Source organism: Campylobacter sp. 1569 (assembly GCF_024723675.1).
Taxonomy (GTDB): domain Bacteria; phylum Campylobacterota; class Campylobacteria; order Campylobacterales; family Campylobacteraceae; genus Campylobacter_D; species Campylobacter_D jejuni_C.
On sequence record NZ_JANQDB010000006.1, the window covers coordinates 55,638 to 104,321 of the forward strand.

Sequence of the window (48,684 nt, forward strand, 5' to 3'; positions counted from 1 at the left end):
ACTATATTTATACAATGTAAAAATAGCTGATTTAGAAGAAAAAATTTCTTTAGTATTTGATGAGAAAATTTATAAGATTTTAACTAAAACTGACTTAGAAGAAATCGTAGCAACAAATGAAGATCATACGCAAGATCATAAAGCCTTGGCTAATGTAGAAGAGCTAAGAAATATCGGTTTGATCATGGATGTACGCTTACCTATAAGAGTGCGTATAGGTAGTAAAAAAATGCTTTTAAAAGATGTTTTAACTATGGATATAGGTTCGGTTATCGAGCTTGATCAATTAGCAAATGATCCTTTAGAAATTTTAATAGGCGATAAAAAAATTGCTTATGGAGAAGTTGTTATCGTAGATGGAAACTTTGGAGTGCAAATTACTGAGATAGGCTCTAAAAAAGAAAGATTAGAACAACTAAGATGAAAGAATATATCATTGAAGATATTACTTATCTTAAAGAATTAGAAAAAATTCAAAAAGGCATAACTTTTTTTGGTTCTGCTAGGTTAAAAGAAGACAATGAGTATTGTATTTTGGCTTCAAAATTAGCTCAAAAGTTAGCAGATCTTGGTTATAGTATCATCAGTGGTGGTGGCGGTGGCATTATGCAAGCTGCTAATTATGGAGCTATGCAAAGTCAAACTTCACACTTAAAATCTTTTGGATTTAATATACATTTACCATTTGAGCAAAAAGCAAATGACTTTTTAGAGTATAATATCACTTTTAAGAGCTTAGCCATTCGCAAAATGGCTCTTATTCAAAAGAGTCTAGCTTTTGTGATTTTCCCAGGCGGCTTTGGAACATTAGATGAATTTTTTGAAATTCTTACTCTTAAACAACTTAGTTTTAAAAAAAATGTTCCTATTATTTTAGTTGGGCAAAAATTTTGGCAACCTCTTGATGAATTTATCAAAACTTCTTTACTAGAACTTGGAACTATATCTAAAAATGATGAGTTAAAGTATAGTATAAGTGATGATTTAGATGAAATTATAAGAATGATAAAGGAAAAAGATGAAAATTCTTGTTGCGATGAGTGGGGGTGTGGATAGTACTGTAACTGCTTATAAATTAAAACAAGCAGGACATGAGATCATAGGTTGTTATATGAAGCTTCATGGAAAAGCTAACTATCATGAAGAAAATATACAAAAAGTTGAAAAAGTTGCTAAATTTTTAGACATCAAATATCATATTTTAGACTTACAAGAAGATTTTAAAAATCAAGTTTATATGCCTTTTGTTAATACTTACAAAGAAGGAAAGACGCCAAATCCTTGTGCTTTGTGTAATCGCTTTATCAAGCTTGGCAAGCTTTTGGAATTTGCTAAGAGTTTGGGTTGTGAAAAATTAGCCACAGGTCATTATGCAAGGATAGAAAATGGTTTGATTAAAACTGCAGTTGATGAGAGCAAGGATCAAAGTTATTTTTTAGCAAATGCAGATAAAGAGGCTTTGGAATATTTGATTTTCCCTCTTGGAGAGATGAAAAAAGAAGATGTGAAAAAATTTGCTTCCACAATCGATGTTTTAAAATCTTTTGCAACACAAAAGGAAAGTTCTGAAATTTGTTTTGTGGAAGATACTTATGTGCAAGTTTTAGATCAGTTTATGGATACTAAAATTCCAGGTATTGTAAGAGATAGTAGCGGTAAAGAAGTAGGAAAACACGAAGGTTATATGCACTATACCATAGGTAAAAGAAGAGGTTTTGAAGTGCGTGGGGCTCATGAGCCACATTTTGTATTAAAAATTGATCCTAAGAAAAATGAAATCATAGTAGGTAAAAAAGAAGAGCTTAAGATAAGTGAATTTAATCTTGATAATATTAATTTATTTATCGATGCTAAAGAATTAGATTGTGAAGTAAAAATACGCTATAGGTCAAGATCAACCCCATGTAAAGTTTTGATTAATGAAGATAAAAGTGCAAAAATCATCTTACAAGAGCCTGTTTATGGACTTGCTAGCGGACAAATGGCGGTATTTTACGATAAAGATTTGGTTCTTGCAAGTGGATTTATAAAATAATGCTAAAGTTTGATGTTTTTAAATAGCAGGAGTTAAAAATTAAGTTTTGTAAAATTATTTTACTATTAAGTGGTAGCTTGAAATTAATTTCTTATTTTAATCTTTTTTCAAGAGTAAGGCCATCATACTCGGTGGCTTTTTAAAATCTGTTTTAGAAATTTTATTATATAAATTTAATATAAGATGTATAAAAATTTTATATAATTTTAACTATAACAGTTAAATCAACAAAGAGTAATATTATGAGGATATTAGGTTTTGATATAGGAATTAATTCTATAGGCTGGGCTTTTGTAGAAAACGATGAGTTAAAAGATTGCGGAGTTAGGATATTTACAAAAGCTGAAAATCCGAAAAATAAGGAATCTTTAGCCTTGCCTAGACGCAATGCAAGAAGTTCTAGAAGACGTTTAAAAAGAAGAAAAGCAAGATTAATTGCTATCAAGCGTATTCTTGCAAAAGAATTAAAACTAAACTACAAAGATTATGTAGCAGCCGATGGAGAACTACCTAAGGCTTATGAAGGGAGCTTAGCAAGCGTTTATGAGTTAAGATATAAAGCATTGACTCAAAAGTTAGAAACAAAAGACCTAGCAAGAGTGATTTTGCATATAGCAAAACATCGTGGCTACATGAACAAAAACGAAAAAAAATCAAACGACGCCAAAAAAGGAAAAATTTTAAGTGCTTTAAAAAATAATGCTTTAAAATTAGAAAACTATCAAAGCGTTGGAGAATATTTTTATAAAGAATTTTTCCAAAAATATAAAAAAAATACTAAAAATTTCATCAAGATCCGCAATACTAAAGATAATTATAATAATTGTGTTTTGTCAAGTGACTTAGAAAAAGAACTAAAGCTTATCTTAGAAAAACAAAAAGAATTTGGCTATAACTATAGTGAAGATTTTATAAATGAAATTCTTAAAGTCGCATTTTTTCAAAGACCTTTAAAAGATTTTTCACATTTAGTGGGAGCTTGTACTTTTTTTGAGGAAGAAAAGCGAGCTTGCAAAAATTCATATAGCGCTTGGGAGTTTGTGGCTTTAACTAAGATTATCAACGAAATAAAAAGCTTGGAAAAAATAAGCGGAGAGATTGTGCCAACTCAAACAATAAATGAAGTTTTAAATCTCATTTTAGATAAAGGAAGTATCACATATAAAAAATTTAGATCTTGTATCAATTTGCATGAAAGTATTAGTTTTAAAAGTCTTAAATACGATAAAGAAAACGCTGAAAATGCAAAATTAATTGACTTTAGAAAGTTAGTAGAATTTAAAAAAGCTTTAGGAGTGCATTCTCTTAGTAGACAAGAGTTGGATCAAATATCTACGCATATTACCTTAATAAAAGATAATGTTAAACTTAAAACTGTTTTAGAAAAATACAATTTAAGCAATGAGCAAATCAATAATTTACTTGAAATTGAATTTAATGATTATATCAATCTTAGTTTCAAAGCACTTGGCATGATCCTTCCTTTGATGAGAGAGGGAAAAAGATACGATGAAGCATGTGAAATTGCAAATTTAAAACCAAAAACAGTTGATGAAAAAAAAGATTTCCTTCCAGCTTTCTGTGATAGTATATTTGCGCACGAGCTTAGTAATCCTGTTGTAAATAGAGCTATAAGTGAGTATAGAAAGGTCTTAAATGCTTTGCTTAAAAAATATGGCAAAGTGCATAAAATTCATTTAGAATTGGCAAGAGATGTGGGGCTTAGCAAGAAAGCAAGAGAAAAAATAGAAAAAGAACAAAAAGAAAATCAAGCGGTTAATGCTTGGGCTTTAAAGGAGTGTGAAAACATAGGACTTAAGGCAAGTGCTAAAAATATTTTAAAATTAAAACTATGGAAAGAACAAAAAGAAATTTGTATTTATAGTGGCAATAAAATATCCATAGAACATTTAAAAGATGAAAAAGCCTTAGAAGTTGATCATATATATCCTTACTCAAGAAGTTTTGATGATTCATTCATAAACAAGGTTTTGGTTTTTACCAAAGAAAATCAAGAGAAACTTAACAAAACACCTTTTGAAGCTTTTGGAAAAAACATAGAAAAATGGAGTAAAATTCAAACACTAGCTCAAAATCTTCCTTATAAAAAGAAAAATAAAATTTTAGATGAAAATTTCAAAGACAAACAACAAGAAGATTTCATCAGTAGAAATTTAAACGACACAAGATATATCGCAACCTTAATAGCTAAATATACAAAAGAGTATTTAAATTTTTTACCTTTAAGTGAAAATGAAAATACAAATTTAAAAAGTGGGGAAAAAGGAAGTAAAATCCATATTCAAACTGTCAATGGTATGCTCACATCTGTTTTAAGACATACTTGGGGTTTTGATAAAAAAGATAGAAATAATCATCTTCACCACGCACTTGATGCGATTATAGTTGCATACAGCACAAATTCTATCATAAAAGCTTTTTCAGATTTTAGGAAAAATCAAGAGCTTCTAAAAGCAAGATTTTATGCTAAAGAGCTTACAAGTGATAATTATAAACATCAAGTTAAATTTTTTGAACCTTTTAAAAGCTTTAGGGAAAAAATTTTAAGTAAAATCGATGAAATATTTGTTTCAAAACCACCTAGAAAAAGAGCAAGAAGAGCTTTACATAAAGATACTTTTCATTCTGAAAATAAAATTATCGATAAATGTAGCTACAATTCTAAAGAAGGCTTACAAATAGCGCTAAGCTGTGGAAGAGTTAGAAAAATAGGCACAAAATATGTTGAAAATGATACTATAGTAAGGGTTGATATCTTTAAAAAGCAAAACAAATTTTATGCTATGCCTATTTATGCTATGGATTTTGCCTTAGGAATTTTGCCAAATAAAATAGTGATCACTGGTAAAGATAAAAATAACAATCCAAAACAATGGCAAACAATAGATGAAAGTTATGAATTTTGTTTTTCTTTATATAAAAATGATTTGATTTTGTTGCAGAAAAAAAATATGCAAGAGCCTGAATTTGCTTATTATAACGATTTTAGTATTAGCACCTCTAGTATTTGTGTTGAAAAACACGATAATAAATTTGAAAATTTAACATCTAACCAAAAATTATTATTTTCTAATGCAAAAGAAGGAAGTGTCAAGGTTGAAAGTTTAGGAATCCAAAATTTAAAAGTATTTGAAAAATACATTATAACCCCTCTTGGGGATAAAATAAAAGCAGATTTTCAACCAAGAGAAAATATATCTTTGAAGACAAGTAAAAAATATGGCTTACGATGAAGCCTTTAAAAGCGTATTGATCGCAAATCAAGCAAAACTAAGCCTTGAATTAAATCATCTTGTAATAAAACAAGATGATAAAGAGGTTAGAATTTTTCTAAAAGATATTAATTTTATTATATTAGAATCTTTACAAGCAAGTATTACTTCAAGCTTGCTTAGTGCTTTGGCTAAATATAAAATTATACTTTTAACTTGTGATGAATCTCACAATATAAATGGAATTTTTTCTCCATTTTTAGGACATTTTATAAGTGCAAAAGTAGCTAAAAAACAAATCGCAGTAAGTCTGCAAAGAAAAGCGATTTTATGGCAAAAGATTATTAAAAACAAAATTTCAAATCAAGCTTATATTTTAAAAATTACCAATCATTCTAAAGAAGCCAAAGAACTTTTAAATATGGTTAAAAATGTAAATTTAAACGACTCTAAAAACTTAGAATCAACTGCAGCTGCTTTATATTTTAAAACGTTATTTGGTAAAGATTTTACAAGAAATGATATATGTTTTATAAACTCAGGATTAAACTATGGTTATGCTATTATAAGGTCGCTTATCGTTAGGGCAGTTTGTATAAGTGGGCTTTTGCCATGGCAAGGTATAAAACATGATAATATTTACAATGACTTTAATCTTTGCGATGATTTGATAGAAGTTTTTAGACCGTTGATTGATTTGTGTGTATTTAAGCTAAAAGATACAAAAGATAGTGAATTTTTAGACAAGGAAACAAAGCAAAAATTAATTAGTATTTTGCAAGAAGAAGTGGTTTTTGAAAATAAATCTTATCCTTTAAATAGAGCTATAAATTTTTACGTGCAAAATTTTAAAAATGCTTTATTAGAAGATGATGAGCTGATGATGGTAAATTTATATGATAGAAGATAAATTTATGAGAGTTTTATTGATGTTTGATATGCCCACCAAAAGTAAAAAGGATCAAAAAAACGCAAATAAATTTAGAAACTCATTGATAAAGCTTGGATTTTTTATGATGCAATTTAGTGTATATGTAAAAATTTGCAAAGGATCAGCTTCGGCAAAAACAACGATAAAATCGATAGAGAAAATTTTACCACCTTATGGAAATATAAGAGTTTTAACCATAACAGAAAAACAATTTGATAATATGCAAATTCTTTTAGGAGGGGTTTCTTTTAATGAAAAAATGAATGATGATAAAAATCTAGTTTTATTTGAATATGATGAAAAAAGTAAAGATTTTAAATATGGCAATGAAAAAATAAACAAAGAAAAGAAAAAAACTAAGTTGATACAACCTAGTTTATTTGAATTTTAATGGTTTTAAAGGGATTGTAACCCTGCGTGGATGACCAAAAACCACTTATTTTAGTCTCTTTTTAAATTTCTTTAGCAAGAATTATAGCATATTCTAGGTTTTTTTCTATAGAAAAACACCTAGTTTTCTTTGTTGGATAAAAGTCAATTTTATCATAAAGAAATTTAAAAAGAGACTAAAACGGTGCTTTAGAAAACTCTGTCGGGGACTTATTTTATCATAAAGAAATTTAAAAAGAGACTAAAACAAATCACCAAATTTTATAATCACATCCTTAATTTTATCATAAAGAAATTTAAAAAGAGACTAAAACTATTGTTTTAAAAGGCGGTAAAGAGTTTTTATTTTATCATAAAGAAATTTAAAAAGAGACTAAAACCTCGATTTTTTAGAAAGTTGAGAAAACTCTATTTTATCATAAAGAAATTTAAAAAGAGACTAAAACAAATTAGAAGATGAGTATAATAATGCAAGAATTTTATCATAAAGAAATTTAAAAAGAGACTAAAACCTATAATTATTTTAAAATCATCGATGATTTATTTTATCATAAAGAAATTTAAAAAGAGACTAAAACTTATAATATTTTCATTATTCCTGTTATAATATTTTATCATAAAGAAATTTAAAAAGAGACTAAAACAAGGTGCGTTTTGTTTAGAGAAAAGGGAAAATTTTATCATAAAGAAATTTAAAAAGAGACTAAAACCGTATAGCAAATACAATTAGAATTATTGTTATTTTGCTCTAAAGAAAATTAGAAAATAGCTTCACAAATTTATGAAGCTAAAATATTTCCATAATGCTTATATCAAACCACAAAAGATCAAATTTAAGCAAAATTCCATAAATCACAGCACTAAATAATCCTGCGAAAATCCCCGCTAAAACATCATCTAGCATTACACCTAAACCACCTTTGGTTTTTTTGTCAATTTTACCTATGATAGAAGGTTTTGTAATATCAAAAAATCTAAACAAAACAAAAGAAAGTAAAAAAGTAAAAACACTTTGTCCGCAAATTGCCAAGGCTAAAAATACCCCAACAACTTCATCTATTACAATATGTTTATCATCGTGTATGCCTGTTTGTTTTTCGTATTGGTCGATGATTTTAATAGAGATTAAAAAAAGTAAAATTGCAAGTAAGATCAAAGTTCCTATGCCTAAATACCTTAAAATAAAAAAAGCAGGGATTAGCGCTGCTATCGTGCCAAAGGTTCCTGGAGCTTTATTGACACTACCTGAATAAAAAAAAGTTAAAAATAATTTTTGCATGATTACACCATATATGACATTTGATGAAGTTTTATAAGTTGCTCATAAAATTCTTTATCGCTTCGATATTCTAAAATACCATGCGTAGGGAAAAGATTGCTATAGATATTTTGTTTATTATGAAAGCGATTTGGGAAAAGTTCAGATAAAATCAAAGCCGAAATTTCTCTTCTTATAAAAACTGCTGGTGGAATGATACCAAGTCTAAGTAAATTTTTTAAAGAATCGCCATGGTATTTCATATGATGATGAGCTCCATGCGGGCATGATTTGGTGCTTACTATCATCTTGCATTCATCGCAAAATACAAATTCAGGAAGTATAGTTACTTCTATATTATAATCTTTTGCAAAGTCATCAAGCACAGTAAAGGCTCTGTTTTGATTAAAATACATTCCAAGTCCTGCGTGATTTTGTCCTACAAAAAGTTTATTGCAGTCAAAACTTTTAGCCAAAGCACACTCAAGAACTGGATTTAAATGTGAGGCAAAAATTTTGATATTATGCAAAGGTATGAGTAAAACCCTAGAAGATGGTAAGTAATTTTGTGCAAAAACATCAAAACAACGTTTTTTAAGTTTTAAGCTCAAACCATTATTTTCATAAGATTCTATAAGGAAAATAATCACTAGATCAGATTGCTCTATAGCCCATCTTAAAATTCTCTCATGTGCTCTGTGAAAAGGGTCAAAACTTGAAACAATAGCGGTAATATTAGAAGGGTTTAATCTTTTTTTGATTTTTTCAAAATCTTCTTTAATAGCTTTGATATGGTTATGATAAATTTCAAATTCCCCGCTAATGCAAGTTTTTCCAAAATCTTGGATTAAACAAGCATTGGGCCTAAAAATATCATTGCTGTTTTTATCATTTTCAAATTTACTTTCTAAGATGATATGCCCTATGGTTTTATCATTGCAGATAAAATCTATTTTATCGCCAACTTTTGCGGTTTCTAAAATAGTATTATTTTCTTTTGTGCTAGCGGGTGCAAAGGTTAGAGTGTAAGGAATTTTTTGATTATGAATCATTCCAGTAGTTAGGACTTCATCTCTTTCTTTTTGGTTCATCAATTTAGTAAAAGAACCAAAAATTCCTTCTTTGATAAAGCACAAAACCTCGTATTCTTCTTCTGAGATTATAATGCTATTTTTTCTTTGTAATGCCATATTTTTTCCTTTTTTCCCATAAAGACTTTCTTGAAATTCCTAACTTTTTAGATAAATCCGTATCAGGAAAGATGTTTTGATAACTAATGATAATGTGTTTAACATAATCATCAATAGTTAAAATCCCATTGCTTTCAAAGCTTTTTTCATCTTCATTTAGTTCTAAAATTTGAAATTCACTATGCTCAATATTCGCGCTTGTATGTATAATAACAGCTTTTTTTAAAGCAAGATTTAACACCTTTTCTTTTTCCAAAGGTTTTAAGGTTTGAAAATTGACTAAATAATATAAAGAATTATCCTTAAAAATTTTATCTAAATTTTGTTGGTGTGAAAGATCTATATAGATATTTGCGATATTGTGCTCATTAGTATAATTAAATACAAAATGATCAGCAAAAATTTGATTGTTAGTTTTTAAAATCAAAGGCAATTTGAATTTTTTATAATCAAAACTTGGTAATTTTGCTGTTTCAAATTTATGTTTTAAGTAAGATTGATAAGTATGATTTAATATGCTTATTTTTTTAAATTCTTGAAAATGCTTTATTTTACGCATTAATTCTTCTATCATGAAAGGCTTTTGTATATAATCACTCGCGCCAGCTTTTAATGGTGCTAAAACAGTATCTGAGCTTATGTAAGATATAAGTAAAATAATGATTTTATGCTTAAAAATTTCTATAATATGTTCAAAATTAGCCATACTAGTAGAAAGTAAAATGATTTCATAATCATGATGAGCAAGTTCATTAACATTTGCGATAATATCACAATCATAACCTATAGAATTAAGCTTTGAGCCTATACTTTGAGCTAAATAAAATTCATTTTCTACTATTAAAACTTTCATAATTTCATCCAATCAAAATATTTTAAATTTACACTAGCTAAAACCGCAATGCCTTCTTTTCTTCCTACAAAACCTAAATGCTCTGTAGTGGTAGCTTTGATATTGATTTTGTTAGGCGTAGTTTTTAATGTTTTAGCGATATTAAAAGCAATAGCTTCTTTAAAATCTTTCATCTTAGGTGTTTGGGCTATGATAGTAATATCAGCATTTACAAGCTCAAAACCATAATTTTGCACCAAAGTATAAGCATTTTGCAATAAAAGCATAGAATCAGCATTTTTATACTGCATATCATTATCTGGGAAAAGTTCGCCAATATCTCCAAGTCCTGCTGCACCCAAAAGTGCATCAATTAGCGCATGAGCTAACACATCTCCATCAGAATGAGCTTTTAAACCCATACTTTCATGTATTTTTACTCCACCCAAAAGCAAGGCTCTTTGCTCTCCAAATTCATGCACATCAAAGCCATTTCCATTAAAAATATCCCAAGATGGTTTTGGTAAATTTAAGCTTTTTAAATCTTCTTTAAAGGTAATTTTTTTAGCTAACTCATCACCTTGCACATACCAAATTTTACCACCAATAGCTTGTATAGCTGTGCTATCATCAGTGAAATTTGAGCTTTGCTCTAAAGCTTTTTTTAGCATACTCGTGCGTGAAAGTTGAGGGGTTTGTATGAGTTTTATTTTATCTCTATCAATAGCTTCTTGAGCATAAATTGTAGTATCACTTACTTTTAAAACAGGTGTAATGCAATCAGCTTTGTCATGATTTTCTATGATATTGTTAAAAAGATTTTTAGAAATCAAAACTCTTGCAACATCACTAACTAAAACATACTCGCTTTCAACCATACTTAAAGCATTGAGTAAAGATTGTGCTCTAGTTGCACCACCTTGGACAAATTTATATTCAGGGGCAAATTTTTTCATATAAGAAATATTACCAGAAGTAACAACTATTTGTTTAAAAGGATAAAAAGAACTTAAATTTTTAGTAGCATAAAGCCATAAAGGTTGTTCGCCTAGTCGTAAAAATTGCTTTTTTACCGGAGCATTAAATCTTGATGATTCTCCCGCAGATAGCATTATCAAGGAAATATCTAACATTTGTTACACCTTAATTTCTTATTAATGTTACGATATTATACACCATAAAAGCCAAAATTTATATTTATGTTAGTAGAATTAATCATTTTAAATAATAAGGAGAAAAATTGAAGGAAAAAATTGAAGAAAGACTAAAACAAGTTATATATCCAGGGTTTAAAAAAGATATAGTTAGTTTTGGTTTTGTAAAAAAAATTGAATCAAATGAAAATCAAGCACATATTGTAGTTGAAATCGTTTCAGCTAATGCTCAAATTGCACAAGAGCTTAGACTAAATATTGCAAATGCTTTAAAAGATTTAAATTTAGAGCTTAATTTAGAAATCATTCAACCAAAAATTCCTGAAGAAAAAAGCAACTCAAGAAGTGGTAAAAATATCGCTCCACAAATTAAAAATTTCCTTATGATTTCAAGTGGTAAAGGAGGGGTAGGTAAAAGTACTACAACTTTAAATTTAGCGATTTCTTTGGCTAAAATGGGCAAAAGAGTAGGGCTTTTAGATGCAGATATTTATGGACCAAATATACCAAGAATGCTTGGCGAGAGTAAAAGCAAACCTGAAATTGTAGGTCAAAAAATTCGTCCTATTTTATCTCATGGGGTTTATATGATGAGTATGGGTGTGCTAATAGAAGAGGGTAAAGGTTTGATGTGGCGTGGCTCTATGATCATGAAAGCGATTGAGCAACTTTTAGCTGATGTACTTTGGCCTGAACTTGATGTATTATTACTTGATATGCCTCCAGGAACAGGTGATGCACAAATTACCTTAGCTCAAAGCGTGCCAGTGAGTGCGGGTGTGTGCGTAAGTACTCCTCAAGTAGTGTCTTTAGATGATAGTAAAAGAGCGCTAGATATGTTTGAAAAATTACACATTCCTGTTGCGGGTATTATAGAAAATATGAGTGGCTTTTTATGCCCTGATAATGGTAAAGAATATGATATCTTTGGTAAAGGCACTACAGAAGAAATGGCAAAAGCTTATAAGTGTGATGTTTTAGCTCAAATTCCTATCGAAATGAGTGTAAGAGAAGGTGGAGATAGCGGTAAGCCTGTGAGTTTTTATATGCCTGAGAGTGTAAGTTCAAAAAGATATTTGCAAGCTGCTGAAAAAATTTGGGAATTTATAGAAAAGGTTAATCAAGAAGGTAAAGTAGATAATTCAGCTATTCAACCTATAATGAATGGCAAAAGTGCGTGCTCGCAATAAGGAGGAAAATATGCCAATAGAAAGTAAAGAAGAATTTTTGAATCTAATTAAGCAAATCGAACAAAGGATTAATTATAAAAAGCCTAAAGCTTTTGCTATAGCAAGGCTTGATCTAAGTCAAGTTGATCCTAGTAAAAAACTTCAAGCTAATTTTGGTGTGATTAATTTTGAGCAAAATTATGCCGCTGCAGCTGTTATGTTTGAAGCTTTTTTTAGAAGAGGGGTTGATATTGATTTTAATGAAAGTGAATTTGTGGCTACTTTGATTAAAGAAGATTTGGATTTTGCTCTTGAATGCTTTGCGCCATTTTTGCAAGAGCAAGGTCATAAAAATATAGAAGCAATCAAAGCAGCAAAGGAAAATTTTAGAGAAAATGCTTTTTCTTTTGTTTGTATTTTTGAAGATGAAGTACCAAAAAGTTTAGAAAGTGTGTATTTAAAACTTTACTTGCTTTCAAATAAAAAAGTGCCTTTAAGAAGCTTAAATTTAACAGGTGCTTTTGGGATTTTACCAAATGTTGCATGGAGTGATAATAAGCCTATTGATTTGGACTTTTTAAGAGAAAATGAGATTGATTTAAAAATGAGTGGAAGGTATCCAAGGATTGATTATGTAGATAAATTTCCAAGGTTTTTAGCTCATGTTATTCCTGAGGATAATACTAGAATTTTAGAAAGCTCTAAAGTAAGAATGGGTGCGGTTTTAGCTGCAGGTACTACTATAATGCCAGGGGCTGCTTATGTGAATTTTAATGCAGGTACAACTGGAGCTTGTATGGTAGAAGGGCGTATTAGTTCTTCAGCTGTTGTGGGCGAAGGTAGCGACGTAGGAGGCGGTGCTTCTATACTTGGTGTTTTAAGTGGCACTAGTGGTAATGCTATTAGCATCGGTAAAGCTTGTCTTTTGGGTGCAAATTCAGTTACGGGAATTCCTTTAGGGGATAATTGTATTGTTGATGCGGGTATTGCTGTTTTAGAAGGGACTAAATTTGCTTTAAAAAATAAAGAAGAACTTCAAAAAATCAACCCTGATTTTAAATTTGATAAAGATATATACAAAGGTTTAGAATTAGCAGGATTAAATGGCTTGCATTTTAGACAAGATTCTCAAAGTGGAGTGATGATAGCAGCTTTTAATAAAAAGGCTGTAAAACTTAATGAAGATTTACATTAATTCTTAGCCCTTATGGGTTAAGAATTTTAAATAATTCATGTAGCTTATAAATACATATGCTAGGATGATGTTTAATGCTTCCTGTATGTAGTAAAATCTCCTTGCTATCTTTTTTATAAAGTTTTTGCACAAAATTAAAATTCCACCATTTGTAAGTTTTGAAATTTAAATTATGGGTGGTATTTATATGAAAATTTATATAAGAAAGATTTTGAAAGTTTTGGTTTAAACCAGGTGCTTGAAAGGCATAGGCTTCTTTTACCGCGCTAGGAAAGGTTCTTGCAAAAGTTTGAGCTAGATATCCTCCTAAAGAATGCCCTATGATGATGAGATTTTTATCAATGATGTATTTTTGCTTGAGTTGATTATAAAAATACTGCATGGATTGAATTTGGCCTTTTGGAGTTTTGTTTAGTAAAATCAAAAAATCACTATAAAGATCTTTAAAATCAAAACATAAAGGATTTAACTCACTTCCTGCAAAGGCTAAAATATAGTTTTTTCTTTTTTTATCATAAATAAAACTAGCTCTAAAACCCATTTTAGATTGAGGGTGTGTTTCATTGATGTGCTCAAGTATTTCATAATTTTTTACAAATTTTAAAGCTAAAAATGCATTGTTTAAACCACCTACGGGGATTTTTTCTTTTTTATAAAAAGGATTAGTTAAAGCTTTTATAATGGCTTTGTATTTTTGTAAACCTTCTTTTTGTAAGCTTTGATTTAAATATACATTAGCACAATAAGCCACCAAACTATAATCATATAATTTTTGCAATAAATCGATATTTTTTTCAAAATGAGTATGAAGTTTTAATAAGAGTATTTTTTCTTGGGAAGTTAAATTTGCTTTTTGACTTAAAGCAATAAAGCTTTGCAAGTCAAAAAACATTATAAATTCTTACATAGAGCAAGTATTTTGGATAGTTGAATTAAGCATCCAAAGAGCTTTTTCATATTTTGCAATATTTTCTTGAGCAAATGCTGCTGTTGTAGTATCGCTTGCTTTTTCAGCTTCTTCATTTAGCTTTTTAAATTCAGCCAAAAGATATTTATAATCTTCTCTAATAAGCTCTAAAACTTCTACTGGAGTAAAGCAATCTTTTTGAACCTTAGGTGCTTTTGCATTTTCTAATAAAGTGTTTGAGCAAACGATAGCTTTTTCTCCTAGTTGTAAAGCTCTCTCAGCACAATCATCAAAAAGCTCTGCCATTTCTTCATAAGCTTTTTCTGTATATTCATGAATTGAGAAAAACTGTAAACCTTTTACATTCCAATGATAATTATGAAATTTAATCCATAAACTATGAGCATCCGCTTGTAATTGTAATAATTGTTTTGTTACTGACATGTTATCTCCTTTTTTATTTTTAAAAATTATAACATAAAATTCTTAAATAATAATAATTATTATCTAATAAATTTTAATGTTAGTAATTATTATATTTTCATTATACTCTTTTTTTACAATAAAGCAAATTTATTTACTTAACATATTTTTGAGTATTAATTTTCCTACCTCTACGCCAGGTTGATCATAAGTATTAATTCCAAGCATAATACCACATGCAGAAGTAAATAACTCATAATAATACATCAAATACCCACAATGATAAGCGTCTAATTTTTCAAGTTCTATGATATCAACACTTAAATTTTCAGCAATTAATGCATGCATGGTTGCATCACATTGTGCGTTTAAAAGATCATGCAAATTAACTTCATTAGTAAAGTCACAATTTTGCAAATGATTAAAGCTTATATTTGGGATACTAGGAGATTTTTGATTATCTTTAATTTTTAAAAAAGTAACAGTTTTATCTTTGGGTCCATCCATGATAAGTTGTAAAAAGCTATGCTGATCTCTAGCGCCAATTAAAGCAATAGGAGTTAAACCTATGCGTTTAAAGCCTTGTTTTTTACCTAGACTTTCAGCAATTAGCTGAATATACCATTCATTAAAACCTTTAAAAGCATCTCCATAAGAAAAAAGCACATTAATATGCGCACTTTTATGCGTGCAATAATGATAAGCCTTTTGTAAAATTTGATCACATTTTTTTTCAAAAAAATCCACATAACAAGCTTTTGCACCTTCTAATAAGGCTTTAGTATCATACCCACAAAAGCTTAAAGGAACAATACCAATAGCAGATAAAACACTAAATCTACCACCGACATTTTTAGGTATAAAAAAGCATTTTATGTTTAATTCTTCACCTAGTTTGTGAAGTTTTGACTCAAAATCAGTAATAAACACAAAATTTTCATGCAAATTTTCATTTTTAAAATCAAAATGAGCAATAATGAGTTTAAATAAAGAAATCACCTCTATAGTTGTACCTGATTTACTTGCTATGATGAAAAGTGTTTTTTGGGGATTTATTTTTTGCATAGTTTGGGTAAAAGTATGTGAGGAGGTATTGTCAATAATAAAAAGTTTTTTTTCTTCTGCTTGATCAAATAAAAGCTCTTTTAAAGCTTTAACCCCACAACTTGATCCACCCATACCTACTAAAATAATATTTTCTATATGAGTTTTAGTTGCGATAAATTCTTTGCTTTCTTTGATTAAATCAAAGCTTGTATCTACTAAGTGATAATACCCTATATCACCACTTTCTAACTCATCATTCATTCTATTTGCATAAGCGGTGATTTTTTTAAAATCTTGGGTTTTAAAAAATAAAGTATTATTTAGCATTTTTACTTTTCTCATAAAAATAATTTGTCGCTTCCACAAAGCCTTCTACGCTTCCACAATCAAACCTTTTTCCTTTAAATTTATAAGCTAAAACCATATTGTTAGTTGCTTGTGAAAGTAAGGCATCGGTTAGTTGAATTTCTCCATTTTTACCTGCTTTAGTATTTTCTAAAATACCAAAAATATCAGGCGTTAGAATGTATCTTCCTATGATGGCTAAATTGCTTGGAGCATCTTTTGGATCAGGTTTTTCTACCATAGAATTTACCATAATTAAATCCTCTTCTACAGCATTTCCTGCTATAACCCCATAATTTGAAACTTGATTGGCTTCAACCTCCATCACAGCTATAACAGAGCAGCGGTATTTTTCATAAATTTTTACCATTTGAGCTAGGACATTTACCCCATCTTCATTCACGCATAAATCATCTGCCAAAATTACCCCAAAAGCTTCATCTTGTACTAAAGGCTTTGCTTTTAAAACTGCATCTCCTAAGCCTTTCATTTCATTTTGTCTTGTAAAAGTAAAAGTGCAACGATCTATGAGTGTTCTTATTTCACTTAAAAGATATTCTTTTTTAGTACCTGCGATTTGGTGTTCAAGTTCATAAGAAATATCAAAATAATCCTCCAAAGCTCTTTTTCCACGTCCTGTAACAAAGCCCATAGTTTCCATACCAGCTTCTAAAGCCTCATCTACACCATAATGAATTAAAGGCTTAGTTAGTATAGGTAGCATTTCTTTAGGTAGGGTTTTTGTAGCAGGTAAAAATCTAGTACCATAACCTGCTGCAGGAAAAATACAAGTTTGAAGCATAGTTTATCCTTAAATTTTTATAAGTTGTTTTGATTATAATTTTATTTAAATATTATAACTAATTTAAGGAAAATATGAAAACCATTGATCAAATTTATCAAGCAAAAATAGAAATTAAAAAATCAACTTTTTTGTCTTTTTTATGTCCTTTTGAAGATTTTCAAACTTTAATGCAAAAACTAAGAAATGAGCATTTAAAAGCCGTGCATTTTGTATATGCTTATAGGTATTTAAATGAATTTGATCAAATCATAGAAGATAAAAGCGATGATGGCGAACCAAAAGGAACTTCTGCTATGCCTTGTTTGAATGTTTTAAGAGGAGCTTTGCTTGTTAATTGTGCGGTGATTGTGGTGCGTTATTTTGGAGGGATTAAACTTGGTACAGGTGGTCTTGTAAGAGCTTATAGTGAAGCTACAAATGAAGCTATTTTAAATGCAACGCTTTTAGAATTTGAAGCTAAAAATGTTTTAAATTTAAACATTCCTTTTCATCTTTATGCAAGATTTGAGCATTTTTTAAATAAAAATAACATTTCATATGAAAAAAAATTTCAAGAAAATGTTAAGTTGTTTTTAAGTGTTAATGCAAAAGAAGAAGAGGAATTTAAAAAATTTGCAAAAGAGTTTGAATTTAGTGGACTTATTTGGAAGTAAGCGTTTGCTTACTTCATTTTCATAAAGAATTTAAAAGATCTTTTACCATATCTTTTTGTGGCTCTTGTTTTTCTTCTATATTAGCTTGCATAGGAGTTTCGTTTTGTCCTCTAAAGCGATAATTATAAATATTTGACATATTTGAGCTAAAAATTCCTATGCTAAATTGATCTTGATTCATAGCTTTTGAAAAAAGCTCATCAAGTTTTATACTTTGCTCGTTTAAATTTTCACTATTGCTTTGACTAAGTAAAGACATAAAGTCTTCATTAGCTCCTTGAGTACTTTTATAAGCACTACTTTGACCATATCCATACTCTTTAACCGATAAATTATCATGGTTAACTTGCATGCTTTCTCCTTTCAAAATATTACAAGGAAAAAACAAGCAAAAATCATTCCTTAATCACCATGAGTTGGGTAGTATTCCGCTTCTATTTCATTGTTTTTAATAAACTCTTCTCTAGCTTTATTACAGCGCTCATCCCTTAGTTTTCTATAAGCATTTCTACTTTCTAATTCTTGAGAAGTTAAAGGGCGATCTTCTAAAAATGAAATATGAAAATAAGTATCATCTTCTTTGCTGAATTTTTCATAAAATTCAACATAGTCAAAATAATCTTTTTCGCTTTGAAAATCAATACTTTCTTCTACATAGATAGTTGGGCCAAAGCCTCTGTGATTTTGAGTAAAATGTCCAAAACCAGCTGCATATTTTATCTTAAACGAATTCATTCTAAACCTCCTAAAAATTCGTCATAACTTCCTTTAAAGTCTGTTAATTTTCCATCTTCTAAAAACCATATACGATTAGCAAAAGCACTAATTAGCTCTCTATCGTGGCTTATGCATATCACACAACCTTTGAAATTATACAAGGCTTCGCCTAATGCAATGATACTTTCAAGATCTAAATGATTATCCGGTTCATCTAAAAGTAAGAAATTTCCACGTTCTAACATTAATTTTGAAAGCATTAAGCGGTGTTTTTCGCCCCCGCTTAAGCTAGAAGCCATTTTCTCTTGATCGCTTCCGCTAAAGAGCATTCTACCAAGACATTTGCGAATTTCATCCAAATCTTTGAATTTTTCACTCATTAGCCATTCATAAAGTTTCAAATCTTCATTAATTAAATTCGTTGTATCTTGTGAAAAATATCCCATTTCTATGGTAGCACCAAGATGGATGTGACCACTATCGGGTTCTAATTTTGAAGCAATGATTTTAGCTAAAGTGCTTTTTCCAACACCATTTGCACCGATTAGGGCTATTTTATCACCTTTTTCTAATTTTAATTCTAAATTTTCAAATAAAGTTTTATCATAAGCTTTGCTAATACCTTTTAATTCTAAAACTTCATTTCCTATCTCTCTATTTGTTCTAAAAACTATACTAGGATCACGCCTACTTGAAGTTTTAATCTCTTCAAGTTCAAGTTTTTCTAAAGCTTTAGCTCTGCTTGTAGCTTGTTTGGCTTTTGAAGCATTAGCACTAAAACGGCGTATGAAATTTTCTAATTCTTCTCTTTCTTTTAAGGTTTTATCGCGTTTGAGTTCAGCTTGCTTAGCAAGCAAGGTTGAAGCCATATACCAATCATCATAATTTCCAGCAAAATCGCGTATTTGTTTAAAATCCACATCTAAAATTCTTGTACAAACTTTATTTAGAAAATGTCTATCATGGCTAATTACTACTAAAGTTCCCTCATGTCTTAAAAGTTCATTTTCAAGCCAAGAAATAGCTTCTAAGTCAAGGTTGTTTGTAGGTTCATCTAAAAATAATACATCAGCACCTAAAAACAATACTTGTGCTAATAAAACTTTAAATTTATCCGCACTTTGTAAAGTGCTCATAAGAGCATTAAAATCTTTTATATTTAAAGAACTAAGAATTTTTTCACATCTAAGCTCACAATCATAGTTTGGATCTTCTTCTGCTGTTATGATTTCAAGCTCGCTTAATCTATCATTGATTGCATCGGTAAATTCTTCACTCATATAAAGTTTTTCTTTTTCTTTTAGTGCATCATATAATCTTTTATTTGCACACATTACCGCATCTTTGATAGTGTAGTTTTCAAAAGCAAATTGATCTTGTCCTAATACAGCGATTTTTAAATTTGGATCTATGCAAATTTCTCCACTGCTTGATTCTATTTCGCCTGAGAGAATTTTTAAAAAGGTTGATTTTCCTGCGCCATTTGCGCCTATAAGTCCATATCTTTCACCACGGTTTAATTTTAAATTTACATCTTCAAATAAAAGTTGGTTTGCAAAACGCATAGTGAGATTTTTTACTTCTACCATTAATATCCTTAAAATATTTTTGCTATAATTTTAACAAAAAAAGGTTTATTATTTTGGATTTTTCGTATTTATTGTTAAAAACATTGCCTAGTATGACTTTGGTTTTTAATATCTTAGCTTTATTTTTAGCTTATTTTTTTAAGCAAAATAAGATTTTTTTCTTACTTTTATTAATTTTATGTGCCAGGGCTTTATCTTTAGTGGCAAGTGAATATCAAGCGCATTTGTTTATCTCGGTGTTTTTACCTTTTTCTTTTGTGCTTTTTGTGTTTTTACAAGATAGCAAACTTGTGTTTGAAAGAATTAATCTCATTAAATTTGCGTATTTAGCCTTCATGGGTTTTGTAGCGTTAATACTTAGCACAAGTACTAATTTTAATGCAAGTATTACAAGTGAAATTTTTGGCCTTTCAACGCAATTTTTTAAGCCTATTAGTGAGTTAAGCTTTTGTGTGTTTTGGGTGGGAATGATATTTTTATTATTTTCTTATTTTAAAAATAATGATTTTCATTTTTTACTAGCTTATATGGGCTTGAGTGTGCAGTTTTTATTTTACAATAGTGTTGATTTGGGTTATTATGAATTTGCTTCTTTGGTGTTGATAGGATTTTTAGTGTATAAAGCTTATAAAATAGCCTTTTTTGACACTTTAACCAATTTGCCAAATTTAAAAGCCTTAAGAAGATATGCTCAAGGGCTTGAAAATTTTCATTTAGCCTTGATTGAAGTAAAAAATATCAATGAAATTTATCATCAAAAAGGCTCAAAAATAGGTGAGTTTATAATGCATGAATTTGCTAGGATTTTAAAAAAAGCTTTACATGCTAGGGTTTTTAAAGATGATAAGGATTATTTTATCATTGTATTTGAAAATGAAAATATAGCTTTTGTGCAAAGCAAGCTTCAAATGCTTGAAAATTTTATGCAAAAATATAGTTTTGAATTGAAAGAGCAAAATGCAAAATTAGAAATTAAACTTTGTTTATCAAGCAAAAATGAAAACATAGAAGAAAGTTTAAAACAAGCAAAATTAGAACTTAGAAGACAAAAGGATTAAAATGTTAGATTTGATTTTTAGAGAGTATGATATAAGAGGGCTTTACCCAAGTGAGTTAAATGAAAAAAGTGTAAAAGCCATAGGCTATGCTTTGGGTTTAGAAATGAAATCAAGAGGTTGTGAGAAAGTAAGCGTAGGTTATGATGCAAGATATAGTGCAAATGAACTTTTTAATTATTTAATCAGTGGTTTAAATAAAGCTAATATGCAAGTTTTTAATATAGGCTTAGCACCAACTCCTATGGGGTATTTTAGCTTGTTTTTTGATGATATTTTTGATGCAAATATCATGATAACAGGCTCGCATAATCCAAAAGAATACAATGGCTTTAAAATCACGATTAACAAAGAAAGTTTTTTTGGTGCTGATTTGAAAAAGCTTTCTTTAAAAGTGCAAGAGTATTTAGAACTTGAAATCAATGATGATTTAAGATATGAAAATTATGATGTTAAAAGCTTATATATAGACTTTTTAGCTAAACATTTTTCACATCTTAAAGATTATAAAGAAAAAATCATTATTGATTGTGCAAATGGAGCTACTGGAGTGATTATAAAGCCTTTGGTGGAAAAATTAAATCTTAATGCGCAAATTTTATTTGAAAATCCTGATGGAAATTTCCCAAATCACGCACCCGATCCAACAGAGCTTGAAAATTTACACGCATTGCAAGTTGCGCTAAAAGAAAATGAAAACGCAAAAATGGGCTTTGCTTTTGATGGAGATGGAGATCGTTTAGTAGTCGCAAGTAAAGACTATGTATTTAAGGGCGATGAGCTTTGTTATTTATTTGCTAAAAATATAAAAAATCCTAGAGTTTTAGGTGAAGTAAAATGTTCTAAAAATCTTTTCGATGAGGTAGCTAAATTTGGTTTTATCATGATGGGTAAGACTGGACATTCTAATATTAAAAAAACAATGAAAGAGCAAAATATCGACATAGCAGCAGAGCTTAGTGGGCATATTTTCTTTAAAGATAGATATTTTGGTTATGATGATGGAATTTATGCATTTTTAAGAACCTTAGAGCTTTTAGTAAATGGTTTTGATATAGAAAAATTAGTTAAAGAATTGCCAAAACTTTATGCAAGTGAAGAGATCAAGCTTAAGGTTAGTGAGGAAAATAAATTTCAAATCATAGAAAAATTTAAAGAAAAAATAAAAGCAAACGCTTTTGAAAATGTGCTTGATTGTAATGAAATTGACGGAGTTAGAATTACCTTTAAAGAAGGCTGGGCACTTTTGCGTGCTTCTAATACAAGTCCATATCTTATCATGCGCACCGAAGCTACAAGTGCTGAATTTAAAGACTTTTTAGAAGCAAGAGTAAAAGAACTTTTTGAAGAAATCATAAAAGAGCTTGTATAAGCTCTTTTACATCAATATTTTTTGTGTATAAATATGCTCTTAAGAGTTTAGGGATTTTTGCTTTTCTGTAAATTTCTTTAAATTCTTTTGGTATTTTCTCACAACTTATAAAAGGAAAAATCAATACTTTTTCTTGCATATAAACAATGCCTATTTTATGCGAAATCACTCCATCGCCTTTTAATACTTCTTGTCTTTGTTTAGCACTTAAAAGTACTCCAAGTTTTTTAAAACATTTTGCGATTAAACTTTCATCTTTATGAGTAATGTAAATATTTTTAAATTCATAAGTATTTTCTTCTTTTAAGTCTTTTTCTAGGTATTTAAAGCTCTTTCTTACTCCATTTGGATAAAGCTTTAAAAACTCATTAGTAAAATTTTTGCGTATGAAATTTCTAAAATATTTTTCATCATCATTGCTCTCATCATGAAAATAAGTGATATTGTTTTCTTTTAAGTAATTTGAAATTTCTTCTTTGGGAATTTCAAGCAAGGGTCTTATGATAGTAAAATATTTTCTTTTTTCAATATCTTTAAAACCAAGTAATTCTCTAAGCCCTGCACCTTTAGAAAATTGCATTAAAAACCACTCTAGTTTATCATTTAAATGATGAGCTAGTAAAAGATTATTATAAGAGTGATTTTTGCAAAGTTCTTCAAAAAACTCATAACGTAAAGCTCTTGCGCAAGCTTCGAAATTTTTTGTTATTTTGGGTGCGGTTTTGATATAAATTTTTTTATGAAAACGCTTGGCTAATTCTTTAGCACTTTGTTCTTCTTTATCACTATTTTTGCGAGTTTTATAGTTTATAAAAGCAAGATCAAAATCTATATTTTTTTCTAAAAGCATGAAAAATAAAGCACTAGAATCACTCCCATGAGAAAATGCTAAAAGATTTTTCCTTTGCTTTAAATGATTTAAATATTTGCTATCAATCATCAAGCTTTCTTAAGGCTTTTGCAATGAGTTTTTTATCTAAGCTCTGTGTGATTTCACACTCATAAAGCTCGCCCATTTCTAAATTTCCACAATCACTTTCATTGATGAGAATTTCTCCATCTATATTTCTATCCCAACGCAAATCTTTTGCACCGATGAAAAATTCTCCTTCAGAGCTTTGTCCTTCGCAAAATGCTAAAGTTTTTTTGCCAACTTGTTGATTAAAACTTTTTTCTATACACTCATCAACAATTTTTTCTATCACTTTTAATCTTGTATTGATGATTTTACTAGGAATTTGTTCCATTTCAAAAGCTGCGGTATCTTCTTCTTTAGAATAAGCAAAAACACTAATTCTATCAAAATCAAATTCTTTTATAAAAGCGCATAATTCTTCAAAATCCTCATCACTCTCTCCAGGGTGTCCTACTATAAAACCTGTGCGTAAAAATGAATTTGGCGCTTGTTTCATTAAATTTAAAAGTTCGATTAATTTAGCTTTATTAGCTCCACGTTTCATGATTTTAAGCATATTGTCACTGATGTGTTGTAAAGGCATATCAAAATAATTTACAAAAACTTTTGATTGAATGATCTTTTCTATTACTTCTTTACTAATGCTTGTTGGGTATAGATATAAAATTCTAGCAGCTTTTACACCTTGGATATCTTCTATAGCTTCAATAAGCTTTAAAAGTCCATCTTTTCGACCTTGATCAAATAAATACGAACTTGTATCTTGAGCGATAAAAGAAAAGTCTTTATAGCCTTTTTTAATAAGCTCTTTTACTTCATTTACAATGCTTTCTAAATTTCTTGATTTGAGTTTTCCTTTAAAGCTTGGTATGGCGCAAAATGAACATTTTTGATTGCACCCTTCAGCTATTTTGATAAAAGCATGATAGTTTGATCCTGTGATCACGCGATTGGTGTTTTTATCTTGTAAGTAAGTAGAATTTGAAAAAAGATTAGTTTTTTTAAGTATCATCTCATCAATTTTTTCATAATCTCCCACACCAGTAAAAAGATCAACTTCAGGTAGTTCTTTCATCAATTCCTCACGGTAGCGTTGCATTAAACAGCCTGTTACAACTAACAATGAATCTTTTTTTCTTTGCTCGTGTAAGTCTAAAATCGCATTAATGCTTTCTTTTTTAGCACTATCTATAAAGCCACAAGTATTTACAATCAAAACATCAGCTATGCTTGGCTCATCACAAATTTCATAATCACTTAATCTTCCAAGCATGATTTCACTATCAACTAAATTTTTATTACAACCTAAAGACATTAAAAAAAGTTTTGGCATATTTCTCACTTTAAATATTTTATTTTTTTGCTAAAATTATATCCAAAAAAACAAAGGAAAAGTTTTTGCAAAATAATTTTAGTGTAATAAGTACAGTTAAAAATGAACTTGCTTATAAACTAGGCTATGTTGTTCTCCAGCATAAAATAAATGGGGGGGGGTATGCAACATTAATACATAAACTTTATAAAATAAGAAAAGAATATAAGCAGCAAAAAACTTTACAATTAAATAATTATAATTTCTCGCTTGATATATCTAGGATGCAACCAGATCAAGATTGCAATAATATGAGATATAGATGTCATTTTTATTATATGTTAGGTGAGCTTTTAATTTTAGCTCATAAAAATTGGTACAAAGGTGGTTATTTTAAATTATTTTCTAATATTAGAAATAAACGTAAAGAGCATAAAAATATTCAAAAAATTATAAGAATGACTCCTCGTAAATTACATTCAAGTATTTATTTTTTTATTGTAAATAAGCACTTGAATATTCAAGAAATGATAGATATTTTACAGAGATATGAGAATTATAATCCCATATTAATTAACATTTTTAATAATTTTCATTTTTTTATAGAAAATTTCATTGCTATAAGAGACTGGCTTTTATCTAATGATTTCATATCAGATTATGAAAAAGAAAATCATCCTTATCCTTCTTTGCTTAATCCTAAAAAACTTAATAGCAAAGAAGATTTAAATTATAAGACTATTTCAGCAGATCTTGCCTATAGTTTAAATTTACCACTTCCAAATAAGTATAGTTTTGTTTTTATTAGATTTGGTTTATCTGGAGGAGCTGCAATGTTTTCTTTCTTGGAAAGATGCGGAGTTGAAACTTGTATGGCAAGTAATAAAGTTAATTTTATTGAAAATTTACCATATTGTGAAATTTACAAGAGGCTTTTAAGTTCTGAAAAAAGTTGTGTGAGTATTTTTGAAGGGTCTTCTAAAGAAACTTCTGAAAGATCTAAGCTGTTATATTTTATTGAAAAAAATAAAGATATACTTATTTTAGTAAGAGATCCTATATCTAGATTAAAAACAGGAGTTAATCATGGAAAATTTAAACACTCTTTTCAAAAATTTAACAAAAATATAGATACTAGACTTCCTATTAGTGAGATCATGGATAGAGCGGAATATTTTTTTGATAATAATTTATATTGCTTGAAAGATTATTTTGAGGCATGTATAGAATATTCATCTTTCCATTATAAGACATTAATAGAACCTATTGTAAATAAAAATAATATTATTTATCTTGATATGAATTCAATTTTACCTGAAAATGTTATTGATACCTTTTCTCAACTTGCTAAAACATATGATTTTAATTTTGATTTTAAAGATAAAGAATTTTTTCAGGGAATTAAATATAGTGATTTTAATTTTTATATTCCCGTGGAATTGTTGTTTTATGAAAATAATGTTTTGTTTGCAAAAATATCAGTTGTTTTAAAAAGCAATGAAGATAAAGATATGTATAATATTAATAGTGAAGGTTTTATTGATTTGCAACATAACTTGTTGGATGAAATATCTTTTTTGATTAATGAAAAAGATGTTAATGGGATAAGTGAAAAGCAAAAAGATTTAATTAAAAAATATCAAAAAGATTTTTTGATTTATTTGGAAGAAAGATTAAATTTTATAAAAAAAAATAAATTAACCGAAAAAGATGTATTGCTTTTTTTAAAAAATAATCCAAAAATAGGATATAAATTTAAAAATATATTAGATAGTGAATTAAAACATATTAAACAACATCGCCCAGATATTGTAGCATCTTGGAAGTATTATCAAGAATTTGAAAGAATTTGCAAAACAAAAGAAAATTATTAATAAGTAATATATGAATATTTTTATTTTTTATTGTAAAATATTCTTTTTTAAAAAAGTAAAATATTTGTAATGAAGAGTTATTTAGAATATTTAGAATCACAGTCCATTCATATTATCCGTGAGGTGATAGCTGAGTTTGAAAAACCAGCTATGCTTTATAGTATAGGTAAAGACAGCTCGGTTATGCTTCATCTTTTACAAAAAGCATTTTACCCAAGCTTACCTCCACTTCCTTTGGTGCATGTAGATACTACATGGAAATTTAAAGAGATGATAGAATTTAGGGACAAATACTCCAAAGAGCTTGGTATGGAGCTTATAGTTTATCAAAATCCTAAAATCAAAGAATTAAATCTTTCTCCATTTACACATGGTTCATCCATGCACACAGATATTGCTAAAACACAAGGTTTAAAACAAATGCTTGATTTATATCAGTTTGATGCAGTATTTGGTGGTGCAAGAAGAGATGAGGAAAAATCGCGCGCAAAGGAAAGAATTTATTCTTTTCGTGATGAAAATCACTCATGGGATCCAAAAAATCAACGCCCAGAATTATGGGATATCTACAATGGTCGTCATAAAAAAGGTGAATCCATAAGAGTTTTTCCACTGAGTAATTGGACTGAGCTTGATATATGGCAGTATATTTACAAAGAAAATATTCCTTTGCCAAGTCTTTATTTTGCTAAAAAACGACCGGTGGTAGAATATATGGGGGCTAAAATTTTAGTCGATGATGAGCGTATGCCAAAAGAACTTGCTAAAAATGCTAAAGAAGAATTGGTTCGTTTTAGAACCCTAGGTTGCTACCCGCTAACAGGAGCTATAAACTCAAGTGCTAGCAATGTTTTAGAAATCATCGAAGAGCTTTTGCTTTCTAAAACAAGTGAAAGACAAGGTAGGCTTATAGACACTGATGAAGAAGCAAGTATGGAAAAAAAGAAAAAAGAGGGGTATTTTTAATGAAAATGAATGTAGAAAAATACCTAAAAGAACATGAAAATAAAGAGCTTTGTAGATTTATCACTTGTGGTAGTGTAGATGATGGCAAATCTACCCTTATAGGTAGAATGCTTTATGATGCAAAAATGCTTTTTGAAGATCAAATTTTATCTTTAGAAAAAGATAGCAAAAAGCTTGGCAATGCAGGGGAAAAGCTTGATTTTGCGCTTTTAGTAGATGGTCTTGCAAGCGAGAGAGAGCAAGGTATAACTATAGATGTAGCATATAGATTTTTCACAAGTGAAAAAAGAAAATTCATCATAGCAGATACCCCAGGCCATGAGCAATACACTAGAAACATGGCAACAGGTGCTAGCACAGCTGATATTGCTATCATACTTATAGATGCTAGAAAAGGGGTTTTAACTCAAACTAAAAGGCATTCTTATATAGCGAGTTTGCTTGGTATAAGGCAATTTATTATTGCTGTGAATAAAATGGATTTGATTGATTATAATCAAGAAATTTTTAATACAATCTGCAAAAATTATCAAGAAATTCTACCATACTTAAAAAATCATGAACATATTAAAATCCACTTTGTTCCTATATGTGCACTAGATGGAGATAATATAGCTTCTAAAAGCATTAATATGTCTTGGTATGATGGAAAAACATTATCTGAGCTTTTAGACACTTTGCCTATTGCTACTAGTTTGAGTGATGAGTTTATCATGAGTGTACAATATGTTAATCGTCCTCATTTAAATTTTAGAGGTTTTTGTGGAAATATTGCTAGCGGTAGTATAAATATCAAAGACGAAGTTGTGATTTTACCTTCCTTGAAAACAAGTAAAGTAAAACAAATCATCACACCTAGTATTAAAAACTTAAATGTACCCGATAAAAATGAAAAAGTTCAAAGTGCTAAAAATGCTAGTTTTCCAAGTGCTATAACTTTAACTTTAGAAGATGAGATAGACATTTCAAGAGGCGATGTAATAGCTTCTAAAAATCATAATATAGAAATTTCAAATTCTTTTAAAGCTATGGTAATATGGATGAGTGAAGTTAAGTTTAATTTAAATGAAAGCTATCTTATCAAAATAGCAAATTTAACTGCTAATGTAGTATTTGAAAAAATTGATTTTAAAAAAGACATTAATACTTTCAAAGAATTTCAAAGCGATGAATTAAAACTCAATGATATTGCTAAATGCACCTTAAAGCTTAATAAAAAAACAGCCCTTAAAGCTTATAAGGACAATAAAACTTTAGGAAGTTTTATTATTGTAGATAAATACTCTAATGAAACCTTAGCAGCGGGTATGGTAGAAGAAATTTTAGCAAGCGAAGAAAAGAGTAGAATTTACACCCAAGCAGAAATAGAACTTAATGCTTACATTAGAAAAAATTATCCTGAATGGGAATGTAAAAAAATATGAAAATTATTGTTGCATTAAGTATTTTAATTTTGCTTATTTTGTTAATTAGCAATAAAATTAAACCTTTTATTTTATTTGGTAGTGTAGCTGTGTTTTATTATCTTTTGGGGTATTTAAATTTAAATACTTGGCTTAGCTCTTACACGAGTGAATCTTTAATAGTGCTTATTTTGCTTTTGCTAGTTTCACTCGCTATAGAAAAAAGCGTTGTGATAAGTTGGTGTTCTAAATTCATCATAGGTAAAAATTATCATCTATCACTTTTAAAGCTTGGAGTTGTTACAGCTAGTATTTCAGCTTTTTTAAATAATACTGCAGTAGTGGCAAGTTTTATGAGTATTATAAAAAATAACAAATTTCAAGCTCCTTCTAAATTACTTATTCCGCTTTCATATTTTTCTATAGTTGGGGGAACGATGACTTTGATAGGCACTTCAACTAACTTGATAGTCAATTCTTTTGTAGTGCAAAATGGTTTGGAAAGCTTAAAGATTTTTGATTTTTTTGCGGTGGGTTTTTGTATAAGTGTTGGAGTGCTTATAGTACTTTTGATTTTTAACTTTTTATTGCCTGAGTATAAAGAAAAAGAAAATGTCATCAATGAGTATTTAATCAATGCTAAAGTATTAAAAAATAGCTCATTAGTGGGGAAAACTATACAAGAAAATGGCTTAAGGAATTTAGAGTTTTTGTTTTTACTTGAAATTCAAAGAAAAGATGAGCTTATTACCCCTGTTAGTCACAATGAGCTTATTAAAGAAGGAGATGTATTAGTTTTTAGTGGAGATATTGCACATTTAGAGGCTTTGAAAAAATTTGATGGCTTGCAAATTGGCTCACAAGATTTAAAATTAGAAACATTAAATTTAGTAGATGTTGTTATAAATTCTGAGTCAAACTTGATAGGAAAAAGTGTTAAAGAAGCAAATTTTAGAGCTAAATTTGATGCAGGGATTGTAGCTTTAAAAAGAGGTTCAAAAAATATTTCAAAAATTGGTCAAAGTTTATTACAAGCTGGCGATAGACTTATTTTAAGCATAGGTAAGGATTTTCATTCAAGAGATAATATCAATAAAAACTTTTACATTATCTCAAATATCATGCAAAATCAAAAGTTAAGTAATATCCAAAGTTTTATAGTGATTTTTGCGTTTTTAACCATCATTGCTTTATCTGCTTTGGAGTTAGTGTCTTTGCTTAAAGCGTTGCTAGTGTTTTTAGCTTGCTTGTTTATATTTAAAATCATAAGTTTTGATGAGGCAAAAAGACGCTTTCCTTTGGAAATTTTTATCATAGTAGGATCTTCTTTAGCTATAACTAAAGTTTTAGTTGATAGTGGTTTAGCTAAAGATTTGGCTGAGTTTATTATAGAAACTTTTGGGGTATATGGATTATATGGTAGTTTTGTGGGAATTTATCTTCTAACTTTACTTTTAACTGAAATCATTACCAATAACGCTGCCGCAGCTTTAGCTTTTCCTATTGCTTATAGCACAGCTTTGGCACTTGATGTTAATCCAACTCCGTTTATATTAGCGGTTGCTTATGGGGCAAGTTGTGCTTTTTTAATGCCACATGGTTATCAAACTCACTTGATGGTAGGTTCAATTTGTGGGTATAAAACTACTGATTTTATAAAAATAGGATGGATAGTTTCTTTGACTTATTCAACTATTGTTTTAACTATAACTCCGGTATTTTTTAGTTTTTAAGGAAAAAAATGAGTAAAAATTTAACTTGGCATGTAAGTAGCATTACAAAAACTCAAAGGGCTAAACTTAAAAATCAAAAACCATGTGTTTTATGGTTTAGTGGACTTAGTGGTAGTGGTAAATCTACTTTGGCAAATGCGGTTGAAAAAAAACTTTTTGAGCGAGGTTTTCATACTTATCTTTTAGATGGAGATAATGTACGTCATGGACTTAATAAAGATTTGGGTTTTGATGAGGCTTCAAGAGCAGAAAACATAAGACGCATAGGAGAAGTATGTAAGCTTTTTGTAGATGCTGGTATGATAGTACTTTGTGCTTTTATATCGCCTTTTGAAAAAGATAGAAAGCTTATAAAAGATCTTTTAAATGAAGATGAATATATAGAAATATTTGTTGATACACCTTTGGAAATTTGTGAAAAAAGAGATCCAAAAGGACTTTATAAAAAAGCAAGAAACGGAGAAATTAAAAATTTTACAGGTATAGACAGTCCTTATGAAAAACCTAAAAACCCGCATATACACATAACAAAAGAAGATCTTAATGAGAATGTAGATATGATTTTGAGATTTTTAAATGGGAAAGTGTAAATGACTGCTTATGTGCATATAGGGACAGTGAAAACAGGAACAACCAGTATTCAGCAATTTTTACATAATAATAACGAATTGTTATTAAAGCAAAATATGTTATATGTTAAATCTTTTCGAAAATATGTTATTCAACACTGGAAAATAGCAGATTTTATTTCGTTTTGTGTCGAAAATAATTATAGTAATATTCAGGATATACAAGATGAATATTGGAAAAATGAAATTCATTGCATGCAAGAAGAACTAGTGAGATATAAAAATACAAATTTTTTATTCTCTTCAGAAGGAATAACTAGGACGTTTTTCACTACGAATTATATTAAATGTTTTAAAAATATATTAAGTGATTTGGGTTTTAAAAAAATTTATATTATAGTTTATTTTAGAGATTTAATAGATTTTATACCTTCTTTTTGTTCTCAAACCATTAAAGCTGGAATTTTACATGAAATTGATACTATTGATGTTGATAAGTACTTGCTTAAATTTGTTTTTGATTATAAATGGATTTGTTATGAGTATTCTAAAATTTTTGGAAAAGAAAATTTAATTGTAAGATTATTCGATCAAAATGAGTTTTACTGTAAAAATTTATATAAAGATTTTATCTATAGTATAGGATTAAAATGGGATAATAAATTTAAAATACCTTCGAATCAAAATAAAAGCTTAGATTTATTAGGAATTGAGCTTCAAAGAAGATTCAATAGAATATTTTCAAACACTTATTTTAATTATTATATCCGTCGTGAAAAAACAATAAATCTAAATAGGCTTTTTTTATTAAATTTGGTAGAGAAGTATTTTTCAAATTCTCAAGATAAAAATCTTAAATTTTGTTTCCCTGAAGAAAAATTCCAATATTATATAGATTATTTTGAAGAGTCAAATGAATGGGTAAGAAAAGAATTTTTTCCTCACAAAGAAAGATTATTTCCTAAAAAAGATTTAAGTGGTTATAAAGAAAATTATGAACTCAAAGAAATGAAACCAGAATATTGGGACAAAATAGCTGATTTTATAGCTGAAATAATAAAAGTTAAAAACGATGTTATCATTGAACAAATGGCCCAAGTAAAAATTTTATCAGACAAATTAGATTTTATAAAATCTAAGGATATTTTTAATTTTAAGTACGGATCAGCTAGAGTAAGAATCCAAAATCAGCTTACTTATAAATTAGGTCAAGCTATTGTCATAAATTCAAAGTCTTTGCTAGGTTATATAAGAATGCCTTTTGTATTATCTTATATAAAAGAGAAGCATAAGCAAGAGCAAAAGAAATATAAGGAAAAGATAAAGAAAGATCCTTCATTAGTTTTACCTTCTCTAGATCAATATCCAGATTACCAAGAAGCCATTGATATAAAAAAAACATTTTCTTACAAATTAGGGCAAGCTTTTATAAGAGCTAATAGTAAAAGATGTTGGGGGGGGGTATATCAAATTGCTATTTGAGATTAGGAAGCTAAAGAGAGAATTTAAGCAAAAATAAATAATCTCTTTCCAATTTTTGCTAAAATTATAAGATTAAATTATATCAAAATTAGAAAGAAAATTTTTATGGATAATTACGAATACAGCGAACTTTTAAAAAAATTAAAAAACAAAGTTGGAAATATCGCTTCTATTATTAAGCCTGAAGAGATAAAAGCAAGATTAAAAGAAATAGAAAATTTAGAAAATTCCCCTTCTTTTTGGAGTGATGTAAAACAAGCAGGCGTTATAGGTAAAGAAAAAACTAAAATTTCAAATTTACTTAAAAATTACGAAAATGCAAATAATGCTTTAAATGATGCAAGTGAGCTTTTTGATCTAGCTAATAGTGAAAATGACTTAGATACTATAGAAGCTTTATTTGAAGATGCAAACAAGCTAGAAGATCTTATTGTAAATCTTGAAATTTCTATGCTTTTAAGCGGGGAAAATGATGGTAAAAACGCCATAGTTTCTATTCACCCAGGTGCAGGCGGAACGGAGAGTAATGACTGGGCTAGTATGCTTTATAGGATGTATTTGAGATTTTGTGAAAGAGAAGGTTTTAAAGTAGAAACACTTGACTTTCAAGAAGGCGAAGAAGCAGGACTTAAAGATGTTAGTTTTTTAGTAAAAGGTGAAAATGCTTATGGGTATTTAAAAGCTGAAAATGGTATTCATCGTTTAGTAAGAACTTCTCCATTTGATAGTGCAGGGCGTCGCCATACGAGTTTTTCTAGTGTGATGGTTTCACCTGAACTTGATGATGATATAGAAATAGAAATTGAAGAAAAAGATATAAGGATTGATTATTATAGAGCAAGCGGAGCAGGTGGGCAGCATGTTAATAAAACTGAATCAGCAGTGCGTATAACTCATATGCCAAGTGGTATAGTAGTGCAATGTCAAAACGATAGAAGCCAACATAAAAACAAAGCCACAGCCTTTAAAATGCTAAAATCACGCCTTTATGAGCTTGAGCTTATGAAACAACAAGATGAAGCAAATTCAAGCGAAAAAAGTGAGATAGGCTGGGGCCATCAAATCCGCTCTTATGTACTTTTTCCTTATCAACAGGTCAAGGATACACGCTCAAATGAAGCTTTTTCACAGGTTGATAATATCTTAGATGGGGATATTAAAAAAATCATAGAAGGTGTTTTAATAGCGCAAAAAGCACAAGATTAATACTACAAAAGGATATTAAATGGAAAAAATTCTAGTTTGTGTAGATGTTTTAGAGCCTTGTAGGGAAAGTTTGCATTATGGGGTGTATTTAGCTAAAAAGCTAGATTTACCTTTAATGTTTTTATATACCATAGAACCAAATTTTACTAATGCTGAATTAGCTTGTAGTTTTGGTATAGGTGCTAGTGGGTGTGTGATTGAAGATTTAGTAGAAGAGCAAAGCCAAAAAAATGAAAATCTTTGCAAAAAAGGGCAAAGAATTTTAGAAGAATTTTGTGCTTATGCAAAAGAACAAGGCGTAAAAGAATGCTTTAGTGTGCAAAAAGATGGAGATTTAGAAGAAGTTTTAAAAGAATATAATGATCAAATAAGATTAGCCATAGCAGGTTTAAAAGGTGGAGGTAAGAAAAATAAAATAGGCATTCATACAGAAGAACTAGTAAGAGCTTTAAATGTACCTATTTTGCTTGTAAATTCTGCTTTTAAAGAGATTAAAAGCGTGATGATGGCTTATGATGGGAGTAATTTGGCTAAAAAGGCCATAGAGCAAGCCATTAAAAGACCTATTTTTAAAAAAGCAAAACGTTATGTGGTAAATGTATCTAAAGATGAAAAAGCTTCTTGTGAGTTATTAGCTCAAGTAAGTCAAATTTTTAAAGAAGCAAATTTAAATGTACAAACTCAGCATTTAAGTGGAGAGATTACTCAGGCTTTATTTGATTTTGGTGAACAAAATGATATAGATTTATTGATCATGGGGGCTTATTCGCATCACTGGTTAAAAAGTATTTTATTTGGTAGTTTGACAAATGATATTTTAACTAAGGCTAAAAAACCTTTATTACTGATTCGCTAATGCTATATCATAGACTTTTAAATCATTATATTGGCATTTATCATAAAAGTACCAAACGATTTCTTTTTGTTTGGACTTTGCTTGCTGTAGTGCCTTTATTTTGTAGTTTTTTATTTGATGAGCTTGCTATTTATGCAACGGGTAAAATTACTTCTGAAATTTTATTTTTAATTTTAAATATTATTCCTATTATGGTAGCTATAGCATTGATGATGTTTTTGCTTATTAGTATTTGGGCTGCTTTTAGTAGTAAGATTAATATTAAAGAAAAATTTTTTATTATTTTATATGCTTATGTTTTGATATGGTTTGCGTATGGGAATTTGTATTATTTTTCTTGTGATGTAGATAATTATAATAGAATGTTAATTGCTACTCAAAAAAATGAAAATTTAGATATTGTAGATTTACAAGAAAAAGTTATAGAGGTACAGTTTCAAACCCCTATAAGAGGAATTCATAATTTTTGGTCTTTAGATGATGACTTAAAACCTCAAATTCAAAATAGAATAAAAGGTTTGGTTGATTGTTATTATTTTAGTGGAGTTACTATGCTAACGATAGGTTTTGGCGATGTAACGCCCGTTAGTTCTTTGTTAAGATTATTTAGTGTATTTCAAGGATTTTTAGGGCAGGTTATTGTTGTCATTGCTATGGGGCTTTGGATTAATCAAGCAGGTAAGCAATAGCTTACCTTGCGATCAATGTTTTATAGCATATTTATTTTGTATTTCTTCATGTCCTAGTATTTTTTGAATATTACAATTTTTATCAATATCTAATTTTTTAACATCATAGTGAAAATTAGTACAATTATGCAATAAAAATGCCATTGTTTTAGCATTGTGTACATCCCATCTTGATAAATCTTGATCAAATTGTTTACAGTTTTCAAACATATGTGCCATTGTAATGGCATTATGCACATCCCAATTTTCTACTTTATGATTAAATTTAAGACAATTACAAAACATATACTTGGTATCTTTAACATTTGACATATTCCAAGAAGATAAGTCTTGATCAAAAGATTCACAATCAAAAAACATTCCTTCCATGTTTTCAACATTTCTAACATTCCATTTAGAAATATCATGATTAAAGCTTTTGCAGCAATAAAACATATAAGACATATCTTTAACATTTGATACATCCCATTTTTCTATACCATTAAAATTAGTCCTAGTAGAATAGTAGAATAAATAAGACATATCCGTGATTAAGCTTACATCGATTTCATCTAAGGTAATAAGCTCTTCTCTAACAAGAGCAACTAATTCGCTTTTTGTTTTAGGCGTGAACATGTTAGCTCCTTTTTATGTTTAATTTCTCTTTAAAATTATAATACTAATTAAACATAAAATAGAAAAAAATAAATATTAAATTAATAAAAAAATATAAAATGCTATAATATGTTTCATTATGAAACATATTATAAATTTAATAAGAAAATTAAGCTAATTGATATAAAGATTAACCAAATAAAAAGCAACAATGCCATTAAAAATGGTTTAAAACCTGCATTTTTTAAAACATTTTTATGAATATTCACTCCCAAAGCTACCATAGCCATAGAAAGTAAAAGTGTGTCTATGGTTTGTATGCTTGGTTTTATATAGTTAAGTGCAAAATCGGTATTTAATATTTCAAGTGAGCTAATACCACAAGCAAATAAAAACCACAAAGCAAAATAAGGAATATTTGCTTTAATGGAAATTTTTTCATTATTTTTGCTTAGAAATTTTAATGAAAAAAGACTTAAGAAAATCAAAAAAGGTACTAACATTAAAACACGCATCATTTTTTCTATGACAGCACCATCTCCTGCTTGCACAGCTTCACCTGCTGCAACAGCATGTGCAACTTCATGCAAGCTTGCTCCCATGAAATAGCCCATTTGCTTTAAATTAAAAAAATCAAACCAACCCAAATTCCAAGCCAAAGGATATAAAAACATCCCTAAAGTTCCAAAAACCACCACAGTGCAAACTGCCACGCCAACTTTAGCAGAGCCACCTTTAACAATGCTTTCACTAGCCATCACAGCAGCTGCTCCACAAATGCTTGAGCCACTACTTATAAGTATGCTTTCTTTAAGATCAAGTTTGAATAATTTTCCTAGCAAAAGTCCTATAAAAAAGGTAGAAAATACCACTAAAAATGCCAATAAAATTCCATTTAATCCAACTTTTTCTAAATCATTAAAAGTAATTCTAAAGCCATAAAGTATAATCCCAAGTCTTAAAATTTCTTTTGTTGCTATGTTTAAAACTCCTGATTTTTTAAGTAAATTTGCATTTTGATGTGCTAAATTTCCTATTAAAGCTCCTAAAATTACAGCTATGATTAAAGCTGAAATTCCAAGATTTTTAAAAAAATTAAGCTCAGAAATAGCAAAAGTACAAAAGGCAAGAGTAAAAAGCAGTAAAAAAGCTTCAAATTTTCTATGTTTATATACATTTTTATGCATGAATTTTTCCTTATTTTGTTTTTTGTAATCTTAATGATTTTTTTATGATAAGTAAAATTAATTTTATTTGATATAATGATTAAAAATATTTATCAAAAGAGTGCTTATGACTTTTAAACAAATAAAATATTTTCAAGCCTTGTGTAGAAATTTAAATTTAAGAGCTTGTGCTAAAGAATTAAATATAACTCAATCTGCTTTGTCTTTAGCTATATTTGAACTTGAAAAAAGTTTAAACACCAAGCTTTTTGATAGAAATGCTAAATTTTTAAGCTTAAATGAAAAAGGAAAAGTTTTTTTAAAACAAATTACTCCTTTGATTTTAGAATTTGAGCGCATTGAAAAAGCAATGCAAGATGATCAAAGCTATGAAATAAGTATGAAAGTTAGTCAAAATGTAGGTACTTATTTACTAGGATCTTTTTTAGATCAAAAGGAAGAAAATATCAAACTAAATTTGTCCTTGGATAATAGCCAAAATATCATCAAAGATATTTTAGATAAAGAAATAGATATAGGTTTGATTGAAGGAATTTGTAAAGATAAGGATATAAAAAAGGTTAAAATTTGTGATGATGAGCTTATTGTGGTGAGTAAAAATGACTTCAAAAAAGAATTTTTCATAGATGAGTTAAAGGATTTTAAATGGCTAAGTCGCGAGCAAGGTTCTGGCGCAAAAGAAGTGTTTTTAAATGCTTTGCCTAAAGATATAAAGCTTAATTTAGCTTATGAGTTAAACTCAACTGCTATGATAAAAGAGTTAGTTAAAAAAGGTAATTTTTTAGCGGTTTTACCTAAATTTAGCGTTAAAGAAGAGCTTGAAGCTAAAAGCTTATTTGAAGTAAGATTAAAAAATTTTAAAATTTCAAGAGAGCTTTGCTTGATTTATCATAAAAATAAAGAGCCAAGCGAGAAATTTATAAATTTATGTGAGTTTTTAAAATTTTGTATTCAAAAAGATTTAGCTTAATTCTTGAATACATTTTTTAAAAAGCTCTCCTCTTTCTTCGTAAGATTTAAACTGATCTAAGCTTGCACAAGCAGGACTTAATAGAGCTACTTCATCATTAGTTAAGTTTTGATTGATTTTTTCTACTGCTTTAGGTAAAAACTCGCAAAAATGTGCTTTTAAATTAGCATTTTTAGCATATTCAAGCATTTTATTAGTGCTTTTTCCTATGGCATAAAGCTCTATATCAAGCTCTTTCATAAAAGCAAACAAAGCACTTAAATCCACTCCCTTATCATCGCCACCTATGATAAGATGAATTTTTTTATCCTTATAGCGTTTAAGAGCAGCTAAACTAGCATCCAAATTAGTTGCTTTAGTATCATTTACCCAAAGTCTATTTTTATGATCAAATATTTCTTCAAGTTTATTTTTTTCTATTTTAAACTCATTTAAAAGCTCATAAGAGCAACGATCTAGTATGATTTTTTCTATACTTAAGGCAATAAGTGCATCAAGCAAAAATGGGGTTTTGAAATGAATTTTTTCTAAATCAATTTGCATTTTTTTAGCTAAATCTTGCTCATCTTCATAGCTTATAACATAAGCATGGGTTGGATAAGCCTCATACTTTTTAGGTAAAATTACCACATCATTTTCATTCATTCTTTTAAGCACACTAAGCTTTGCTTGCTCATAATTTTTAAAGCTTTTATGCCAAGAAAGATGATCAGGTGTGATAGGTAAAAGTGCATAAATTTCAGGTTTAGCTATTTTGGTGTAAAAAAGCGAAAAAGATGAACTTTCTAAAATCCATAATTTAGCATTAGCGTCCATTTGTGCTAAAGGAGTTCCTATGTTTGCTCCCATTTGTGCATTGATGTGTTTTAAAAGATGATGTGTCATTTGAGTGGTGGTGGTTTTGCCATTTGTTCCGCTTATCCAAACACTTTTTGGCATACCATCATAAAAAAAATCATACTCACTGCTTAAATTTCTTGCTTGCTGTATGAGAGAATGATTATTTGGAAAGCCAGGACTTGGAATTTCTAAGTCACTTTTTAAAGGATCAAATTCACAAGGTGGTAAAAGTGTATTGTTAAATTCATCCTTACTTATACTTGTAAAATGATCATCATAAATATCGCAATTTCCAAAACGCTGTGCAAAAGCTTTAGTTGTTTTTCCGTATCCAAAAAGTGAAATTTTCATTATCTTAACTTTATACTAATTAATGCAATGATATTTGCAAGTAAGGCTATCATCCAAAAACGCACGATGATTTTATTTTCCACCCAACCTATTTTTTCAAAATGATGATGAATAGGTGCCATTTTAAATACTCTTTTGTTAAAGATTTTAAAACTTCCTACTTGTAAAATCACTGAAATAGTTTCTAAAACAAATACAAAACCTATCAGTAAAAGTAAAATTTCATTTTTACTTACTATGCCAAGATAGCCTAAAAACGCCCCTATGCTTAAACTCCCACTATCTCCCATAAAAACTTGTGCAGGATAGCAGTTATACCACAAAAATCCCATAAGCGCACCAACTAAAGCTGAGCTTAGCACCACAAGTTCTCCTAGACCTTGAATTTTAGGTAAAAATAAATAAGAACTATAAATAGCATTTCCACTTAAATATAAAAAAGCACCAAGGCTTAAAAGAGAAAATATAGAAGGCACGGTTGCAAGCCCATCAAGCCCATCAGTTAAATTCACAGCATTAGAGCTTGATACAATAACTAAAATCCATAAAAACAGCATAAACATACCACCATCAAAAATAGCATGTTTATAAAAAGGTAAATAAAATTCAGTATTTATATCAAATAAATATAATAATCCAACACAGATAAAAGCAGCACTAAATTGTCCTAGAAGTTTCATTTTTGGGCTTAGTCCTGCGTGATTGTCTTTTTTTAAAATCTTACCCAAATCATCGACTAAGCCTATAGTACAAAATAACATCAAACACAATAATCCAACGATTACAAAACTATTATTTAAATCAGCGCTTAAAACACTTGCTATGATAGTAGCAAAGATAAAAACAAGCCCGCCCATAGTAGGGGTATGAGATTTGGCTTGGTGTGATTGTGGAGCGTATTCATAAATAGGTTGATTTGCTTTTTTATTTTGAGCCCATTTGATAAATTTTGGCATTAAATATAAACTCAAAAATAAAGCGATAAAAAATGCAAAACCAGCACGCACGCTAATATAAGAAAAAAACATATAATTTGTATATTCTGTAAGATAAAGCAAAATTTTAACCTTGTATTTGTTTTTTAAAAGCATAATTTTAGTAAAATCACATAAATAAATTATAAAAAAGAGTAAAAAATGAGTCAAAAATGTATTTTGATAATCACAGATGGTATAGGACATAATACAAATTCAAACTATAATGCTTTTTTTCATGCTAAAAAGCCAACTTATGATAAGCTTTTTGAAAATACCCCTAATGTTTTGATAAAAACAAGTGGTTTGGCAGTTGGCTTACCTGAAGGTCAAATGGGTAATAGCGAAGTAGGGCATATGTGTATAGGTAGTGGACGCATAATCTATCAAAATTTAGTCAAGATAAATAAAGCCATAGAAAATGACACTTTAAAAGATAATAAGGCTTTAAAAGATTTATTGCAAAAATGTAAAAGAGTGCATATTATAGGGCTTTATAGTGATGGTGGGGTGCATTCTATGCATACACATTTTAATGCACTTTTAAAAATTTGTAAGCAAGAAAATAAAGAAGTTTTTGCACATGCAATTAGCGATGGTAGGGATTGTCCTCCAAATTCAGGTTTAGAATTTATAAAATCTTTACAGGAATTTTGTGAAAAAGAAAGGGTTAATTTTGCTTCTTTATCGGGAAGATTTTATGCTATGGATAGAGATAAGCGCTATGATAGGGTTAAGTCTTATTATGATGCTTTATTTGCTAAGGCACCAAAGTGTGATGATTTTGCACAATTTATACAAAAAAGCTATGATGAAAATATCACAGATGAGTTTTTAAGCCCAGTTATTAGTCAAAACTTTGATGGAATTAAGACTGAAGATGGTGTGATTTTTATCAATTTTAGAAATGATAGAATGCGTCAATTAGTTGCTTCTTTAACTCAAGAAAGCTTTAATGAATTTCCAAAAGAAGTGCTTGTAAAAAATGCCATTACTATGAGTTTGTATGATGAGAGTTTTAAACTGCCTGTGATGTTTGAAAAAGAAGAATTAAATAATACTTTAGCTTCTGTGATAGCTAATGCAAATTTAAGCCAACTTCACACAGCTGAGACAGAAAAATACGCTCATGTAACTTTTTTCTTTAATGGGGGAAAAGAAGAATTAGAATGCAATGAAACAAGAGTTTTAATCCCAAGTCCTAAGGTAAAAACATACGATGAAAAACCTCAAATGAGTGCTAAAGAAGTCACAGATGAGGTACTTAAGGGTATAGAAAATGGCATGGATTTTATCGTAGTAAATTTTGCAAATGGTGATATGGTAGGACATACGGGTGATTTTGAAGCTGCAATTAGTGCGGTTGAATGTGTGGATGAGTGTTTAGGTAGGGTTATTGCTAAAGCAAGAGAGTATGATTATGCTTTTATTATTACTTCAGATCATGGAAACTGTGAAGCGATGAGGGATGAAAATGAAAATATGCTCACTAATCACACAACCTTTGATGTTTTTGCTTTTGTAGAAGCTAAAGGAGTAGATAAACTCAAAGAGGGTATGGGGCTTAGTAATATAGCACCAAGCGTGCTTAAAATTTTAAACTTGCCTATTCCAAAAGAAATGGATGAGGCTTTATTTTAATTTAAAGGAGAACAATGAAATTTAGTGGAAAAAATGTTTTGATAACAGGTGCAAGTAAAGGTATAGGTGCAGCAATAGCTAAAGAATTAGCAAGTTATGGTTTAAAAGTTTGGATTAATTATAGAAGCAAGCCTGAGCTTGCTGATGCGTTAAAAGAAGAGATAGAAAAAAGTGGTGGCACTGCAGCTGTGATTAAATTTGATGCAAGTGTTGAAGAAGAATTTACAAGCGCTATTGCAACCATAATAGAAAGTGATGGTGAACTTAGTTACTTAGTTAATAATGCGGGTATTACTAATGATAAATTAGCACTTAGAATGAGTATGGATGATTTTTCTTCAGTGATTAATGCTAATTTAAATTCAAGCTTTTTAGGTTGTAGAGAGGCATTAAAAACTATGAGTAAAAAGCGTTTTGGTGCGGTTGTAAATATTGCTTCTATAGTTGGAGAAATGGGAAATGCAGGCCAAACTAATTATAGTGCTAGTAAAGGCGGTATGATAGCATTAACAAAATCTTTTGCTAAAGAAGGCGCAGCAAGAAATATAAGATATAACTGCATTACCCCAGGTTTTATAAAAAGTGATATGACTGAAGTTTTAAGTGATGAAATAAAACAAAATTATATTAATAATATCCCTTTAAAGCGTTTTGCGGATGCAAGTGAAGTAGCTCAAGCTGTGGCATTTTTGTTAAGCGATCATTCTTCTTATATCACAGGAGAAATTTTAAAAGTCAATGGTGGGCTTTATATGTAAAGCAAGGTTTTAACCTTGCTTAGTTTCTATAGCCACTACTGCTATAGCAAAACCCCCATCATGCGCTACGCTTACACTTGCTGATTTTATATTAAATTCTTGCATAACTTTTTGAGAAAAACTAATATGTGGAGCATTTTTATTATCTTTAGAGATGATGATATCAAAAAAAGAACATTCTTTGGAAATTCCAACTCCCAAAGCTTTAGAGGCAGCTTCTTTAATAGCCCAAAATCCTGCTAGAGTGTTGGTATTTTTTATATAACTTTGCTCTTGCTTGGATAAAAATTTATCCAAGAAAAGCGTTTTATGTCTTTCATAAATTTTTTCTATGCGAGAGCATACGACTATGTCACAGCCTATCATTAAGATACTACAAAGTCAGTAAAATAAATATTTTTGATAAAACCATCAGTTAAAACCTCATTAATTTTACCAGTTAATTCATCTTTTAATCTTTCTTTGCCTTTTGTGGTGCTTACTTCTTCAAAGGTTTTTGAAGTTAAAGTTCTAATGATAATATCTCTAATAATAGCAACTTTTTTATCAAGCTCAGGAGTTAGAGTTTCAACATTTTGTTCAAGTTGAATGGTGCATTTTACATATCTTGATCCACCATCACTTAATAAATTTAGTGTAAAAGGTGCTAAAGGATACATCACGCCAATATTTGCATAATCACTCCCTCTAGCTGCTACTGCATTTGTTTTTTTAGGAGTTTGCGCAACTTGTGCACTTTCTTCAGCTTGTGGAGCAGGATTTTCTTCAGAACCACCGCTAAACATTAAATAAGCAATTGCTCCTACAATTACAAGCAAAAATACAAATAAAAATACAACGATAATGATTACTAAAGTATTACCACCTTTTTTCTTTGATTCGCCTTGTTCATCCATCATATCATCAGCCATATTTTTCCTTTTATAAAATTTTAAAGTGTTATTGTATCAAAAATTATATTTTTTTAAAATGATGATTATTTAATCTTTTGTAAATGTCTATAAACACTAGGTTCTGAAATACTCAAAAGCTCAGCAACCTTAGGAATAACACCCTTTACATTAAACACGCCTTTTTCGTATAAACTAGCTATCATTTTTTGCTTTTCTTTTGGTTTTAAGCTTTTGCTTTTAAAACTTTCAATATCCATACCCGTAATATCTTCAACGATTTCTTCTAAATCAAGTTTTATATATTCTTTATTTTCTTGCTCAGGACTTTCATAAGAATTATCATAAATATTTCCAAGATTTAAAATTTCATCAGAGATTTTTTTAAATGCTGAAGTATCATGATTAATACAAAGCAAACCTTCAAGTTTTTCATCTTTTTTAATAAAAAATGTAGATCCAGACATTACCTGTGAGCTTTTAGCTGAGGTTTTATAATGTGTTATATAATCACGTTCTAAATAGATTTTGTTTTTAATCATTTCAATCGCAAAACCAGTTAGAGGCGAATTTATAGTTCTTTTACTAATATGGTTATTAGCAATTTCTGCTATATTAGCTCCATCTTCGCTTACATCATGTAAGACTATTTCATAATTTCTTCCTAAGGCTTCTGCAAGAAATTTAACTAATTTAATATAATAAGTTCTTGTTTCCTTATCCATAAGCTCTCCTTTTTTTATTAATTTTGTAGTAAAAATATTTAAAATAAGAATATTTATTCTTATTTTTTAACAATTTTAATACAAAATAAAAATAATTATGCTTAAAAAAAGATTATTTTTTTGAAAATAACAATATTTTATACCTGGATCTTCAAATAATGATAATTTTTATCGTTTAATTTTATTTTAATAATATAGGGATATAATTTATCAAATAATAAAAATTATTATTTAAAAAGGAGATACAATGAAAAAACTAACAAATGATTTCGGAAATATCATAGCTGATAACCAAAATTCACTAAGTGCAGGCGCTAAAGGTCCGCTTTTAATGCAAGATTATATTTTGCTTGAAAAACTTGCTCATCAAAATAGAGAAAGAATTCCAGAAAGAACAGTGCATGCAAAAGGAAGTGGTGCTTATGGGGAGCTTAAAATCACAAAAGATATTTCTCAATACACCAAAGCAAAAGTTTTACAGCTTGGAGAAAATACACCTTTATTTATAAGATTTTCAACCGTTGCAGGTGAAGCAGGTGCAGCTGATGCAGAAAGAGATGTGAGAGGTTTTGCTATTAAATTTTATACTAAAGAAGGAAATTGGGATTTAGTAGGTAATAATACTCCGACATTTTTTATAAGAGATGCATATAAATTTCCTGATTTTATTCATACTCAAAAAAGAGATCCAAGAACTCATCTAAGAAGTAATAATGCTGCGTGGGATTTTTGGAGCCTTTGTCCTGAAAGCTTACACCAAGTTACTATTTTAATGAGTGATAGAGGAATTCCTGCAAGCTATCGTCATATGCATGGTTTTGGAAGTCATACTTATAGTTTGATTAATGATAAAAATGAAAGATTTTGGGTGAAATTTCATTTTAAAACCAAGCAAGGTATTAAAAATTTAACTAATGAAGAAGCGGCAAATTTAATAGCAAATGATAGAGAAAGTCATCAAAGAGATTTATACGAAGCTATTGAAAAAGGAGATTTTCCAAAATGGACTTTCCAAATTCAAGTTTTAAAAGAAGATGAGGTAGAAAAACTAGGTTTTAATCCTTTTGATTTAACTAAAGTTTGGCCACATAGTATTGTGCCTTTAATTGAAGTAGGTGAATTAGTACTTAATAAAAATGTGCAAAACTATTTTAATGAAGTAGAACAAGCTGCATTTAGTCCAAGCAATATCGTTCCTGGTATTGGTTTTAGTCCTGATAAAATGCTGCAAGCTAGAATTTTTTCTTATCCTGACGCACATAGATACCGCATAGGAACAAATTATCATTTATTACCAGTTAATCGTGCAAAAAGCGAAGTAAATACTTATAATGTAGCAGGAGCTATGAATTTTGATACCTATAAAAATGGCCTTGCTTATTATGAGCCAAATAGTTATGATGATAGTCCAAAAGAAGATAAAAGCTATCTTGAGCCTGACTTAGCACTTGAAGGTAATGCACAAAGATATGCTCCACTTGATGATGATTTTTACACCCAACCAAGAGCTTTATTTAATATAATGAATCAAGATCAAAAAGAGCAGTTATTTAAAAACATAGCAGCTTCTATGAATGGGGTTGAAGAAAAAATCATTGCTAGAGCATTAAGTCATTTTGAAAAAATTTCAAGTGAATATGCAAATGGTGTTAAAAAAGCTTTAAAAATGTAATTTTTACTTGCCACTTTTAAAGTGGCAAACTAAAGATTATAAAGGAAAAATATGTTTAGCAATGAAGAAGAAAAAAGAATTCAAGAGCTTTGCACTATGGCTTTTGATTACGCAAGAAAAAATGATTTACAAAATTTGAAGATTATGATAGAAGCAGGTTTGAGTGTGAATTTAAAAAATCATAAAGGTGATAGTCTCTTAATGCTTGCAAGTTATCATAATGCTTATGAATGTGCTAAGTTTTTGCTAGAAAATAATGCTAGAGTAGATGAGAGAAATGATAGAGGACAAACCCCATTAGCAGGGGTTTGTTTTAAAGGATATTTGCCTATGTGTAAGCTTTTGGTAGAACATGGAGCAAATATTGATGAAAACAATGGTCTTGGTATGACACCTTTTACTTTTGCACTAATGTTTGGACATAGAGATATAGTAGAGTTTTTAACAAAGCATTCTAAAAAAAGTTTTCTTAAAAAAATAGCTTTTGGTATATTAAAAATTTTTAAAAGAGATAAAAGTTAAACTCTTTGAAAAAATAAAAATTATAAAATTATCCTTTTATTTGTAAATAGAAGGATAAATATGTCACAAAAATCAGAGAAATTATGGGGTGGACGTTTTGATTTACCTACAAATAAATTAGTTGAAGAATATACAGCATCATTGCCAGTTGAGCCAAGACTTGCTCCTTTTGATATACAAGGAAGTATAATTCACTGCACCATGCTTGCAAAACAAGGCATTATAAAAGAGGATGAGGCAAAAACTATCATCAAGGGTTTAGAACAAGTCAGAGAAGAAATTCAAAATGGAACCTTTGTTTTTGATATAGCTGATGAGGATATTCATATGGCTGTAGAAAAAAGAATGACACAAATCGTAGGCCCAGTAGGCGGAAAGCTTCACACTGCAAGAAGTAGAAATGACCAAACTACACTTGATTCAAAAATTCACATGAGAGCTGTTATTAAAGAAGTATTAACTCAAATTACTACTTTGCAAGAAGAAATCATCCATCAAGCTCAAAAAAATATCAAAGCTATTATGCCAGGTTATACACATTTACAAACGGGCCAGCCGGTGCTTTTTTCACATTGGATTATGGCGTATTTTTGGATGTTAAGTAGGGATTATTCTCGCTTTGAAGATTTATACAAAAGAATGAATGAGTGTCCTTTAGGAGCGGCTGCACTTGGTGGAACTACATTTAATATAGACAGACATTTTTGTGCCAAAGAACTAGGTTTTACTAAACCAACAGAAAATAGCATTGATAGTGTTAGTGATAGAGATCATATGGTTGAATTTACTTCTGTGGCTGCTATGTGTTTTATGCACCTTAGTCGTTTTTGTGAAGAGCTTATACTTTTTTCAAGTCAAGATTTTAAATTTATAGAATTAAGTGATGATTTTTGTACTGGTTCAAGCATAATGCCTCAAAAGAAAAATCCTGATGTAGCTGAAAAAATGCGTGGCAAAACAGGTAGAATGTATGGTAATGTTATGGCAATGCTAACTATTATGAAAGGTATTCCATTAGCTTATAATACTGATATGAGTGAAGATAAAGCTCAAGTTTATGATTCTATGGATACTTTAATGGCAAGTTTAAAAATCATAACTCCTATGATAGAAAAAATGCAAGTAAATGCTAATAATACAAGAGCAGCAGCCGCAAAAGGATTTTCAAATGCCACAGATATGGCTGATTATTTAGTAAGAAAAAATATACCATTTAGAGAAGCCCATAGTATAGTTGGTGGTGCTGTAAATTATTGTATTAAACATGGAAAAATGCTTGAAGAGCTTAGCATGGAAGAATTCCATCAATTTAATGAAAATATCCAAGAAGATATTTATGAAGCAATTGCTTTAGAAACTTGTATAGACGCAAGACTTTCTTATGGTGGTACAGGAACAAAAGTAGTATTAGAGCAAATTGAACATGCAAAAGAGCTTTTGGATCAAAATAAGGCATAAGATTAATGGATGTTATTTTATATTAGAATTTTTCATCATTTTTTCTATGATAGCCATAGGTGGTAGATATGGTGGTATAGGACTTGGGGTTGCAGGTGGGCTTGGTATGTGTATTTTGGTTTTGGTCTTTGGTATGCAACCAGCTTCACTTCCTGTAAGTGTTGTGTTTATTATACTTGCTGTGATTACTTGCGTGAGTGTTTTACAAAGTATAGGCGGGCTTGATTTGCTAGTAAAAATAGCAGAAAAAATTCTAAAGAAAAAACCTCAAGCTATTGTTTTTATGTGACCTTTGTTTAGCTCTACTTTCACGATTTTTTGCGGTACTACCTATGTGGCTTTTTCTGTTTATCCAGTGATTGCTGAAGTAGCTGCTCAAGCTAAAATTCGCCCTGAAAGACCATTTTCGGTTTCAGTTATAGCAGCAGGTATTGGCGTGGTGGCTTCTCCTATGAGTGCAGCCACTGCAGGTATGGTGGCTATTTTAGCTGTTAGTGGCGTAGGGCTTGTTCAAATATTAGCTGTGGTAATGCCAGCATTTTTAATTGGTGTTGTATGTGCTTGTTTGAGTGTTTTTAAAAGAGGAAAAGAGCTTGAGCAAGATGAGGAATTTCAAAGAAGAGTAAAAGCAGGGGAATATCAGTTTTTAACTCAAGATAAACAAGAAGATAAACAAGAAGATAAACAAGAAGATAAACAAGAAGATAAACAAGAAGATAAACAAGAAGATAAACAAGAAGATAAACAAGAAGATAAACAAGAAGATAAACAAGAAGATAAACAAGAAGATAAACAA

Annotated in this window: 46 protein-coding genes, 1 pseudogene and 1 CRISPR repeat array (1 of these 48 cut by a window edge); of the genes and pseudogenes, 27 read left to right on the forward strand and 20 right to left on the reverse strand. The window is 29.3% G+C overall.

The features are described from left to right. From fliY to cas2, 6 genes are all read left to right on the forward strand, one after another. Nucleotides 1-424: the 3' portion of a flagellar motor switch protein FliY gene (gene fliY / locus CAMP5060_RS04385; RefSeq protein WP_039617433.1), read on the forward strand. It extends 416 nt beyond the left edge of the window; the window shows 424 of its 840 coding nt (coding positions 417-840); its start codon lies beyond the left edge, outside the window; it ends in the stop codon at nt 422-424. After that, on the forward strand, nt 421-1,056 hold the full coding sequence (locus CAMP5060_RS04390; protein ID WP_337217972.1) for a TIGR00730 family Rossman fold protein: 636 nt from the start codon (nt 421-423) through the stop codon (nt 1,054-1,056). The genes fliY and CAMP5060_RS04390 overlap by 4 nt, the downstream gene beginning before the upstream one ends. Continuing rightward, nucleotides 1,019-2,035, forward strand: coding sequence for a tRNA 2-thiouridine(34) synthase MnmA (mnmA, locus tag CAMP5060_RS04395; protein ID WP_214135637.1), 1,017 nt, complete (start codon nt 1,019-1,021; stop codon nt 2,033-2,035). Before CAMP5060_RS04390 ends, mnmA begins: the two co-directional genes overlap by 38 nt. Nucleotides 2,036-2,274: 239 nt before the next feature. Continuing rightward, nucleotides 2,275-5,289, forward strand: coding sequence for a type II CRISPR RNA-guided endonuclease Cas9 (gene cas9, locus CAMP5060_RS04400; protein ID WP_337217989.1), 3,015 nt, complete (start codon nt 2,275-2,277; stop codon nt 5,287-5,289). Further along, nucleotides 5,276-6,178 (forward strand): type II CRISPR-associated endonuclease Cas1, encoded by a 903-nt coding sequence (gene cas1, locus CAMP5060_RS04405; RefSeq protein WP_337217973.1) that lies wholly within the window; start codon nt 5,276-5,278, stop codon nt 6,176-6,178. The genes cas9 and cas1 overlap by 14 nt, the downstream gene beginning before the upstream one ends. Further along, nucleotides 6,165-6,590, forward strand: a complete 426-nt coding sequence (gene cas2, locus CAMP5060_RS04410) for a CRISPR-associated endonuclease Cas2 (protein ID WP_261529607.1) — start codon at nt 6,165-6,167, stop codon at nt 6,588-6,590. The genes cas1 and cas2 overlap by 14 nt, the downstream gene beginning before the upstream one ends. A gap of 146 nt (nt 6,591-6,736) precedes the next feature. Continuing rightward, a CRISPR array of direct repeats spans nt 6,737-7,299; the repeat unit is 36 nt; unit sequence ATTTTATCATAAAGAAATTTAAAAAGAGACTAAAAC. A gap of 77 nt (nt 7,300-7,376) precedes the next feature. Here the strand turns inward: cas2 and CAMP5060_RS04415 are convergent. From CAMP5060_RS04415 to CAMP5060_RS04430, 4 genes are read right to left on the reverse strand one after another with little or no spacing between them, the layout of a single operon-like run. Continuing rightward, nucleotides 7,377-7,868: a phosphatidylglycerophosphatase A family protein gene (locus CAMP5060_RS04415; RefSeq protein WP_133319620.1), complete on the reverse strand. Its 492-nt coding sequence runs from the start codon at nt 7,866-7,868 to the stop codon at nt 7,377-7,379. Between the two features lie 2 nt (nt 7,869-7,870). Next, nucleotides 7,871-9,037, reverse strand: coding sequence for a sulfate adenylyltransferase (locus CAMP5060_RS04420; RefSeq protein ID WP_337217974.1), 1,167 nt, complete (start codon nt 9,035-9,037; stop codon nt 7,871-7,873). Further along, a complete protein-coding gene (locus tag CAMP5060_RS04425) occupies nt 9,015-9,890 on the reverse strand; it encodes a hypothetical protein (protein ID WP_337217975.1) in 876 nt (291 codons plus the stop codon). Before CAMP5060_RS04425 ends, CAMP5060_RS04420 begins: the two co-directional genes overlap by 23 nt. Then, entirely contained in the window at nt 9,887-11,002 is a 1,116-nt protein-coding gene (locus CAMP5060_RS04430; RefSeq protein WP_337217976.1) for a bifunctional 2-C-methyl-D-erythritol 4-phosphate cytidylyltransferase/2-C-methyl-D-erythritol 2,4-cyclodiphosphate synthase, read from the reverse strand. Before CAMP5060_RS04430 ends, CAMP5060_RS04425 begins: the two co-directional genes overlap by 4 nt. A 107-nt stretch (nt 11,003-11,109) precedes the next feature. Here CAMP5060_RS04430 and CAMP5060_RS04435 point away from each other — a divergent pair, with 107 nt between their 5' ends. Both CAMP5060_RS04435 and CAMP5060_RS04440 read left to right on the forward strand, forming a co-directional pair. After that, nucleotides 11,110-12,213, forward strand: coding sequence for an Mrp/NBP35 family ATP-binding protein (locus tag CAMP5060_RS04435; protein ID WP_214099847.1), 1,104 nt, complete (start codon nt 11,110-11,112; stop codon nt 12,211-12,213). 10 nt (nt 12,214-12,223) lie between these two features. Beyond that, nucleotides 12,224-13,387: a tetrahydrodipicolinate N-succinyltransferase N-terminal domain-containing protein gene (locus CAMP5060_RS04440; RefSeq protein WP_087700676.1), complete on the forward strand. Its 1,164-nt coding sequence runs from the start codon at nt 12,224-12,226 to the stop codon at nt 13,385-13,387. Nucleotides 13,388-13,397: 10 nt separating this feature from the next. Here the strand turns inward: CAMP5060_RS04440 and CAMP5060_RS04445 are convergent, their stop codons facing one another. From CAMP5060_RS04445 to galU, 4 genes are all read right to left on the reverse strand, one after another. Continuing rightward, nucleotides 13,398-14,279 (reverse strand): Mbeg1-like protein, encoded by an 882-nt coding sequence (locus CAMP5060_RS04445; protein WP_337217977.1) that lies wholly within the window; start codon nt 14,277-14,279, stop codon nt 13,398-13,400. A gap of 9 nt (nt 14,280-14,288) precedes the next feature. Further along, on the reverse strand, nt 14,289-14,738 hold the full coding sequence (locus tag CAMP5060_RS04450) for a Dps family protein (protein WP_261545043.1): 450 nt from the start codon (nt 14,736-14,738) through the stop codon (nt 14,289-14,291). Nucleotides 14,739-14,867: 129 nt separating this feature from the next. After that, the gene (locus tag CAMP5060_RS04455) at nt 14,868-16,091 is read right to left on the reverse strand and encodes a glucose-6-phosphate isomerase (RefSeq protein ID WP_337217990.1); all 1,224 of its coding nucleotides are present in this window, start codon (nt 16,089-16,091) and stop codon (nt 14,868-14,870) included. Beyond that, entirely contained in the window at nt 16,081-16,911 is an 831-nt protein-coding gene (gene galU / locus CAMP5060_RS04460) for a UTP--glucose-1-phosphate uridylyltransferase GalU (protein ID WP_087700679.1), read from the reverse strand. The genes CAMP5060_RS04455 and galU overlap by 11 nt, the downstream gene beginning before the upstream one ends. 74 nt (nt 16,912-16,985) lie before the next feature. Between galU and CAMP5060_RS04465 the strand changes: the two genes are divergently transcribed. Next, nucleotides 16,986-17,567 carry an IMPACT family protein gene (locus CAMP5060_RS04465; protein ID WP_087700680.1) on the forward strand — a complete coding sequence of 194 codons (582 nt, stop codon included), beginning with the start codon at nt 16,986-16,988 and terminating at the stop codon, nt 17,565-17,567. 19 nt (nt 17,568-17,586) lie between these two features. On the opposite strand, the gene CAMP5060_RS04470 is transcribed toward CAMP5060_RS04465, so the two are convergent. From CAMP5060_RS04470 to CAMP5060_RS04480, 3 genes are read right to left on the reverse strand one after another with little or no spacing between them, the layout of a single operon-like run. After that, a complete protein-coding gene (locus CAMP5060_RS04470; protein ID WP_087700681.1) occupies nt 17,587-17,919 on the reverse strand; it encodes a hypothetical protein in 333 nt (110 codons plus the stop codon). Between the two features lie 50 nt (nt 17,920-17,969). Then, a complete protein-coding gene (locus CAMP5060_RS04475; protein WP_039617462.1) occupies nt 17,970-18,302 on the reverse strand; it encodes a hypothetical protein in 333 nt (110 codons plus the stop codon). Beyond that, complete coding sequence (locus CAMP5060_RS04480) at nt 18,299-19,873, reverse strand: ABC-F family ATP-binding cassette domain-containing protein (RefSeq protein WP_214126017.1); 1,575 nt, start codon at nt 19,871-19,873, stop codon at nt 18,299-18,301. The genes CAMP5060_RS04475 and CAMP5060_RS04480 overlap by 4 nt, the downstream gene beginning before the upstream one ends. Before the next feature lie 53 nt (nt 19,874-19,926). On the opposite strand from CAMP5060_RS04480, the gene CAMP5060_RS04485 reads away from it, so the two are divergent. After that, a complete protein-coding gene (locus CAMP5060_RS04485; RefSeq protein ID WP_087700683.1) occupies nt 19,927-20,931 on the forward strand; it encodes a diguanylate cyclase domain-containing protein in 1,005 nt (334 codons plus the stop codon). 1 nt (nt 20,932) lies between these two features. Further along, nucleotides 20,933-22,300 (forward strand): phosphomannomutase/phosphoglucomutase, encoded by a 1,368-nt coding sequence (locus CAMP5060_RS04490; RefSeq protein ID WP_337217978.1) that lies wholly within the window; start codon nt 20,933-20,935, stop codon nt 22,298-22,300. On the opposite strand, the gene tilS is transcribed toward CAMP5060_RS04490, so the two are convergent. Together tilS and rimO are read right to left on the reverse strand one after the other, a co-directional pair. Continuing rightward, nucleotides 22,281-23,243, reverse strand: coding sequence for a tRNA lysidine(34) synthetase TilS (gene tilS, locus CAMP5060_RS04495; RefSeq protein ID WP_337217979.1), 963 nt, complete (start codon nt 23,241-23,243; stop codon nt 22,281-22,283). The two genes, CAMP5060_RS04490 and tilS, sit on opposite strands and share 20 nt — an antisense overlap. Then, complete coding sequence (gene rimO / locus CAMP5060_RS04500; protein WP_337217980.1) at nt 23,233-24,549, reverse strand: 30S ribosomal protein S12 methylthiotransferase RimO; 1,317 nt, start codon at nt 24,547-24,549, stop codon at nt 23,233-23,235. The genes tilS and rimO overlap by 11 nt, the downstream gene beginning before the upstream one ends. 65 nt (nt 24,550-24,614) lie before the next feature. Between rimO and CAMP5060_RS04505 the strand changes: the two genes are divergently transcribed. The 9 genes from CAMP5060_RS04505 to CAMP5060_RS04545 all read left to right on the forward strand — a co-directional run bounded on the left by CAMP5060_RS04505 (nt 24,615) and on the right by CAMP5060_RS04545 (nt 35,306). Beyond that, a complete protein-coding gene (locus CAMP5060_RS04505) occupies nt 24,615-26,402 on the forward strand; it encodes a DUF2972 domain-containing protein (RefSeq protein ID WP_337217981.1) in 1,788 nt (595 codons plus the stop codon). Between the two features lie 69 nt (nt 26,403-26,471). Next, nucleotides 26,472-27,368: a sulfate adenylyltransferase subunit CysD gene (cysD, locus tag CAMP5060_RS04510; protein WP_337217982.1), complete on the forward strand. Its 897-nt coding sequence runs from the start codon at nt 26,472-26,474 to the stop codon at nt 27,366-27,368. Beyond that, nucleotides 27,368-28,792, forward strand: coding sequence for a sulfate adenylyltransferase subunit CysN (cysN, locus tag CAMP5060_RS04515; RefSeq protein WP_337217983.1), 1,425 nt, complete (start codon nt 27,368-27,370; stop codon nt 28,790-28,792). Before cysD ends, cysN begins: the two co-directional genes overlap by 1 nt. Next, a complete protein-coding gene (locus tag CAMP5060_RS04520) occupies nt 28,789-30,504 on the forward strand; it encodes an SLC13 family permease (RefSeq protein WP_337217984.1) in 1,716 nt (571 codons plus the stop codon). Before cysN ends, CAMP5060_RS04520 begins: the two co-directional genes overlap by 4 nt. 8 nt (nt 30,505-30,512) lie before the next feature. Then, complete coding sequence (gene cysC / locus CAMP5060_RS04525) at nt 30,513-31,094, forward strand: adenylyl-sulfate kinase (RefSeq protein WP_337217985.1); 582 nt, start codon at nt 30,513-30,515, stop codon at nt 31,092-31,094. Beyond that, complete coding sequence (locus CAMP5060_RS04530) at nt 31,095-32,555, forward strand: hypothetical protein (protein WP_337217986.1); 1,461 nt, start codon at nt 31,095-31,097, stop codon at nt 32,553-32,555. 105 nt (nt 32,556-32,660) lie between these two features. Then, nucleotides 32,661-33,761 (forward strand): peptide chain release factor 2, encoded by a 1,101-nt coding sequence (gene prfB, locus CAMP5060_RS04535; RefSeq protein ID WP_039617474.1) that lies wholly within the window; start codon nt 32,661-32,663, stop codon nt 33,759-33,761. A 19-nt stretch (nt 33,762-33,780) separates the two neighbouring features. Next, a complete protein-coding gene (locus CAMP5060_RS04540; protein WP_214099852.1) occupies nt 33,781-34,617 on the forward strand; it encodes a universal stress protein in 837 nt (278 codons plus the stop codon). Next, complete coding sequence (locus CAMP5060_RS04545; protein WP_087700688.1) at nt 34,617-35,306, forward strand: potassium channel family protein; 690 nt, start codon at nt 34,617-34,619, stop codon at nt 35,304-35,306. The genes CAMP5060_RS04540 and CAMP5060_RS04545 overlap by 1 nt, the downstream gene beginning before the upstream one ends. Before the next feature lie 12 nt (nt 35,307-35,318). On the opposite strand, the gene CAMP5060_RS04550 is transcribed toward CAMP5060_RS04545, so the two are convergent. Both CAMP5060_RS04550 and CAMP5060_RS04555 read right to left on the reverse strand, forming a co-directional pair. After that, nucleotides 35,319-35,921 carry a BspA family leucine-rich repeat surface protein gene (locus CAMP5060_RS04550; RefSeq protein ID WP_087700689.1) on the reverse strand — a complete coding sequence of 201 codons (603 nt, stop codon included), beginning with the start codon at nt 35,919-35,921 and terminating at the stop codon, nt 35,319-35,321. Nucleotides 35,922-36,049: 128 nt separating this feature from the next. Continuing rightward, the gene (locus tag CAMP5060_RS04555) at nt 36,050-37,087 is read right to left on the reverse strand and encodes a YeiH family protein (RefSeq protein WP_214135651.1); all 1,038 of its coding nucleotides are present in this window, start codon (nt 37,085-37,087) and stop codon (nt 36,050-36,052) included. A 106-nt stretch (nt 37,088-37,193) separates the two neighbouring features. Between CAMP5060_RS04555 and CAMP5060_RS04560 the strand changes: the two genes are divergently transcribed. Then, on the forward strand, nt 37,194-38,057 hold the full coding sequence (locus CAMP5060_RS04560) for a LysR family transcriptional regulator (protein ID WP_337217175.1): 864 nt from the start codon (nt 37,194-37,196) through the stop codon (nt 38,055-38,057). Here the strand turns inward: CAMP5060_RS04560 and murD are convergent. Further along, nucleotides 38,049-39,248 carry a UDP-N-acetylmuramoyl-L-alanine--D-glutamate ligase gene (murD, locus tag CAMP5060_RS04565; protein WP_337217987.1) on the reverse strand — a complete coding sequence of 400 codons (1,200 nt, stop codon included), beginning with the start codon at nt 39,246-39,248 and terminating at the stop codon, nt 38,049-38,051. The two genes, CAMP5060_RS04560 and murD, sit on opposite strands and share 9 nt — an antisense overlap. Beyond that, nucleotides 39,248-40,306, reverse strand: coding sequence for a phospho-N-acetylmuramoyl-pentapeptide-transferase (mraY, locus tag CAMP5060_RS04570; protein ID WP_214126000.1), 1,059 nt, complete (start codon nt 40,304-40,306; stop codon nt 39,248-39,250). Before mraY ends, murD begins: the two co-directional genes overlap by 1 nt. A 78-nt stretch (nt 40,307-40,384) precedes the next feature. On the opposite strand from mraY, the gene gpmI reads away from it, so the two are divergent. Together gpmI and fabG are read left to right on the forward strand one after the other, a co-directional pair. Beyond that, nucleotides 40,385-41,863, forward strand: coding sequence for a 2,3-bisphosphoglycerate-independent phosphoglycerate mutase (gene gpmI / locus CAMP5060_RS04575; protein WP_337217988.1), 1,479 nt, complete (start codon nt 40,385-40,387; stop codon nt 41,861-41,863). 14 nt (nt 41,864-41,877) lie between these two features. Continuing rightward, on the forward strand, nt 41,878-42,621 hold the full coding sequence (fabG, locus tag CAMP5060_RS04580) for a 3-oxoacyl-ACP reductase FabG (RefSeq protein ID WP_214099857.1): 744 nt from the start codon (nt 41,878-41,880) through the stop codon (nt 42,619-42,621). Nucleotides 42,622-42,630: 9 nt separating this feature from the next. Here fabG and acpS read toward each other — a convergent pair whose 3' ends face one another. The 3 genes from acpS to CAMP5060_RS04595 form a co-directional block, all read right to left on the reverse strand. Beyond that, nucleotides 42,631-42,987: a holo-ACP synthase gene (acpS, locus tag CAMP5060_RS04585; RefSeq protein WP_214099858.1), complete on the reverse strand. Its 357-nt coding sequence runs from the start codon at nt 42,985-42,987 to the stop codon at nt 42,631-42,633. After that, the gene (gene fliL / locus CAMP5060_RS04590) at nt 42,987-43,532 is read right to left on the reverse strand and encodes a flagellar basal body-associated protein FliL (protein WP_087700697.1); all 546 of its coding nucleotides are present in this window, start codon (nt 43,530-43,532) and stop codon (nt 42,987-42,989) included. The genes acpS and fliL overlap by 1 nt, the downstream gene beginning before the upstream one ends. Nucleotides 43,533-43,597: 65 nt before the next feature. Next, nucleotides 43,598-44,236, reverse strand: a complete 639-nt coding sequence (locus CAMP5060_RS04595; RefSeq protein WP_214125995.1) for a helix-turn-helix transcriptional regulator — start codon at nt 44,234-44,236, stop codon at nt 43,598-43,600. 247 nt (nt 44,237-44,483) lie between these two features. On the opposite strand from CAMP5060_RS04595, the gene CAMP5060_RS04600 reads away from it, so the two are divergent. The 4 genes and pseudogenes from CAMP5060_RS04600 to CAMP5060_RS04615 all read left to right on the forward strand — a co-directional run. Then, nucleotides 44,484-45,908, forward strand: a complete 1,425-nt coding sequence (locus CAMP5060_RS04600) for a catalase (protein WP_214099860.1) — start codon at nt 44,484-44,486, stop codon at nt 45,906-45,908. 51 nt (nt 45,909-45,959) lie between these two features. Beyond that, nucleotides 45,960-46,430: an ankyrin repeat domain-containing protein gene (locus CAMP5060_RS04605; protein ID WP_214135657.1), complete on the forward strand. Its 471-nt coding sequence runs from the start codon at nt 45,960-45,962 to the stop codon at nt 46,428-46,430. A gap of 60 nt (nt 46,431-46,490) precedes the next feature. Next, complete coding sequence (gene argH, locus CAMP5060_RS04610; protein ID WP_214135658.1) at nt 46,491-47,888, forward strand: argininosuccinate lyase; 1,398 nt, start codon at nt 46,491-46,493, stop codon at nt 47,886-47,888. Further along, nucleotides 47,854-48,684: pseudogene (locus tag CAMP5060_RS04615) on the forward strand (SLC13 family permease); the annotation flags it as partial. The gene argH and the pseudogene CAMP5060_RS04615, both read left to right, overlap by 35 nt.

Excerpts from the sequence above, each read along its gene's own strand:
- CAMP5060_RS04475 (WP_039617462.1), bottom strand. The coding sequence starts at position 18,302 with ATGAATTCGTTTAAGATAAAATATGCAGCTGGTTTTGGACATTTTACT.
- CAMP5060_RS04560 (WP_337217175.1), top strand. The coding sequence starts at position 37,194 with ATGACTTTTAAACAAATAAAATATTTTCAAGCCTTGTGTAGAAATTTA.
- fabG (WP_214099857.1), top strand. The coding sequence starts at position 41,878 with ATGAAATTTAGTGGAAAAAATGTTTTGATAACAGGTGCAAGTAAAGGT.
- galU (WP_087700679.1), bottom strand. The coding sequence starts at position 16,911 with ATGCTTCAAACTTGTATTTTTCCTGCAGCAGGTTATGGTACTAGATTT.
- CAMP5060_RS04445 (WP_337217977.1), bottom strand. The coding sequence starts at position 14,279 with ATGTTTTTTGACTTGCAAAGCTTTATTGCTTTAAGTCAAAAAGCAAAT.
- rimO (WP_337217980.1), bottom strand. The coding sequence starts at position 24,549 with ATGCCAAAACTTTTTTTAATGTCTTTAGGTTGTAATAAAAATTTAGTT.
- CAMP5060_RS04430 (WP_337217976.1), bottom strand. The coding sequence starts at position 11,002 with ATGTTAGATATTTCCTTGATAATGCTATCTGCGGGAGAATCATCAAGA.
- CAMP5060_RS04555 (WP_214135651.1), bottom strand. The coding sequence starts at position 37,087 with ATGCATAAAAATGTATATAAACATAGAAAATTTGAAGCTTTTTTACTG.
- CAMP5060_RS04480 (WP_214126017.1), bottom strand. The coding sequence starts at position 19,873 with ATGGTAGAAGTAAAAAATCTCACTATGCGTTTTGCAAACCAACTTTTA.
- mnmA (WP_214135637.1), top strand. The coding sequence starts at position 1,019 with ATGAAAATTCTTGTTGCGATGAGTGGGGGTGTGGATAGTACTGTAACT.
- fliL (WP_087700697.1), bottom strand. The coding sequence starts at position 43,532 with ATGGCTGATGATATGATGGATGAACAAGGCGAATCAAAGAAAAAAGGT.
- CAMP5060_RS04600 (WP_214099860.1), top strand. The coding sequence starts at position 44,484 with ATGAAAAAACTAACAAATGATTTCGGAAATATCATAGCTGATAACCAA.
- CAMP5060_RS04455 (WP_337217990.1), bottom strand. The coding sequence starts at position 16,091 with ATGCTAAATAATACTTTATTTTTTAAAACCCAAGATTTTAAAAAAATC.
- CAMP5060_RS04390 (WP_337217972.1), top strand. The coding sequence starts at position 421 with ATGAAAGAATATATCATTGAAGATATTACTTATCTTAAAGAATTAGAA.
- cysN (WP_337217983.1), top strand. The coding sequence starts at position 27,368 with ATGAAAATGAATGTAGAAAAATACCTAAAAGAACATGAAAATAAAGAG.
- CAMP5060_RS04470 (WP_087700681.1), bottom strand. The coding sequence starts at position 17,919 with ATGCAAGTTAACCATGATAATTTATCGGTTAAAGAGTATGGATATGGT.
- CAMP5060_RS04450 (WP_261545043.1), bottom strand. The coding sequence starts at position 14,738 with ATGTCAGTAACAAAACAATTATTACAATTACAAGCGGATGCTCATAGT.
- CAMP5060_RS04490 (WP_337217978.1), top strand. The coding sequence starts at position 20,933 with ATGTTAGATTTGATTTTTAGAGAGTATGATATAAGAGGGCTTTACCCA.
- CAMP5060_RS04425 (WP_337217975.1), bottom strand. The coding sequence starts at position 9,890 with ATGAAAGTTTTAATAGTAGAAAATGAATTTTATTTAGCTCAAAGTATA.
- CAMP5060_RS04540 (WP_214099852.1), top strand. The coding sequence starts at position 33,781 with ATGGAAAAAATTCTAGTTTGTGTAGATGTTTTAGAGCCTTGTAGGGAA.
- cysC (WP_337217985.1), top strand. The coding sequence starts at position 30,513 with ATGAGTAAAAATTTAACTTGGCATGTAAGTAGCATTACAAAAACTCAA.
- CAMP5060_RS04595 (WP_214125995.1), bottom strand. The coding sequence starts at position 44,236 with ATGGATAAGGAAACAAGAACTTATTATATTAAATTAGTTAAATTTCTT.
- cas1 (WP_337217973.1), top strand. The coding sequence starts at position 5,276 with ATGGCTTACGATGAAGCCTTTAAAAGCGTATTGATCGCAAATCAAGCA.
- gpmI (WP_337217988.1), top strand. The coding sequence starts at position 40,385 with ATGAGTCAAAAATGTATTTTGATAATCACAGATGGTATAGGACATAAT.
- argH (WP_214135658.1), top strand. The coding sequence starts at position 46,491 with ATGTCACAAAAATCAGAGAAATTATGGGGTGGACGTTTTGATTTACCT.
- CAMP5060_RS04415 (WP_133319620.1), bottom strand. The coding sequence starts at position 7,868 with ATGCAAAAATTATTTTTAACTTTTTTTTATTCAGGTAGTGTCAATAAA.
- acpS (WP_214099858.1), bottom strand. The coding sequence starts at position 42,987 with ATGATAGGCTGTGACATAGTCGTATGCTCTCGCATAGAAAAAATTTAT.
- murD (WP_337217987.1), bottom strand. The coding sequence starts at position 39,248 with ATGAAAATTTCACTTTTTGGATACGGAAAAACAACTAAAGCTTTTGCA.
- CAMP5060_RS04550 (WP_087700689.1), bottom strand. The coding sequence starts at position 35,921 with ATGTTCACGCCTAAAACAAAAAGCGAATTAGTTGCTCTTGTTAGAGAA.
- CAMP5060_RS04530 (WP_337217986.1), top strand. The coding sequence starts at position 31,095 with ATGACTGCTTATGTGCATATAGGGACAGTGAAAACAGGAACAACCAGT.
- CAMP5060_RS04420 (WP_337217974.1), bottom strand. The coding sequence starts at position 9,037 with ATGGCATTACAAAGAAAAAATAGCATTATAATCTCAGAAGAAGAATAC.
- cas2 (WP_261529607.1), top strand. The coding sequence starts at position 6,165 with ATGATAGAAGATAAATTTATGAGAGTTTTATTGATGTTTGATATGCCC.
- prfB (WP_039617474.1), top strand. The coding sequence starts at position 32,661 with ATGGATAATTACGAATACAGCGAACTTTTAAAAAAATTAAAAAACAAA.
- CAMP5060_RS04440 (WP_087700676.1), top strand. The coding sequence starts at position 12,224 with ATGCCAATAGAAAGTAAAGAAGAATTTTTGAATCTAATTAAGCAAATC.
- CAMP5060_RS04545 (WP_087700688.1), top strand. The coding sequence starts at position 34,617 with ATGCTATATCATAGACTTTTAAATCATTATATTGGCATTTATCATAAA.
- cysD (WP_337217982.1), top strand. The coding sequence starts at position 26,472 with ATGAAGAGTTATTTAGAATATTTAGAATCACAGTCCATTCATATTATC.
- CAMP5060_RS04465 (WP_087700680.1), top strand. The coding sequence starts at position 16,986 with ATGAAAACCATTGATCAAATTTATCAAGCAAAAATAGAAATTAAAAAA.
- CAMP5060_RS04520 (WP_337217984.1), top strand. The coding sequence starts at position 28,789 with ATGAAAATTATTGTTGCATTAAGTATTTTAATTTTGCTTATTTTGTTA.
- CAMP5060_RS04605 (WP_214135657.1), top strand. The coding sequence starts at position 45,960 with ATGTTTAGCAATGAAGAAGAAAAAAGAATTCAAGAGCTTTGCACTATG.